The sequence below is a fragment of the Nostoc sp. genome (genome assembly GCF_036917135.1).
In the GTDB taxonomy this organism is placed as follows: Bacteria; Cyanobacteriota; Cyanobacteriia; order Cyanobacteriales; family Nostocaceae; genus Nostoc.
Window position 1 is genome coordinate 173,014 of sequence record NZ_JBALEA010000023.1, and the last position, 55,275, is coordinate 228,288.

Here is a 55,275-nt window from a genome sequence, read left to right on the forward strand (position 1 = left end):
GCAGAAGTTGCTGGATTTGGCATTCCCTGACAATAGTAAACGTTTTCTGCTTTATAGCCATTATTACGAATAATTCTATCAATCTCTTGATATCGAACATTAGAATTTAGATGCCCAAAAGAAATCCGTTTTTCTGCCATGTTTCTACTATGATTTCGGGCTATATCACTAATACGACTATCAAATGTTAGGGATTGTAATCTATTTTGGAAACGATATTGATTAATCAGTATATGAACTGACTTTTCCAAAGTAGCGACTTGATTAGACATATTTTTTCTTTAGGGATTGGCATTTGTTGTTTACTTAACTTCAGTAGCTCTACCTCACATTCCGCAAATCTTAAAATTAATTTGGATGCTGTACGTTTCTGAAATTATGCTCGAACAGGTAGGGAATGAACTGTCGTGGGGCATTCATCTCCAAGACATTAGAGGTTGTTTGAAAAGTCCTCTTGTTGGTAGCAAAACGTTCTAGATCCTTGGGTTATACACACTTAAGCAATTTTTTAGAATGAAATAGCCTTGTGTTTAATAGTATCTGAAGATTACTTTTGGACATCGCCTTTAGGCACCCTCAAGTCAGAAATAGCAGTCGGTTTAAAACCAGAAGTTATTGAAAAAGTAGCCAAATCTGACTTTTATTGGTTGACAAATAGACAGTGAGGTGCAGTTGAGTTAGTGGCTTAGACAATTTTGAAAAATTGAGATAATTTGTAAGAGAAGTATACGTATCTTTACTACTTATTGCGTCGTCTAACCTACCCGTATCACCACAATCGGCTTAGGATAGACTAGAAGTAATTTTTGAGGAAAATGGTAGAAAAAATCACAGCTATATTTAATGGCAAAGTGTTCTATCCATCTGAAGCGATCGCACTGCCAATCAATACCCGCGTGCGAATCAGTTTTGAAATTTTACCGCCAAGTGAATATGAAACGGTATCATTTCTGCAAACGGCGCGATCGCTCAACTTAGAGGGTCCACCTGACTGGTCTGCCAATATAGATAAATATTTGGATAATAAATAAACTCTTCATGCATTCTGAAGTCTTTCTTGATACATCATTTGCCATTGCCTTATCTGCACCGAGCGATCGCTTGCATGACCGAGCCTTACATCTGGCTAAAATGTTACAAGCGGCAGAAACTCGTTTGGTGACAACACAGGCGGTAATGTTGGAAATTGGCAATGCCTTATCCCAACAACCTTATCGTCAGGCAGCAATCATATTATTAAATTCTCTAGTAGCAGACTCCAAAGTAGAAATTGTCCCCCTCTCCCAAGAACTCTATGAACGTGCTTTTGAGCTATATCGTGAACGAACAGAGAAAGAATGGGGATTTATCGATTGCGTATCTTTTATTGTGATGGAATATAGCGGAATCACTGAAGCACTTACTACTAATGAGCATTTTCAACAAGCAGGTTTTCGAGCATTACTGCGAGAAAATTTGCCGTAAGGATGAGGATTGGGGATTGGGAATCGAGAATCGGGAATCGGGCATAAGCAAGAAACTTGTTCAATAATTTCCCCTTGTCCCCAGTCCCCAGCCCCCAATCCCTAGTCCCCAATCCTTCTTATTTCGTTACAATCGGCGTGTGCATTAGGCATTCAAGAGTTATCAGCCATGAAATTGATTTCCGATCCACCCATTCCTGTGAAAATCCAAAAGATGAAGGAACGGGTGCGGTGGATGCATCCAAGTTTTGTGCAACGGGGAATTGACCAAACCTGTATGGTTATAGATGATGGCAGGGAAGATAGTCCAGAATTTTCGTTTATGGTTATCGGTGATTCCGGTACCCAATCCCATTATCGACACCACCCGCAACGGCAAGTAGCCGAACTGATGCTGACTCACCGCGATGATTGCAGTTTTGTCTTGCACACAGGCGATGTCATCTATGTGGTGGGTTCCCAAGAGTATTATTCAACAAACTTTATTGAGCCTTACCGGGAATTTCTTGTCGGTGGCGACAAACCAAAAAGCATTCCTTATGATCGTATGGTGTTTAATCTGCCATTCTTGCCAGTACTTGGTAATCATGATTACTACGATGTGCCGTTGATGTACCGTTTATTTACTGGCACAACATCCTCACTACGTCGCCTGTTCCGCTACAAAGATATTGAGATTGGCTGGCATGGATCATATCAAGGCAATGCCTATGCACGGGCATTTATGGACTATACACAGGCGATCGCTTCCCCACAAGAGTTAGAACGTCATTTAGATCAACATTACACTGCTAAAACCGATACAGGGCGGTGTTTGCGTTACGAACCTGGACAGTTTACCCGCTTACCCAATCGTTATTACACCTTTCGTTACGGCGGGATTGACTTTTTCGCGCTGGATTCTAATACCTTTAATACACCATCACCTTTGCCTGCAACTCAAGAAGGGGAAATTTACCGCCGGGAATTGCAAAAGCGTCGTGATCAGATCGATCGAGAAGAATTGCAGATTTTAAAAATATGCGATGGCCTCAACCCAGATAAACCCACCGAAGCGGAACAACTCGATGACCTTAGTGGTAAATTAGATCAAATTAATGAGATAAAAATCGATATTGAGAAACAACTAGCATCTCAGAAAATGCCTGCCATCGACTTTGAACAACTTGAATGGTTGCGAAGCAGACTAATCGAATCTTGGAATAACTCTGAAGTGCGTGGACGTGTAATCTTTTTCCACCATCCACCCTACGTCACAGAAGCTACTAAGTGGAATCAGGCACAAACCTTAGCGGTTCGCCACCGCTTGCGCTGGGTGTTTGAACAAGTAGCAGAAACTCTTGGTTCTCTAATTAAAGAACGTCCCATAGTTGATTTGATTTTAAATGGCCACGCTCACTGTTTGGAGCATCTTTGCACAACTGATACCGGATTTGCGGACTCCCACATTAACTGCATTATCTCTGGTGGTAGCGGTCATCGTCCCCGCTATCAACGGCGAGAGGGAACTGAATTAATGGAGACTTTTAGAGAAATTGCAGGTAAACCCACTCGGAAGGTTGCGGATTCAAAGCTTTTTGTCGGTCGTCATGACTACAATCTCCAAAACCGACTGCCTTACTCATGCTTGCGGATTGATGTTCTCGATGGTATCCCGCCCAAGTTTATCATCAGACCACTAATTACTGAACGGGTTGAAGATGAGTGGCATAACAGTGAACTTGAACCTTTTATGATTTAAAGGGGATGCGATGCCTAGGTTGCTAAACTACGCACCTGATAGCGCTTTTCAACTAATTGAACTATACTATTCCGCACTCCCTATTCCCCATCTCACTTAAAAATCAAATCTAGGCGTTGCTGAGTTGCTTTGAGTGATTCTGTTGGCGAACTTTTGCCCAACAATACAGACTCTATTGCCCGACCTACACTGTCAGAAATCCGATTGTAACCAGGAAATATTGGACGCGATCGCCCATATTTAGCTTGATCTAAAAATACCTTCACCTGTGGTGTTTTATTCACAAAACCCTGATATTTTGAACTTTGGCGAGACTTCAAATTCACTGGTAAATAGCCAGTTCCCAATGCTAATTCTGTCTGAAATTCTTCACTCAAAGCATATTCGACAAACTTAAAAGCTGCTCTTTCGCGTTCCGGCGTGGTTTTAAAAAAGAAGAGATTTTCACCACCAATAACAGTAGCAGGTTTCTGCCCAACCGGAATGGGAAAAACATCAAAATCGACACCAGTCTCTTGAAATTGCCCCAAAGTCCAAGGGCCATTTAATTGCATTGCGACTTTACCACTCAGCAAGTCATCTGTCTCATAGCCTCGTTCTGGACTAGATAAAATAGCGGAACCTTCGGTAATTAAATTGCGCCAGAATTGCAAAGCCGCGATCGCACCTTGATTATCTGACAAATCTACTGCTGCCGCATTCTGGGAATCACCACTCACCAACTCGCCACCACCACTCCACATAAACGGCAACCAGGTAAATACTGTAAATTCTCCCTTCCCCAAAGGCAAAAACATTCCATACTGATCTGTTCGTCCATCACCATTGGTATCACGAGTTAATTTTTTGGCAACTTGTGCAAACTCCTGCCAAGTCCGGGGTAATTCAGTAATTCCCGCAGCCTTAAATAAACTTGGACGGTAAAAGATACCAACGTTATTCGTTGCAAAGGGCACAGACCAAATTTTACCGTCGTATTTCATTGATTCATACAAGGCGGGGTCAATTTCGGCTTTGATTGAAGATTTTTCGAACATTTCATCCAAAGCTAAAATAGCATCGAGTTCTACCAATTGACCTGCGATCGTCGGATTATACCACAACAAATCTGGGGGTGCATTTCCTACCACCGCCGCTAAAATTTTGGGCGTTTGCTGATCCTGTTGCCCAACATACAGCGACTCTACTTGAATATCTGGGTGCGATTGATTGAATTTGTCTACCAGCTTTTGCAGCACATCCCGATTTGGTGGCGGATTGACACCTTGCCAGAGAGTTAAATGAATTACTTTATCTTCTTTAACACCAGGTAAGATATCCTGACATCCAACTAAAGCTAGTATGCCCACCAATAATACAAGCAGCAAGCTCCTAAAGTAGCGTGACACTTTCTTGATTTTTCGCTTGGTATGACGAGGAGGAGAAAAAAAATCATGCATAATAATATTGATTAAATTGGGCATGGGGCATAGGGAAGGAGGAGGCAGGAGTTCTTCAATTTTGAATGCGTGAATTTTGAATTGATTTCTCCCCACTCCCTTTTAGCAAATGCACCTTTGCACCGGGGCAAAAGCTAGATATATCCTGATATTAAATAGAGTTTTGATGATTTCAAATTATGGCAGGACACAGTAAATGGGCAAATATTAAGCGTCAAAAAGCCGTAGTAGATGCAAAGAAGGGAAAAACCTTCACTCAGTTATCACGGGCGATTATCGTTGCAGCTAGAAGCGGCGTACCAGATCCGGCGCTGAATTTTCAACTTCGCACGGCAATAGACAAGGCAAAGGCAGCGAGTATCCCCAATGATAATATTGAACGAGCGATCGCTAAAGGTGCAGGTACTTTTGGCGGCGATCATGCTATCTTTGAAGCAATTCGCTACGAAGGTTATGGCCCTGGTGGTGTAGCGATTTTAATCGAAGCCCTCACAGATAATCGCAATCGCACTGCTGCTGACTTGCGCGTAGCTTTTAGTAAAAATGGTGGCAATCTTGGTGAAATAGGTTGCGTTAGCTGGATGTTTGACCAAAAAGGCGTTTGTGTAGTCAAGGGTGTGGTTGACGAAGAACAGCTTTTAGAAGCATCCCTGGAAGGCGGTGCCCAGTCTTATGAGATGACTGAAGATGAGATGGCTGAGGTATTTACTGACATCGCAAATTTAGAAACCCTTAGCCAGAGGCTTAAAGATCGAAGCATTAAGGTAATTGATGCCGAACTGCGCTGGATTCCCAGTAATAGTGTAGAAGTTACTGATCCCGATCAGGCGCGATCGCTTTTCAAGTTAATTGATACTCTAGAAGGCTTGGATGACGTGCAGAATGTCACATCTAATTTTGATATAGCAGAAGAATTGATGGATATCAGCATTTATTAATCAAAATTAACACAGGGATCATAGCCAAATTGATAATGTCAAAAATATTACATCTACGATCGAAATGCCAGTAAGTACTACTACCACAGTATTGCACGTAAGTCGTATATCTAAGGATGTAAAAATAGACATGAAAGATTCATATCAATTACAAACTTATGACATACGCCTAGTGGATAGTTAAATTGTTGGATTAACTGATGAGGATTTTCAAGTGAATAAGTTCGCTAAAGCGTTGCTTCTGGCTCTAGTCTTTGCTGCTCCTGTAACCGTTTTTGCATCTCAAGCTCAAGCTACAACTGCCCATCACGCTAGCGTAAAATCTGCTAAACATCATCGCAAGCTACATCACAAGCATAATGCTAAAAACCTAACTCATAGAACTCATAAATAGTTACTATTAGTCGTAAAAGTTTCTAGTAGCTCTGTAATAAAGTTTAGTGTTGGTTTCTCTGAAAAAATAATTGTATTATTTAACCCCGTTGGAATCCCTACCAATAAACGGGGTTTTTCAATTAACTTACTCATGAAGACGCGATCGCGTAAAACGAAAAGTATAAGATATGAAATCAAAACTAAAAAAATGCTTCTACGATACTTCTTATGCTAGATAGTGTCAAGTGCTACGAAAGGAACTTTTTGTAGACCTTTCATTTGGATTAATCAGCATAAAGAAAGTCAGTAGAACCCAAAAAACTTGTTAGAAACAGTCGTTAATTCCCAATATTTAACTGTTTACGCTTCCGGGTAGAAACAATACCGAATGCACCTATTACTAAAAGACCAAGTACAGAAGCGGGTTCAGGAACTGTTTTGAAACCTTCTGGTGGTTTTTCTGAAAAGTAAACTTCATCCAAAAAGTTTCCGATTGTGGGATTACCACCAGCAGCAGATACTGAGTCAAACTGCCAGCGTGTTTTCCCGCCAGTGGCAACAGTTGTGCCTTGATACTTTACCCAAGCTGTGTTGTCATCGCTGTATAGTTGGCTGAAGAGAGTGGTATTAGTCGCAAGGTCAATAATAGACACTCAAATATAAGTTTTAGTACTCAATGTTTGGGTTAAGACACCGTGAAATAACTGTCTAAATAGATAAAGCTAGTATTTTATTTTACCTTAAGGCTCAGATTTTATTTACGTAATAATACTGATAATACTTTTAGATCCTTGCTGGCAAGGCGATTCAGATTGGTTATATATCCAGCATCAAAGGTCTGTTTAACTTTCGTAACCTTTCCTGGAAGTCAGCAGTGAATCGCAAAATACAATTAGTTGAGAGCGATCGCCTGATGCCACTTGCCACTATACAATTTAGTCTTAACAAAATATATGAAAGCAGACTATTTAGAAGAATCGCTTTTTCGTGAGTTTGAGGAGCGTTTGCTTCAACCGAATTTACGAAAGTCAGCTAAAGATATCATGGACTTACTCGCTGATGAGTTCATTGAGTTCGGAAGTTCAGGGCGTGTTTTCGATAAACAGCAAATTATTAAGAGCTTGCAGAATGAACCTATGGAAGCCCTGACTCAAAGATCGATAACAGAATTTAAAACGTTAATTTTGGCAACAGGGGTTGTTTTAGTAACTTATCGTATAGTCAAACATATATCTGGCGAAGAGCCTGTTCATTCACTGCGAAGTTCCATCTGGAAATTGAACAATGCTCAATGGAAAATGATCTTTCATCAGGGCACTCTGGTTAAAGAATGATATATGCGGTATGATAACCAACTGCCCGAAATTATTTAGAGTCAAAGTTTTGCATAGAAAAGGCTCAAGCATTAATGCCTGAGCCTTTTGTAGATTAAATTAAGCTAATTTAGTAGCGGTTACGGTTGTAGCCGCCGCCACCACCACCACGGTTCCCACCACCACTTCTGTCTTCTCTTGGTTTGGCCTTATTCACTTTAAGGTCACGACCAAGCCATTCAGCACCGTCAAGAGCTTCAATAGCTTTTGTTTCTTCATCTTCTGAGTTCATTTCCACGAAAGCAAAGCCGCGTAAACGACCTGTTTCACGGTCAGTGGGTAGTTGAACACGCTTTACAGTACCATACTCTGCAAATACAGTACTCAGCGCATCTTGTGTAACATCATAGGAGAGGTTACCTACGTAAATTGACATTAAATGTCTCCAAAATCATAAGTTTGTAGAGATTTAGATTTCGGAGAGAAGTCTGTAATACCAAAAGGGAAAAGCCTGTCAATACTAAAAACAAACACTGTCGCCGAATTAATTCTCATTTCACTTTCCATAATTACATAGCAAATAACTTTCGGGTGGAAAGTTTAAAAAACTGTTATAAAAAGTTATATAAGCAGTTAATAGCTAGGTGTTTGCTAGTCTCAGAAGGGGTGAGGCTGTAGCCAAGGGCACTCACCCGATAAACTAACTCTCCACTCTCTTTTCTAAATATTGACCAATCATCAACTGCTCACCAGCACGGGAGATAATAGTTTGTCTGGTGCGGTATTTGCTGCCAATTAGCTTTAACTCTTCTTCAAACACTGAACCGTTGTACTCAGTTCGCAAACACAATGTTTTCGGGTTGGAGAAATAATACTGGGCGGTGACTGGTTTGGATATGGCAAAACCGCGATCGCGATACAAAATGTTTCCCATAACCCCAAATAATGTCGAACCTTGCGACTCTTTCCTGGACTTCAGTACATCCGTACTTTCCCATGTAACTGCTGCACCACAGATCAAACTATCTGTATCAGGCAAATCGTGCATCTGAGCTAGCTTTTGCAATATATCACAGCCCTGATTGAGAAAACTGATCGTAACTATACTCTCCATCTCCTTGATTTCTCCCTCAGGTAGCGTGTAATAGCGCCGTTGCGATCGCCACTTCCCCTCTGATTCCTGGAAAAATTCCGAAATCTGGGATTCGTCAGCAGTTTGTGCAATTTTTAGCAATGATGTCACTTGTAACTTTCCTGACCTAAGATTGGTGGCTGTAATATATATCGCCTTTTTCTTTGCTGTATATGCGATGTCTACGACGGTCACTGAGCGCAGCCGTTCGCGCAGCGTCTCGTAGAGAAGTGCGGGCTACGCCTACGCTTAATCGAAATATTGCAGCGTTAAAAAAAGCAATTTATGTTTACTATTCTTAATATATTAGATCAAGCGTAAAAATTACTAGGCATTTTGCTATGGTAAATCGGCTATCTAAGTAAGCCTCAGTATTAGTATTTGATGCTGCCCATTTGAGAAATAAGGGCGTAGAAGTCCGATATCTTCAGGAAACTAAGTCTTCTACTAGCGGCAGATTGCAAGAAATTTAAAAATATTTATACTAATTTATGAATTGCATCGTCAGCTAAAAAGCTGCCTAATCAATGTAGTTAGTTAAAGTGGTGAGAATTTTTCGAGATAAAAAGTAGTTTTTGATACAAAGTTCTGCAAGAAGATAGCTAATTGACTCTCGCCGCTTTTTATTGGTCATAATGTCTCAAAATTACTTGGTAATGCACGGCTGTTTAAACCCAAAAACTGACCAAATACGAGAAGAATAAATGATTTTGGATAAAAATAAGCCGCACAAGCAGGCGAAAATCTTACCTTTGGCAGCCGCTAACCAGGTAATTAATGCCCAGTTAGATTCAGTTCTGAAGACTGATGTGGCTGTTGCAGAAACAAAAAGTAGCTTTGACACAAAGGTATCTTCCCCTTTTGCATCCATATTATTGATTCCCTGTTTGCTGGGCATCGGACTGCTGATAGCGAATTGCGGATCACTGCCCAAAGAAGAACCAGCTGATGCACAATCTCAGAGTTCTGGTAGTGGACAACGTGGTGGTGCAACGGCTGTAGATGCGGCGATCGCTCGAACTGAATTGCTGCAAAAACAACGAGAATATATAGGTAATACAACACCGTTTCGGATTGTATCAGTGCGATCGCAAGTAGAAGCCCGATTGTTAGCTTTGAATCTTGATGTGGGCGATACAGTAAAGCTTGGGCAAAACGTCGGGCAATTAGATGATGCCATACTTTTGACCCAATTAAAGCAAACAGAAGCAGAACTAGCAGCCCTCAAATCAGAAGTAGCTAGGGCAAACAATCAAGTAAGCAATGCTCGTGCAGATGTTGAACGGGCGCGGTTAGAAGTTGTGCAAGCCCAGGCAGACTCAGAACGGCAGCAGAAGTTATTCAAAGCAGGTGCGATCGCTGAACAAACTGCCCAGCAAGCACGTACCCAGGCAAAAACAGCCGCCCAAGCATTACGGGCAGCCCAAGAGCAGGTTCGTACAGAACAGCAAGCCGTCGCCGCCGCCCAAGGTAGAGTACTTGCTCAACAGGCATTGGTTGCTCAAACCAAAGAGCGCAGCTCTTACGCTCGGCTCACATCACCTATCACTGGCGTAGTCACACAAAAGGTGACAGAACCTGGCAATCTTCTGCAAGCAGGTAACGAAGTCTTGAAAATTGGCGACTTTAACCGTATCAAAGTCATCGTACAAGTTTCCGAATTAGAACTGGCACAAATTCAGGTTGGACAGTCTGTACAAGTGCGCTTAGATGCCTTCCCCAAGGAAAGATTAATTGGCAGAGTTACGCGCATTTCCCCAGCTGCCGATGCCACAGCTCGCTTAATACCTGTAGAAGTAGTGATTCCCAACACTCAAGGGAAAATTGGTAGTGGACTACTGGCGCGAGTCAATTTTGAAACCCAGACTCAACAGCGCGTAGTAGTGCCGCAAACAGCGATTCAAAAACAAGCAGGGGCAGCTAGGAAAGAGCAAGAAAACCCATCGGGGACGCTATTTGTGGTGAAAGACACAGATGGTAAGACGAAAGTAGCGATGCGTGCTGTCACATTCGGAAAAAGGGCTGATAGCAAAGTGGAAATTTTATCTGGTTTGCAAGCGGGAGAGCGCTATGTTGTTCGGAGTGGTAAGCCGTTAAAAGAGGGTGACACTGTAAGTCTTTCAATTCTTTCAGAAAAGCAATAGTAGGGTGAGCAATAACCACCATACCAAGGAAAAAAGTACTCAGTAGTCAGCACTTATCACTTAGTATCATGCAACAGGTAAATAATAATGGCAATGGCAGATTTAGCCTGAGTGCGATCGCTATTCGCCAACACATTGGCACACTCATGCTCACCGTGGCAGTAATTGTCATTGGGGTATTTTTTCTCACAACAATCCAAGTCGATCTCCTCCCGTCAATTACCTATCCACGAGTTAGTGTCCGGTTAGAAGCCCCTGGTATTTCACCGGAAGTAGCAGTAGATGAAATCACCAGACCCTTAGAAGAAACTTTATCGGCAACCGAGAATGTAGTGCAAATTTTTTCCCGCACCCGTGAGGGACAGGTGAACCTGGATTTATACTTCCAACCAGGGGGCGATATTGACCAAGCCCTAAACGATGCGACTGCCGCTTTTAACCGAGGCCGAGGACAACTGCCAGATACGATCGAGGAACCTCGCTTATTTAAAGTCGATCCCTCCCAATTGCCGGTTTATGAATTGGCACTGACATCTGCTTCGTTGCAAGGTAAAGATTTACGCGTATTTGCTGATGAAGAGTTAACCCGTGAACTCAGTGTTGTGCCAGGAGTCGCTTCAGTTGACGTCTCTGGTGGTGCTGAAGAAGAAGTACGGGTACTTGTTGACTTAAACCGATTGCAAGCTTTGGGTGTGGGGTTAAATGATGTATTAAATGAATTAACAGCCCGTAACCAAGATACTTCAGGTGGTCGGATTCTGGGGCAAAATTCCGAGCCATTGACTCGGACTGTCGGGCGTTTCCAAAATGCCAGGGAAATTGAAAACCTTTCTTTGGAAGTTTCTTCTTCTCCTGCTACCGTTAATACCACTAATAGCAGTAATACCACTTCCACTACTACCCCTGCACCTTCCCGCCGCGTCTACTTGCGAGACTTTGCTGAGGTAATTGACGATACCGAAGAACAGCGAGTATTTGTTTATCTCAACCGTCAACCTGCGGTGAAATTTTCAATTCAAAAGCAGCCTGAGGCCAATACAATCACAGTTGTAGATGCTGTGAAGCGGCGAATTGAACAATTACGACAATCGGGTTTAATTCCAGCAGACATGATTTTGAGTCCCACCACGGATGAATCTGTCTTCATCCGCAATTCTTTAAATGATGTGATCTTTTCGGGGATTTCTGGCGCGTTGTTAGCAGCAGCAGCAGTATTGTTATTTTTGGGATCATTCAGGCAAACATTGATTATCAGTTTGACGATTCCATTGTGTACTCTAGCAGCGATCGCTCTGATGAAAATATTTGGCTTAACGTTGAATGTTTTTAGTTTAGCAGGGTTGACATTAGGAGTTGGTCAAGCAATTGATACATCGGTTGTGATCTTAGAAAATATTTCCGAAAAAGCGGGGATGACTCCCAATCAGAGAGAGATGCAAGAAGGGGATTCGGGGAAAAATTCTAAATTTTTTATCGATAGTGCGATCGCCGCTTCCCAAGAAGTAGAATCTGCTTTAATTGCTGCTACAGGTGCCAACTTAGTTTCTGTAGTGCCATTCCTCTTAATTGGCGGCTTTATTGCACTGCTATTTAATGAACTGATTCTGACAATTAGCTTTGCAGTTGCAGCATCCCTTGTTGTTGCCATCACAATAGTACCGATGCTGTCTTCTCGACTCTTGGGAATTCGCTGGTCTAGTCGAATCAGTGAATTTTGGCTGCTTAAACAATTTAATCATCGCTTTGAAGACGCTACGCGGGGATACGGTAACTTCTTAACCAGAGTTTTACGCTATCGCCTGCTCGTAGTCACTGCCGCTTTACTAATTTTAGGCGGTAGTAGCTTCTTGATGTTTGGTCAAATTCCCCAAGAAATTTTACCCCGCATCAGTACTGGTCAAGCTAACTTGAGAGCGCAGTTTCCGCCCGGTACACCTTTAGCAACCTCTGAAAAAGTTATGCAAATTGTCGATGACATTTTGCTCAAACAACCAGAAACCCAATCTGCTTTCACAACTGTGGGTGGTAATTTATTTGGTAGCAGTACTACAGAAAATCCTTTACGTGCCAGTAGCACCATCAATCTTAAACCAGGCACAGACGTCGAAGCTTTCGTCAAAAAAGTAACTCAGGAATTTAACAAACTCAACTTAGCAGGAATTCTGCTGCGCCTCAATCCTGGTCAGGTGCGGGGTTTAATCTTGAGTAATTCTCCAGTGCAAGGGTCAGACGTTGACGTAATTCTACAAGGTGAGAATGAAGAAAACTTAACCCAAGCAGGCGCACAAGTGCTGCAAGCGTTACAAGAAAGGGCAAAATTAGCGACATTCCGACCAGATGCCGACCCTCGACAACCAGAAATCCAAATTCGCCCAGACTGGGAAAGGGTTTCAGCTTTAGGGTTGAGCGCCGGGCAAATTGGTGCAACAGTTCAAACAGCAATTGAAGGTTCAGTTCCGACGCAAATCCAACGCGGTAATCGTTTAGTTGATGTGCGGGTGCAGCTAAATAAGGAAGCTATTGCGCGTCCTTCGCAGCTAGAACAATTACCGCTATTTACAGAAAACAATCAACTAATCCGGCTTTCAGATGTGGCGAACATTCAAGAAGGTCAAGCGCCTGGTGAGGTGCAACGGATTAATCAGCGCCAAGCTTTTATTGTCGCCGGAAATCTTAGCGAAGGAGCTAGTCTTGGTGAAGCGATCGCAGAAGTCAACGAAGTACTAAAGGATGTAGACTTACCTGATGGGGTTTCCATTGTCCCTAGTTCTGCCCAAGAAACTAATCAGCAACTTCAGGATGCTTTAAAAACTTTGGGGGCGTTAGCAACGTTCTTAATATTTGTAGTCATGGCGGTGCAATACAATTCGTTGATTGACCCATTGGTAATTATGTTCACCGTACCACTAGCATTAGCTGGGGGGATTTTTGGACTTTACATTACCCAAACTGCAATTGGCGCAACTGTAATTGTTGGTGTCGTCCTGCTGGTGGGAATTGTGGTGAACGCAGGGATTTTAATGGTGGAACTTGCAAACCAAATTCGGGATGAAGAAGGTTGTACGCGCCAAATTGCCATCATGAAAGCTGCTCCTCAACGCTTGCGCCCAATTATCATGACCACAGTCACCACTATCTTGGGACTGTTTCCTTTGGCATTAGGTATTGGTGAAGGTTCGGAGTTTTTGCAGCCTTTAGGGATTGTAGTTTTCTTTGGGATGGCGATCGCAACAATGCTGACATTATTTATCATCCCCTGTTTTTATATTCTGCTGCACGATTTGCTAGGTGGAAATTGGGCGAAGCTTTTGTTAATGCGATTGCGTGGATTTAAGAAAAAATTGATTTGAATCCCTGATGATAAGCTAAAAATCTTTTAATTTGCATCCTCCAAAAAATAAATCTCTTGTGGGGTGGGCAACATGAGCGCCCTAGTTGTGCAATCTTATTTGCGCGACAGCTTATCTAGTGGTCTGTCCCATTAGTTATGAAGGGTTTGTAGTGAGCGATTTATCGCTCAAATCAAGGACTAAAGTCCTTACTACGAACTTTTATAACCCATCATATTTAATGGGACACCCATGTTTTCGATTCAGCATTATTGAAATGCTGATTGAATTGAGTCATTAGTCATAAGCTTATGACTAATGACAAAGGACTAACTAGCTAACAGAGTTTTTTCTAGAGAAGTCCAACGGAAAGAGCGATCGCCACCTCTTTCAATAACTACTTTGACTCGTGGTTCTAGCTGAGGCAAGTTTGTTAAATACTCAAGTTCCTCATTAGAAAGAATATGCCCTTCAATAATCCACAAGACCAGCCCCTTTGACTTTGGTGATAGCTGTTCTAGATGAGAATTGAGAATTGGCGGCAAATAGTACACATGACCCACTGCTGCACCACTACCAGTGCTTTTTTTACCAAGATGAGGAGGTCTGACTCCATGAATTCTTGTGAGATATGCAGCTACGTCACCCAGTCCCTTAGCGGTAATGTGGAGAGTCGTATAGCCAGCTGCCCGTAATCGGCGCTGATATCGACCTTCATAACCCCCTTCCAGAGGTACATACAGTCCAAGAGCGCCAAATTTTTCCAGATCGCGGATTAAACCGTTGCCAGTGGTAATTAGTGCCATAGATTTTCGTCTTATCCCACTTAGATATCTCTATTATTTACCCTGAACCGATAGATTCAAAGCATTTTTTTGGGCATTGGACATTGGCTATTAATTCTTTCTTCCCCAGTCCGCAGTCCCCAATCCCCATTCCCTATTCCCCACTCCCCATCCTTCAAAAATAACTCTCTAAATTACTGGACAAACCTAAATAAATAATTTATATTATTAGATTGTGACCAAACACGCAAATTAGGTTGACTTTTTACTGTCATTCTGAGGTAGTGTTAGCATCAAAAACTGATGACTTAATCCAAATTGGATAATCTAACTCAGATTGATCATAGACTGGTAAACTAAGAAAGCTTTCAGGTCAACATCGGGGCTGAAGGACGAACAACCAAAGTCCATCCTAAGCTCCAGAGTCCATTTACTCCTGTGCCTCTGAAAAAGTAGGCAAAATCTTAAACAATAGTTTAAGGTATTTAAGGAAGTAAAACTGAGCAGCAATGTTGGTTTCATGGCATTACGTCAGTCTCAGTTAATGGATACTGGGCGGTAAAAACCGCTTAAGTCCAACTGCAACACGGCAGTAGCCAATCTCCGGGAACCCGTCTCATAGGCGTGTAAAAATCGGAAACCCCGCCGACAGCGCTGCCTCCAGAAAGTGCCAGAGCAATTGCTTGGACGAAAGCATTGCTGCACACAGCTTAAAGCTGTAGCGCCTTGCATTGATTCCAGAAGTTACTCCTTCCCATAGAGAAGGGACTTGTGGCTGTTCTGGTGATCTAGTGAGTGAAGCTAAACAGATTCACCAAGCAGTACGGACACGGTTTGTTGTGTCCGAAAGCATTTGGAGCGGTTTATTTAAATAAGCCATTCCAAATTTCGCAGGCTAACCCAGCCTAAACTGATGCGTACAAAGCGTGTCCTCTAGAGTCGAATTCCAAGGTCAGCAAGTAGAAAGGAGAACCAGTTACTGTGTCTGTAGGTATTCTCGGCACCAAGCTGGGCATGACCCAAATATTTGACGAAGCAGGAGTAGCTATTCCTGTGACTGTCATTCAAGCAGGTCCATGCACCGTTACACAAGTTAAAACGAAAGAAACCGACGGTTACTTTGCCATTCAAATTGGTTATCACGAAGTCAAACCCAAGGCACTAAACAGACCACTACTGGGTCATTTGGCAAAATCATCTGCCCCAGCATTGCGTCACTTAAATGAATATCACACCGATAGCTCTAGTGATTATGCTTTAGGTCAACAGATTAAAGCAGATATTTTTAGCGCAGGTCAAATTGTCGATGTCGTCGGCACAAGCATCGGTCGCGGCTTTGCGGGAAACCAGAAGCGCAACAACTTTGCTCGTGGACCCATGTCACACGGTTCCAAAAACCACAGAGCGCCCGGATCAATTGGTGCTGGTACAACACCAGGTCGTGTCTATCCAGGTAAGCGGATGGCAGGACGTTTAGGTGGAAAACGCATCACAATCCGCAAGTTGACCATAGTGCGAGTTGATCCAGAACGCAACATATTGCTAATTAAAGGAGCCATTCCTGGTAAGCCAGGCGCTCTAGTCAGTGTTGTGCCTGCAAAAATAGTGGGATAGTCAAAAGTCATTAGTCAGAAGTCATTAGTCAAAAGTCATTGGCTAAGGACAAATGACAAAAGACCCTCCGGGTGATGCCTCCGGCACGCCAAGGGCGAACGCCAGTTACTCATGGGGGAAACCCCCAAGACCGTACTGGCTCACCAATGACCAATGACGCCACGTGCTTTACTTGGGGAAACCCCAAGACCGCAGTGGCTCACAAATGACAAAGGACAGATAAGAAAAATGGTTGAAAGCGTAGTTAAAAATTGGCAAGGAGAACAGGTCGGCGAGACGACCTTCGAGTTGCGCGTTGCCAAAGAAGAAACAGCCTCTCATATTGTGCATCGCGCCTTAGTACGGCAATTGACTAATGCTCGTCAAGGAAATGCCAGTACAAAAACTCGTGCTGAAGTCAGAGGCGGTGGCCGGAAACCTTGGCGACAAAAAGGTACTGGCCGCGCTCGTGCCGGGTCTATTCGTTCACCATTGTGGCGTGGTGGTGGTGTGATATTTGGGCCAAAACCCAGAGACTTCAACCTCAAATTGAACCGCAAAGAGCGACGTTTGGCACTGCGGACAGCATTTGTAGGTCGCATTGACGACTTGATCGTAGTAGAAGAATTTAGCACCGAGCTATCTCGCCCCAAGACTAAAGAATTAGTGGCAGCGCTTGCCCGTTGGGGAGTAGTACCAGAAAGCAAGGCACTGTTAATTTTGTCTGAGATTGCGGATACAGATAACGTTTATCTGTCAGCCCGCAACATTGAAAATTTAAAACTAATTGCAGCCGACCAGCTAAATGTTTTTGATTTACTGCACGCTGACAAAATTGTAGTTACGGCATCAGCCCTAGAAAAAATTCAGGAGGTCTACAGTGCCTAGCTTTGACCCCCGTGACCTTGCCGACTTAGTACGTCGCCCAATCGTCACCGAAAAAGCGACCATCTTGATGGAGCAAAACAAGTACACCTTTGAAGTAATTCCCAAGGCATCAAAGCCAGAAATCAAGGCTGCGATCGAAGACTTGTTTCAGGTCAAGGTTGTAAAAGTCAACACCATCCTACCACCGCGTAAAAAGCGGCGCGTTGGTAAATTTATTGGTTATAAGCCCCAATATAAGCGAGCGATCGTCACCGTCGCCCCTGGGGATGAAGACAAGATTAGACAAGTTCTATTCCCAGAAGTCTAGGAATTTTAGATTTTAGATTTTAGATTGAGGAGTTTACTGAATAAGTATCAAAGATGGTCACAATTAGTTAAACACTCATTAAATCCAAAATCCAAAATTCAAAATCCAAAATTTAAGTAAATCCAAAATCCAAAATAGATTATGGGTACTCGTTCCTATCGTCCTTATACCCCCAGCACTCGCCAAGTTACAATCTCTGACTTTGCGGAAATTACCAAAACCGAGCCAGAGAAATCCCTAACAACCTCGAAGCATCGCGCCAAAGGTCGGAACAATCACGGGCGGATTACTAGTCGTCGCCGGGGTGGCGGACACAAACAGCTTTATCGGATCATCGATTTTAAAAGGGATAAACATAATATTCCGGCCAAAGTCGCAGCAATTGAATACGATCCTAATCGCAACGCCAGAATTGCCCTTTTGTATTACCAAGACGGCGAAAAACGGTACATCCTTCACCCCAACGGGTTGAAAGTTGGAACAATAATTGTTTCTGGGCCTGATTCTCCCTTTGAAGATGGTAATGCCTTACCGCTCTGGAAGATTCCCTTGGGTACTAGTGTTCACAACGTAGAATTCACACCTGGTAAAGGTGGTCAAATTGTACGGGCTGCTGGTGCTAGCGCTCAAGTTGTGGCAAAAGAAGGTAATTTCGTAACCCTCAAGTTGCCTTCAGGAGAAGTCCGCTTGATTCGACGCGAGTGCTACGCCACTATCGGGCAAGTAGGCAACACCGATGCGAGAAACCTAAGTGCAGGTAAAGCCGGAAGAAATCGCTGGAAAGGTCGCCGTCCTAAGGTTAGAGGTAGCGTCATGAACCCAGTGGATCACCCACATGGTGGTGGTGAAGGTAGGGCACCTATCGGTAGATCAGGTCCTGTTACACCTTGGGGTAAACCCACATTGGGCGCGAAGACACGCAATAAGAAGAAACTTAGCAGCAAGTTGATTGTGCGTCGTCGCCGTAAGTCTTCTAAACGCGGTCGCGGTGGTCGTGAATCTTAAAGAGTTAGAAGTTATGAGTTATGAGTTGAATGTAACTTATTAACTCCTAACTCCTCAGTCCTAAATCCTAAATCCAAAATTGAATTATGGGTCGTTCTCTAAAAAAAGGTCCTTTCGTTGCTGACCATCTCCTAAAGAAAATTGAAAAGCTCAACGACAACAACAGAAAAGAAGTTATTAAAACTTGGTCACGAGCTTCAACAATTTTGCCCCTAATGGTTGGTCATACTATAGCTGTTCACAACGGACGGCAACACGTTCCAGTTTTTGTAAATGAACAAATGGTGGGACACAAGTTGGGTGAATTTTCCCCGACACGTACCTACAGGGGTCATGGAAAAAGCGACAAAAAAGCGGGTAGGTAGTCATTAGTCATGAAGTCATTAGTCATTAGCTAAAGACAAGTGACAAATGACAATTGACAATTGACAAAATCGGAGAAAATTATGGCTACTAATACTACTGAAGTAAAAGCGATCGCTCGTTTTATCCGCATCTCGGCCTACAAGGTGCGTCGCGTACTCGATCAAATTCGGGGGCGATCGTACCGAGAAGCGTTAATCATTCTGGAATTCATGCCCTATCGTGCCACTGAACCCATATTAAAGGTTCTCAGAAGCGCTGCTGCAAATGCCGAACACAACGCTGGGTTAGATCGGACTCAACTAGTGATTACTCAGGCTTTTGCCGATCAAGGTCCGCCGTTGAAGCGGTTCCAGCCAAGGGCGCAAGGTCGAGCTTACCAAATTCGCAAACCGACGTGTCATATTACTGTGGCTGTTGCAGCCGCCCCAGAAAAATAAGCACGTTTACACGAATAAATTGCGTAAAGTAAGAAATTTTAGAGGAAGCATTCGTGGGACAGAAGATTCATCCAGTTGGTTTTCGCCTGGGTATTACACATGAACATCAATCCCGTTGGTTTGCTGTTCCTGATCGTTATCCAGAACTTCTACAAGAAGACTACAAACTCCGTCAATATATAGAACAAAAGCTGGGTAGACAGGCTCAAAACAACGCCGGAATTTCCGAAGTACGGATTGAGCGGAAAGCTGACCAAATCGACTTAGAAGTACGCACAGCTAGACCAGGCGTAGTCGTGGGTCGTGGTGGACAAGGTATCGAATCCTTACGTACCGGACTCCAAGGAGTGTTAGGTGGTAATCGCCAAATTCGCATTAACGTAGTTGAAGTTCAACGAGTTGATGCTGATGCCTACCTGATTGCCGAATACATTGCTCAACAATTGGAACGTCGGGTTTCCTTTCGGCGGGTAGTGCGGCAATCGATTCAACGTGCCCAACGCGCTGGTGTCCAAGGTATTAAAATCCAAGTCAGTGGTCGGCTCAACGGTGCAGAAATTGCCCGGACAGAGTGGACTCGTGAAGGTAGAGTGCCTTTACATACCTTACGGGCTGACATTGACTACTCTTATTGCACAGCTAAAACTGTTTACGGCATTCTGGGCATCAAAGTGTGGGTGTTTAAGGGAGAAATTATTCCTGGACAAGAACCAGCTCCGCTACCACCGGCAAGCCGTGATCCCCGTGATCGTGGCGATCGCGATCGTGAACCCCGTCGCCGTCAACAACAACGTCGTCGCCAGCAATTTGAAGACCGTTCAAATGAAGGGTAAACGGGGACTGGGGAATGGGGACTGGGGACTGGGTAAGAATTCTCAATCCCCAATCCCTAATTCCCAATCCCTAATCCCCAGTACCTAGTACCCAGTAGCCAATCATGTTAAGCCCTAGAAGAACTAAATTCCGCAAACAACAGCGCGGACGGATGGAAGGACTAGCCACCCGTGGTAGCACCCTCAACTTCGGTGATTTTGCACTCCAAGCTCAAGAACCTGCTTGGATTACCTCGCGTCAAATCGAGGCTTCCCGTCGGGCAATGACTCGTTATATTCGTCGGGGTGGACAAATCTGGATTCGGATTTTCCCTGATAAACCTGTAACCATGCGTGCTGCTGAAACCCGGATGGGTTCCGGTAAAGGGAATCCAGAGTTTTGGGTAGCTGTAGTCAAGCCGGGGCGGATTTTGTTTGAAATCGGTGGAGTTACTGAAGAAATCGCCCGTGAAGCTATGCGTTTGGCTGCATTTAAACTGCCCATAAAAACCAAGTTTATTGTGCGCTCTCAACCACAGGAGCAGGAGTAACTTATGCCTCTTCCCAAGATTTCAGAAGCTAGAGAATTAAGTGACGAGAAGCTCTCTGATGAGATTGTCGCTATCAAAAGACAACTATTTCAGTTGCGCTTGCAAAAAGCCACTAGACAACTAGAAAAGCCCCACCAGTTCCGACAAATGCGCCACCGCCTAGCCCAATTGCTGACGCTAGAAACAGAACGCAAACGGGCAGCAAGTCAATCGGCTAAAGAAAAAAAGTAGGAGATTATGGCAGTCAAAGAACGAGTTGGCTTGGTAGTGAGCGATAAAATGCAAAAAACTGTGGTAGTCGCCATAGAAAACCGCGCTCCTCACCCCAAGTACGGCAAGATTGTAGTTAACACCCAACGATATAAAGTTCACGACGAAGAAAATCAGTGTAAAGTAGGCGATCGCGTTCGCATTCAGGAAACTAGACCCCTGAGCAAAACCAAGCGCTGGAAAATCACAGAAGTCCTGAACGTCAAGCCTACTTAAACCTCATCGTTGTTAGTTTCTAACAACATTACAAGGGAGAATAATTGTGATTCAACCCCAGACTTACCTGAATGTGGCAGATAATAGCGGCGCCCGCAAACTAATGTGCATCCGCATATTGGGCGGAGGCAACCGTCGTTATGGTTTTATCGGCGATAAAATTATCGCAGTTGTCAAAGATGCTACACCCAACATGGCTGTAAAAAAGTCTGATGTTGTGGAAGCAGTAATTGTTCGGACTCGTAAAGCTGTATCTCGTGACAGTGGCATGAGCATTCGTTTTGATGATAACGCGGCTGTAATCATCAACAAAGATGGTAATCCCAGAGGCACACGGGTTTTTGGCCCAGTTGCTCGGGAACTACGCGATAAAAACTTTACCAAAATTGTTTCTCTGGCTCCGGAGGTGCTTTAATGGCAACCAAACAAGGTACGCCCAAAGTATTCCACAAAATGCACGTCAAAACTGGCGACACTGTACAAGTGATTGCTGGCAAAGACAAAGGAAAAATTGGCGAAATTACTCAGGCACTTCCCCAACTGAGTAAAGTCATCGTCAAAGGTGTCAACATAAAAACCAAGCACGTCAAACCCCAGCAAGAAGGGGAATCAGGGCGAATTATGACCCAAGAATTCCCAATTCATAGCTCCAACGTGATGCTTTATTCCACCAAGCAAAACGTTGCCAGTCGTGTTGGTTACACCTTTACCTCAGAAGGCAAAAAGGTCAGAAAACTCAAGAAAACTGGCGAGATTCTGGATAAATAAGAATTAGCCAACTTGAAATTTTAGATTTTAAATTTAATCCAAAATCCAAAATCTAAAATCCAAAATTAAAGTTTCCCTGACAAAGCCCAGGGATATCAGGACAAAAAAACTATGCCGACAACAAGACTCAAAACCTTATATCAAGAAACAATCGTTCCCAAACTGATCAATCAGTTTCAATATACCAACGTTCATCAAGTACCGAAGTTGGTAAAGGTGACGATTAACCGAGGTTTGGGTGAAGCAGCTCAAAATGCGAAGTCTCTAGAGGCATCCATTAACGAAATTGCCTTGGTAACAGGTCAAAAACCAGTGGTAACACGGGCGAAGAAGGCGATCGCTGGCTTTAAGATTCGTCAAGGGATGCCAGTAGGGATCATGGTGACACTTAGAGCCGAACGGATGTATGCCTTTTTCGACCGACTAGTTAGCCTATCACTACCCAGAATTCGAGATTTTCGCGGCGTTAGCCCTAAAAGCTTTGACGGACGCGGTAACTACACTCTGGGTGTGAGAGAACAGCTAATTTTTCCAGAAGTCGAATACGACAGCATCGATCAAGTACGTGGGATGGATATTTCCATCATTACCACAGCAAAAAACGACGAAGAGGGTCGCGCCTTACTTAAAGAATTAGGAATGCCCTTTCGCGATCAATAAGTTCATCAATAGAGGGAACGATGGCGGCTAACGACACAATTGCAGATATGCTGACGCGCATCCGCAATGCCAACCTGGCGCGGCATCAAACTACACAAGTGCCAGCGACAAAAATGACCCGGAGCATTGCCAAAGTGCTACGGGAGGAAGGCTTTATTGCTGAAATCGAAGAAGCAGAAGAAGGGGTAAAACACAATCTGGTGATTTCCCTGAAATACAAGGGTAAAACCCGTCAGCCTCTAATCACCGCCTTAAAGCGAGTGAGTAAACCTGGCTTGCGTGTATACTCTAATCGAAAAGAATTACCAAGAGTACTAGGCGGTATTGGCATTGCCATTATTTCTACATCCAGTGGCATTATGACTGACCGCGAAGCGCGGCGTCAGAACTTGGGTGGCGAAGTGCTTTGTTACGTTTGGTAGTCATTGGTCATTAGTCATTTGTCACTTGTACTGAGCGACTCGCCCTGAGCGCAGTCGAAGGGAGTCGAAGTATTAGTGAAAGGCAAAGGACAAAGGACAAATAACAAAGGACAAAAATTCATGTCTCGTATTGGTAAACGTCCAATTACTATTCCCGCCAAAGTTCAAGTGGCGATCGATGGTACGAAAATTGTGGTGAAAGGGCCCAAAGGAGAACTTTCTCGCACTCTCACACCGAATGTCTCAGTTTCCCAAGAGGGAGAAATATTACAAGTCAATCGTCGGGATGAAACTCGTACCTCAAAGCAACTACACGGCTTAAGCCGCACTTTAGTTGCCAACATGGTCGAGGGAGTTTCCCAAGGTTTTCAGCGCCGTTTGGAAATTCAAGGTGTTGGTTACAGGGCACAACTTCAAGGGCGTAACCTAGTTTTGAATATGGGTTACAGCCATCAGGTGCAAATTGAACCACCAGAAGGAATTCAGTTTGCCGTAGAAAATCCTACTAACGTCATTGTTAGTGGCTATGACAAAGAAATCGTCGGTAACACAGCCGCCAAAATTCGTGCCGTTCGTCCACCAGAACCTTACAAAGGTAAAGGCATTCGCTATGCGGGTGAAGTGGTCAGACGGAAGGCTGGTAAGACTGGTAAGGGTGGTAAGAAGTAGAAATGAAACTTACTCGTAGAGAATCAAAAAACCGTCGTCATCGACGTGTCCGTGGTAAAGTTATTGGCTCCCCAGAACGTCCCCGTTTAGCGGTATTCCGTTCTAATGAGCATATTTATGCCCAGCTAATTGATGATACTCAGCATCAAACCATCGTGTCCGCATCGACTGTCGAACCAGAGTTGAAATCTAGTTTAGCGTCATGTGCAAACCGCGACGCGTCGGTGCAAGTTGGGAAGTTGATCGCAGTGCGATCGCTAGAAAAAGGCATCACCAAAGTAGTATTTGATCGCGGTGGTAACTTATATCATGGTCGTGTCAAAGCACTAGCTGATGCAGCCCGCGAAGCTGGTTTAGATTTCTAAAGTCATTGGTCATTAGTCATTGGTCATTAGTTATTGGCAAATGACAAAGGGCAACTGACAACTGACAACTGACATTCACCAGAGCATAAATTATGGCAACAGAGCGTAAAAGTAGAACAAAGCGTGCCAAAAAAGAAGAAACCACTTGGCAAGAGCGGGTTATTCAAATCCGCCGCGTAAGTAAAGTGGTCAAAGGTGGTAAAAAACTCAGCTTCAGAGCGATCGTTGTCGTTGGTAACGAACGCGGTCAGGTTGGAGTCGGAGTAGGTAAAGCCTCAGATGTAATTGGCGCCGTCAAAAAAGGCGTAGCCGATGGCAAAAAACACCTCATTGATGTCCCAATCACCAAATCCAACTCCATCCCCCATCCCATTGATGGTGTCGGTGGCGGTGCAAAAGTGATTATGCGTCCAGCCTCACCTGGTACTGGGGTAATTGCGGGTGGTGCTGTGCGAACTGTGTTGGAATTAGCAGGAGTTCGTAACGTTTTAGCCAAGCAACTAGGCTCCAACAATCCGCTCAATAATGCTAGAGCCGCAGTTAACGCCTTATCTACACTGCGTACCCTTGCTGAAGTCGCCGAAGATCGCGGTATTCCTATTCAAAATCTCTACATCTAATTTAGTCATTAGTCATTGGTCATTAGTCATTAGTGAATAACAAAGGACAAATGACAAATGACAAACGCCCTTCCAGGTGACGCTCGTGCCGACGCTTGATGACTCGCTAACGCCAGTTACTCATGGGGGAGACCCCCATCGCTCTTAGCGTCTCCCCTTCTCCCAAAGGGAGAGGCTAGCGCCAAGGCAGAAGACCGCACTGGCTCACAAATGACAAACGACAAATGAGAACTTGATAAATTATGAGACTCCATGATGTTAAGCCGCAAAAAGGCTCAAAGAAACGCAAGAAGCGTGTAGGTAGAGGTATTTCTGCTGGTCAAGGTGCCAGTGCTGGTCTAGGTATGCGGGGTCAAAAATCTCGTTCTGGTAGTGGTACCCGACCCGGTTTTGAAGGTGGTCAACAGCCATTGTACCGCCGCTTACCTAAGCTGAAGGGCTTTCCGATTGTTAATCAGAAGATTTACACTACGATTAATGTAGAGAAGCTAGCCTCCCTTCCCCCTAATACGGAAGTAACTTTGGCCTCATTGAAAGCCGCAGGTATACTGACTGCTGTCAAAGGGTCATTGAAAATTTTAGGTAACGGGGAATTGAGCATTCCGCTTAAAGTACAAGCGGCAGCTTTCACAGGTTCAGCTCGTAGCAAAATTGAGGCAGCTGGTGGTAGTTGTGAAGTTTTATGAGTGAGCCGGAACAGCGCACTTAAATGCAAGCCAACTCGCTGCCAGTGCTTGGTTCACTATAAAGGTAGCACTCTATGATCAGTCGAGATAAAGCCCCAACGGCTCAAGAAACTTTTATGCAGATGGCGCAGGCAGCTGGCCTCAGAGGTAGGCTGCTTGTCACCGTCGGTATTTTAATTTTGGTTCGCCTGGGCATCTTCTTGCCCGTGCCAGGGATTGATAGAGCGAGATTTGCCGAAGCCATATCGGGCAATAATTCCATATTCGGCTTATTGGATATATTTTCTGGGCGAGGACTTTCGACTTTGGGAGTCTTTGCTTTAGGAATTTTGCCCTTCATTAATGCGTCTATTATCATCCAATTGCTGACGGCGGCGATCCCATCTTTAGAAAATTTACAGAAAAATGAAGGCGAAGCGGGTCGGCGGAAAATATCCCAAATTACCCGTTATGTCACTGTATGTTGGGCGATTCTGCAAAGTACAGCTTTTTCAGCATTATTCATCCAGCAATTTGCCTTAAAACCAGGTCCAATTTTTGTCGCTGAAACTGCGATCGCTCTGACTGCTGGTTCTATGTTCGTCATGTGGGCATCAGAACTGATTACAGAGCGGGGTATTGGTAATGGAGCATCATTGTTGATTTTTGTCAACATTGTCGCGTCATTACCAAAAGCTTTAGGCGATACCATCGACTTGGTGCAAGTCGGCGGTCGAGAAGCAGTGGGTCGGGTGATCGTGCTGGTCTTAGTTTTCCTAGCGACAATTGTTGGTATTGTAATTGTGCAAGAAGGAATGCGCCGCATTCCAATTATTTCGGCTCGTCGCCAAGTCGGTCGCCGAGTTTTGGCAGAGCAGCGTAGCTATCTACCCCTGCGGCTAAATCAAGGCGGCGTAATGCCAATTATTTTTGCTGCTGCCATCCTCAGTTTGCCACTGCTAATCGCCAATTTTACTAAAAATGCCGATTTAGCGAATATAGTTAACACTTATTTGAGTCCAAGCGGTTCTAGCTCCTGGGTCTATGCCTTGGTCTACATGATTTCCATCGTTTTCTTCAGCTACTTCTATTCTTCGTTGATTCTCAACCCGGTAGATGTGGCGCAGAACTTGAAGAAAATGGGTTCTAGTATTCCTGGGATTCGTCCTGGCAAGGCAACTAGCGAGTATATCGAACGCGTATCCAACCGACTCACTTTTTTGGGTGCAATCTTTTTGGGCTTCGTTGCTATTATCCCCACTGCCGTAGAAAGCGCTTTGAATGTGAAAACTTTCCGGGGAATAGGTGCAACCTCGTTGTTAATTTTAGTTGGTGTGGCAATTGAGACAGCCAAACAAGTCCAAACTTATGTCATCTCTCAGCGCTATGAAGGAATGGTGAAATAATAGTGACGCGATTAATCTTCTTGGGGCCACCTGGGGCGGGTAAAGGAACACAAGCTCAAACTTTGGCTGAACACTTGAATATTCCCCATATTTCTACGGGTGAAATATTAAGACAAGCCATGAAAGAGCAAACTCCTTTAGGAATCAAAGCTCAAAGTTATGTTGATAGCGGCGAGTTAGTACCCGACCAGCTTGTGCAGGACTTGGTACAGGAGCGCCTCGGTCAACCAGATGCCAAAAATGGTTGGATTCTGGATGGTTTTCCCCGAAAAGTGACCCAAGCAGCTTTTCTGGAAAAGTTACTGGAAGAAATACATCAAGGTGGCGAAAGGGTAGTCAATTTAGATGCACCAGATGAAATTGTCATCGAACGTTTGCTTGCTAGAGGACGAAAAGATGATACCGAAGAGGTGATTCGTCGTCGTTTAGAAGTATACCGTGCGGAAACTGCACCTTTAATTGATTATTATGGCGATCGCCATAAACTCCTAACAGTCAATGGCAATCAGTCCCAAGAAGATGTCACTGGTGAATTACAAAAGGTAATCGCTTGAGGATAAGGGGGATGAGGGAGAAATCAATTCAAAATTCAAAAACTTCTGCCTCTTGCCTCCTCTTTCTCAATGCCCAATGCCCCTAACAAAAAAAAGATCAATTTTAGCTAAGATATATTAATAAACTGTTGATATATTTCTTAAAATGTGTTCTCTTGCAGATGAAGGCTGCAACTGAACACGAAATTGTTGAGTTGAGGAAAAAACAAATTGTCTAAGCAAGATTTGATTGAAATGGAAGGCACGGTTACAGAGTCCTTGCCCAATGCGATGTTTCGCGTTGACTTGGACAATGGCTTTAACGTGCTAGCACACATTTCCGGCAAGATTCGCCGAAATTATATCAAGATTTTGCCCGGCGATCGCGTCAAGGTGGAGTTAACCCCCTACGACTTGACCAAAGGCAGAATTACCTATCGACTACGAAAGAAGTAAGTATATGTAGAGAATTTTACCATAAAACCATTTTTTTGACTGTTTATTAGTCATTTAACTGGATTAATTTCCCTAGAAATGCTATAATTTTATATTTGGAGTCAAAAAATAAAAGGCATGAAAGTTAGAGCCTCAGTCAAGAAAATTTGTGAAAAATGTAACGTGATCAAACGTCGTGGTCGCGTTATGGTGATTTGCGTGAACCCCAAGCACAAACAACGTCAAGGATAACGCTCTTACCAACAGAGTGAGTTGTAACACGCATATCATCATTAAAACGAAAAGACGCGATTAATCACGTTTTTCCAACCAACAGTAATTGCGACAACAATAGGGAGAGTTCATTGTGGCACGTATTGCCGGAGTAGACCTTCCACGCGATAAGCGCGTCGAGATCGGTCTGACTTACATCTACGGAATTGGGTTATCACGCGCTCAAGAAATTATAGCGGCAACTGGTGTGAACCCAGACACCCGCGTTAAGGACTTAAGTGATGCCGATGTGACAGCCCTCCGAGGGGAAATAGAAACCAACTATCAAGTTGAAGGCGACTTGCGGCGCTGGGAGTCTTTGAACATTAAGCGTTTAGTTGACATTGGTACCTACAGAGGTCGTCGTCATCGTATGGGCTTACCAGTCAGAGGACAAAGAACTCGCACCAATGCCAGAACCCGTCGAGGCAGAAGGCAGACAGTGGCTGGGAAGAAGAAGGCTCCAGGGAAATAATTTTGCAACGCTTGCTAATCCGAGCAAGTTTTACCTTAAATCACCTAAACAAGTATGGCGAGACAACCAACTAAAAAATCCGGGAGCAAGAAGCAGAAACGGAATGTGCCCAGTGGGATGGCCTACATCCAGTCTACTTTCAACAATAGCATTGTCACCATTACCGATCAAAATGGAGATGTTATCTCCTGGGCTAGTGCTGGTTCTAGCGGTTTTAAGGGAGCAAAAAAGGGAACTCCCTTTGCAGCGCAAACTGCTGCTGAAAGTGCAGCCCGTCGAGCTATTGATCAAGGAATGCGCCAAATTGAGGTAATGGTCAGTGGTCCGGGAGCAGGTAGAGAAACCGCTATCCGGGCACTTCAAGGAGCAGGACTGGAAATTACACTGATTCGGGATATTACCCCCATTCCTCACAATGGTTGCCGTCCACCCAAGCGCCGTCGAGTTTAAACACTAAGACTTAGACTGTGAGGACGAAAAGTTACAACCAGCAATGACGGCTTGGGCGTTTAACGTGCAAACTGTCATTGAGTAAAAGTTTGGGCAACCAGAAGCGTGTCAGATTTTCCCACCGGAGAAGCTGTTAAACTTCGGGATACCCAAAATATTATTAGCCCCTGCAAGCTCAATAGAAGTGTCAAACTATACCGTAATTTTATACTAGTAGTTTGATATACCTATAATCTACAGGACATAAGTTCAATTCGGGAGGCAATTGATTTGTCTGCTAGCAGCACCTTAGAAAAAGGGAGGCTCATCCGTGGCGCAGTTTCAAATTGAGTGTGTAGAGTCGAATACCGAGGAAAGTCGGAACCATTACAGTAAATTTGTTTTGGAACCTCTAGAACGCGGTCAAGGAACAACTGTTGGCAACGCACTGCGGCGGGTTTTACTGTCAAACCTAGAAGGTACAGCAGTTACAGCCGTGCGGATTGCAGGCGTTTCACACGAGTTCGCCACAGTTCCGGGTGTGCGGGAAGATGTGCTGGAAATCCTCATGAAAATGAAGGAAGTTATCCTAAAAAACTATTCTTCACAGCCCCAGATTGGTAGATTACTCGTTAGCGGACCAGCAACAATCACTGCGTCGCATTTTGATTTGCCCAGTGAAGTAGAAGTCATCGATCCGACCCAGTATGTAGCCACCATCGCTGAGGGTGGAAAGCTGGAAATGGAATTTCGGATCGAGAAAGGGAAAGGCTATCGCACCGTAGAGCGAGGACGTGAGGAAGCCACATCGTTAGATTTTCTCCAAATCGACTCCATATTTATGCCGGTGCGAAAAGTCAACTACAGTGTTGAAGAATCTCGTGGGGAAGATTTGATTCCAAAAGACCGACTACTGTTGGAAGTTTGGACAAATGGCAGCATTTCCCCGCAGGAAGCACTATCTTCGGCTGCTGCAATCTTGGTAGATTTATTCAACCCGTTGAAAGACATCTCCCTAGAACCAACAGACACAGGTTCGGATATTCCAGACGACCCGACTGCCCAGATCCCTATCGAAGAGTTGCAACTTTCTGTGCGGGCATATAACTGTCTCAAACGGGCACAAGTTAACTCTGTGGCAGATTTGTTGGATTATACCCAAGAAGACCTCTTAGAAATTAAGAACTTTGGGCAAAAGTCAGCAGAAGAAGTTGTGGAAGCTTTACAACGAAGGCTGGGCATCACCCTGCCAATGGAAAGAGGCTCTAAACACCCTTAAGAAAAACCGTTCATAATTCATAGTGCATAATTATGCGTCACCGTTGTCGCGTCAAAAAACTCAGTAAACCAGCCGATCAACGCCGTGCTTTATTGCGATCGCTCGCCACCGAGCTGATCCGTCATGGTAAGATCACCACCACTTTAATTAGAGCGAAAGTTCTAAGAAGTGAAGTGGAAAAAATGATTACCCTAGCCAAAAATGGCTCCTTGTCAGCACGTCGGGAAGCCCTTGGCTATATCTTCGACAAACAACTGGTTCACGCTCTATTTGAGCAAGCTCCAACTCGATATGGCGATCGCCAGGGCGGTTATACCCGCATCATGCGTACCGTACCGCGTCGGGGTGATAATGCAAAAATGGCAATAATTGAATTGGTTTAAGTCATTGGTCAATTAGTCATTAGTCATTAGTCATTGGTCATTAGTGAATAACAAAGGACAACTGACAAAGGACAAATGACAAAAGACAAAGGACAAAATCTGTATGTTAGAAAGCCACCAGCCTACACAAACTCATCGAGTAGCCTTGGTAATCCAATACCTGGGCACTCATTTTCATGGCTGGCAACGGCAAAAAAACCAACGGACAGTCCAGGAAGAGATAGAAATAGCGATCGCGACTATTCTTGGGTATCATGTGACACTACATGGCGCTGGGCGAACCGATTCGGGAGTTCATGCTGCTGCTCAAGTAGCCCATTTTGAAGCAACAGGTTTTATTCCGCCTCACAAGTGGGCAACAATCCTCAACAGCTATCTGCCGCCAGATATATTAATCAGGGCTTCAGCTAGTGTCGATAACCGTTGGCACGCTCGCTTTAGTGCAGCCTATCGACGGTATCGCTACACAATATATACTGAAGATCGGCTTAACTTGTTTGTAAGACCCTTCAGTTGGCATTATTATTATGCACCCCTGGATGAATCTTTAATTCAAGCTGCCTTGAAACCTCTCTTGGGAAAGCATCACTTAGCTGCTTTTCACCGTGCAGGCTCAGAGCGATCGCATTCTTGGGTAGAGGTGCAAGCAGCAGAGTGTCGTCGCAGTGGGCCATTTATCCATATTGAAATACAGGCAGATGGATTTTTGTATGGCATGGTACGGCTGTTGGTAGGGATGCTGGTACAAGTAGGTTCTGGACAACGAACACTTTCTAGCTTCACCGAACTCTGGAAAGAAGAACGTCGGGAAGAGGTGAAATACGCCGCACCGCCGCAAGGCTTGTGCTTGTTGCGAGTCGGTTATCCCGATTTTCCCTTTCCACAAGAGATTTGGTACGACACCTTGCCAAAGTTCGTCACTAGTCAAGAGTCATTAGTCATTGGTCAGTAGAGAGGCGATTAATCGCATCTTTACAATGGTCATTAGTGAATAACAAAGGACAACTGACAAATGATAAAAGACAAATGACTAATGACAAATTAAAAATGACAAAGGACAAATGAGAAATGACAACAGTTAAAACATACCTTCCTTCTCAAGCAACCCTTGAGCGTGAGTGGTACATAGTAGATGCCACCGATCAACGCCTCGGTCGCCTCGCCAGCGAAATCGCCCAGGTACTGAGAGGCAAAAAGAAACCCGAATATACACCCCACCTAGATACAGGTGACTTCGTAATCGTCATCAATGTCGAGAAAATCGCAGTCACAGGCAAAAAGCGCACTCAAAAGCTTTACCGCCGCCATTCGGGTCGTCCCGGTGGGATGAAAACGGAAACTTTCGCTAAACTGCAAGACCGCATACCAGAGCGGATTTTAGAACAAGCTGTTAAAGGTATGCTACCTAAAAATAGTCTGGGTAAGCAGTTGTTTACCAAGCTAAAAGTTTACGCGGGGCCGATCCATCCCCATGATGCTCAAAAACCTAAAGAACTAAAAGTTAGTACAATTCCTGGAGAAGAAAATTAATGGTAGTAGCAGATGCTAATAGCGGTCGCGCCGTATACTGGGGTACTGGTCGCCGTAAGAACGCAGTAGCACGGGTACGCTTGGTTCCAGGCACCGGTCAACTGATTGTGAACGGTAAAGATGGAACCTTGTATTTCCAATTCAACCCCAACTACCTGGGAGTGATTAAGGCACCCCTGGAAACTCTGGGACTAGAAAACGAATATGACATTTTGGTGAAAGCAGAAGGCGGCGGCTTGACCGGACAAGCTGATTCTGTTCGTTTGGGAGTTGCTCGTGCTTTGTGCCAACTAGACCCAGACAACCGCCCACCTTTGAAAACCGAAGGTTATTTGACTCGCGATCCGAGAGCAAAAGAGCGGAAGAAATATGGTTTACATAAAGCTCGGAAAGCGCCTCAGTACTCTAAGCGTTAGGGAATTGGGCATTGGTGAAGAAGGTGATAGGTTACAGGGGACAGGTGATAGTTTTCTGTTACCTGTAACCTGTTCCCTTCTCCCTTTTCATAACTCCAATTGAACGCTGAAAGTTATAATTTATATAGATTCATCGCAAAAAGAACAATGGCTAAAGCTGATATTCACCCCAAGTGGTATCCAGATTCTAAAGTTTACTGCAACGGTCAAGTTGTTATGACCATTGGCTCTACCAAGCCAGAATTGCACGTAGATGTTTGGTCTGGAAATCACCCCTTTTACACCGGTACTCAGAAGATTATTGACACTGAGGGTCGAGTAGAGCGCTTCCTCCGTAAGTACGGTATGAGCAGCACTCAAACATCTGGCGACGAACAAGACAAAAAGTAGCGAGTTGGCTCTGCTGTTAACGACGGCCCTGCATCAGCTGGGTCGATTTTCATTTATATGCTCGAGCCAATTTGTTATTTTTTTAAGGAGCGAATGCGCTCCGCACACACTTCGTGAACGCACTCGTCATGGCTGAATCATACTTACTCGATAAACTCAAATCCGTTGAACAAACCTTTAATGAATTAACACGTCGTCTTGGCGACCCCGATACCGCTAGCAATCCTGATGAATATCAAGAAATTGCTAAGTCTCGTTCTTCTTTGGAAGAGGTAGTTAATACTTATGAAATTTGGAAAACAGCCCAAGAAGACTTGACAGGAGCGCGTCAGGTTTACAAAGAATCTGCCAGTGACCCAGAGTTGCAAGAAATGGCATCACTGGAAGTAAAAGAACTTGAAGAAAAAATAGAACATTTAGAGTCTCGCTTGAAAGTCTTACTGCTACCACGCGATCCCAATGATGAAAAGAATATCATGTTGGAAATTCGCGCTGGTACTGGTGGCGATGAAGCAAGTATTTGGGCTGGCGATTTGATGCAGATGTATACCCGCTATGCCCAGACTCAAGGTTGGAAAGTTTCTCTAGTGAGCGAATCTCGTGGAGAAATGGGTGGCTGGAAAGAGGTCATTCTCGAAATTAAAGGTAATGACGTTTACAGCCAGTTAAAGTTTGAAGCTGGAGTGCATCGTGTGCAGCGCGTGCCGGCAACTGAATCTGGGGGACGGGTTCATACTTCCACAGCTACCGTGGCGATTATGCCAGAGGTGGATGATGTGGAAATTCACATTGACCCAAAAGATATTGAAATGACCACAGCCCGTTCTGGCGGTGCTGGTGGGCAAAACGTCAACAAGGTGGAAACAGCCGCCGATTTGATGCACAAACCGACAGGGATTCGGATTTTTTGTACAGAAGAACGCAGCCAGTTGCAAAACAAAGAACGGGCGATGCAAATTCTGCGGGCGAAGTTGTATGAGATGAAGTTACGCGAACAACAAGAAGCTGTAACTTCCATGCGGCGATCGCAGGTTGGTACAGGATCGCGATCGGAAAAAATTCGCACGTATAATTATAAAGATAACCGGGCTACCGATCATCGGTTAGGGCAGAATTATTCGCTTAACCCTGTTCTGGAGGGTGATTTAGAGACGCTGATCCAATCTTGTATATCTCTAGACCAACAGGAACGTCTTGCGGAGTTAGCGACTGCTGCCGCTAACTAATTTTTGCTGTTAAATATTCTGTAAAACCACTTGTTGTACTATTGCTTTTAAGACAGACAGGTGGTTTTCTAACATTGCGTGGAGTGTATCTTCTATCTCACTGGGATAATTGTAATAGGCAAATTCGTACTTCATAACGTAGTTTAGCTTCGCCCATTCCTTCAGAGTTTGGCAGGTATAAATTAAATTTTCTATTTCTTTTTGCCAACGCGCAAAAATCCGGTAGCTAAAAAAGCTGCTGCATATATTGCCTTTTGCATCCCAGTAGGAAATACACACTTGATGTTTCAGAAGGTGGATTTTTTTGATTTGCTTAACATCGTAGCCTTTAACTTTTAAAGCTTCTTTGGTTTCTGCGTCAGAAATGTTCCACTGTTCTGGTTTAATTTTATTAGTGGCTATAAGGTTTTTACCTTTGCGACGATATTGATTAATTTTGCGTGGCTTGCGAAACATGATGCACCTTCGATATTATTTCTTCGCAGCAAAGTTGAGCTACTAGCTAAAGCGCCGTAGCAAACTAAGTTTTTTGGGTTGGTTAAAGATAGATGGGTTAGTCTACTAGCTTGATGCCTGTAGTTGCTGATTTACAACCAGAGATATAGTTTAGTACTAAAACACAAGGCTGTCAATATAAAAGTAAACTTGTATTATTGAAAGTAAACTTGTAAATACAGTTGGCTAGCTATATAAGCAGTGAAGATCGAAAGCAAACAAAAACTGATTGAAATCATTAAACTAGCTCGCGGTTCAATGAGTCAGCGAGCATTTGGTAAGCTTTTGGGGGTATCTGCTACTGCTGTTCAGATGTGGGAAAAAGGTGTGAAGGTTCCAGATACAGAAAATTTGGCTCGAATCGCATCGAAAGCAGGCTACACAATGGAAGAGTTAATCAGCTGCATTGATGGCAAGCCAATTCCAGAAACCTCAGATTTGAGTCTGATTCTGAGACAAATCCAGCACATGCCTTTGGCTCAAGTGGCTCAAATCGTCCAAGCTGCGGCAGATAGATTGGCGGCTGTGGCTGAAGCATCGGGGGATGAGGCGAAGGCTAGTTGAATATTTGTTCAGGATTGAATTTAAATCATTAAAATATAACGTTTCTCGTTTGTATGCAATACACTCTGACCTCTCTCCAAACCTCTCTCCTAAAAGGAGAGAGGCTTTGAATTTTACTCCCCAACGCTAGTAGGGAAGGGGCTGGGGGTTAGGTCTGTATTGGACTCAACCCAGAAGCGTTATAGCTCGTCGTCTCTTGCTGTCAAGATTGAACTCTATGGACAAACCTTTTTTGTATGACCAAGACTTCTATGGCTGGACGCAGCAGCAGGCTAAAGCGTTAGAGCAGAGGCTAGTTATGGAACTAGACTGGCAACACCTGCAAGAGGAAATTCAAGCTTTGGGGAGACAGGAATATCGGGAACTCGTGAGTCGTCTGAGTGTATTACTCGGTCATCTCTTGAAGTGGGAGTATCAACCCGAACAATGTTGTCGCAGTTCGTTTTTAACAATTAGAGAACAGCGCCGCGCCATTCACAGACATTTGCGGCAGAACCCTAGCTTAAAGTCTCGAATAGAAGAAGCTTTGTTAGATGGCTTTGAAGCGGGAGTCGATTTGGCGCTACGAGAAACTAACCTACCATTACGGACTTTTCCAGAGCATTGCCCTTATTTATTTGATGATGCGATCGCAGACAATTTTCTGTGCGATACTCGTCAAGACTGGGAATGATAATTACTACTATTTTTATGACGCTCATTTGTGATTTGGAGATACCTTAAGTAGACGATGTGAAAAAAATTATATGCTTATAAGTTTTACTCTAAGTTATTTAGATATAGTTACATCCATGAAACAAGTAATAGAAAATGTCAAACAAACTATAGCGCAAAAACAAATACTTTGGGCTTATCCAATTGCACTTAAATTACAAAAATATCACTATAGTTTGGCAATCCAATGGGCAATAGAATGCATACAAATATATTCATCCAATACTAAATCGGATAAACTCTCCCAGCTTAATAAATATATTCAGCAAGCTTTGTCAGATCCCAATTTTTTAACTCCTTTACAGTGTAATGAAATTAGTCGAGAAATATGGTATTTGCCTGAAAGAGAAGAAATTCAAACTGCAATAGCTCGACTATGGGGTTCGATGGCAGCTTTTAAAGATGGAGAAGATCGTGGTGGAGTAATGGAAACCACTAGGGCAGTCGAATTAGTATTACCTGATATATCCGATCATCATTTACTAGATCGATACCTAGAAGCTGCTGTAATAATTTGTGAAGAATACGAATCACAAAACTAAGTGTGTAAGTAGTAGAATCGCATTGATTCACCTAGCAATCGCTAATTTTGGTCGAGTTCGAGGTTCTGCTAGAAATCTATAACGGCTACACAAACTAAGTCCGTCTGCGTAGACTCCAGCAAGTTGAAACCCACGGAAGTGGGTTTTGTCTGTATAGCTGCGATTTCTAATCGCCAGGGCTAGGGTATTTTACTGGCAGTTAAAGAATAAATGGTTTTAAATGGTGAAATCTTAAATGATTGAGGGGTGCAGCTATGTCTCTACGCAACGAACCGTTAGATTGGCACTTTGAATCAAATGAACCTTATATCCCAGTTTACCATAAAGGTGATTTGGTGGGATTTTTTAAACCAGAATATGCTAGCGAAATTATTAAGTTTTTAAACGAGGAAGAAGTTTTAAAGAAAGCACTAAAAATGGCTTGTACTGATTTAATTAAAAAACTGGGCGGCGATACCAGGAAAGTCTATTATGTAATGGAAAAATATATAAAAACTAGTGAACGTCCGAAGCATGGAATTAGAGCGATCGCAGTTTTACTTCAAGATAGGCAAAAAGAGCTTGATTTGAGTAACCAGGAGTTTGCAAAATTCTGTGACACCTTTAAATTATCTCCTACGGAACTGAATAATATTTATGCTGGAGAAGCATTTGATGATAGTTTATTAGCGCCTTTATCACGTATATTAGGTATGGCAAAAGAGCGGTTGCTGGAAGTGCGAGATGGTTGTGAACTATCAAGTAACGAATAAAAAGGCAAATCAAAATATTAAAATGATCTAAAGTTGTGAAAACAGACATCATCTTTTATCGGCTGTTTCAAGAATTCCCTGATATCTTCTTTGAGCTTATTGGTAATCCTCCAGAAGTAGCTAGCCTTTATCAATTTTCATCAGTTGAAATCAAACAAACAGCCTTCAGAATCGATGGTGTGTTTCTACCTACACAAGGAAGTGAGAACCCAATTTACTTTGTTGAAGTGCAATTTCAAGCTGATGGGGAAATTTATTCACGGCTAATTGCAGAAATATGCTTATACCTCCGTCAGAATCAACCATTAAATGACTGGGGTGCTGTGGTTTTATACCCAAATAGGAATGTAGATACAGGCAATATCAAACATTACCATGAGTTTTTCACAAGTGGGCGCGTCAGACGCATTTATTTGGATGAATTAGGTGAAGCTGCATCGCTTCCAATTGGCATTGCAACTGCTAAATTAGTAATTGCAACCGATGATATAGCAATTGTCCAAGCAAGGGAGTTGATAGACAGAACCAAGTCAGAGATAAACTCACCATCAAAACAGCAGCAGTTATTACAATTTATAGAGACTATTTTGGTTTATAAGTTTCCCACAATGACTAGGGAGGAGATGGAGCAAATGTTTGGCTTAAGCGAGTTAAAGCAAACCAGATTTTATCAGGAAGCCTTTCAGGAAGGTGTTGAACAAGGTATTGAACGAGGTAAGGTTCAAGGCATTGAACAAGGTAGGGTTCAAGGCATTGGAGAAGGTAAACTCAAAGCAGTACCAGCAATGTTAGCAGCCGGGTTGACTGTAGAACAAATAGCACAGGCGCTAGATTTGAGTGTCGAAGAAGTCAGACAAGCCGTGCAGTAGGATTCTTCTGAATCAAGGAGTAGAGGAATTGGTGGACTACAACATAGGAACTATGAGTTTCAAAGATACAAAAGTTTATCAAGAAGCATTTGAAGAAGGGCGTTTGGAAGGTTTACGGCAATCAGTACCTCGTCTATTAGATTTAGCGTTAACTATTGAGCAAGTTGCGGAGGGATTAGGTTTAACTATAAACCAAGTTCAAAACGCGAAACTATATCATGATGGCATCCAAATAGGGGAGCGTATAGCCAAATTAAAATTAATACCCACCTTGTTGAAATTGGGGGTGACAGTGGAACAAGTGGCTGAGGCATTTGATTTCAGTGTCGAAGAAGTCAGACAAGTAGCACAAAGTCAGCCTTGAGATAGATGTGGTAGATTTTATCTGTGGCTCAAGCCAAATTTGGTTTGTGGCTTCCAAACTTGATCACGACGATTTTATAGTTAATTTTTGTTAATATTAGAGGCGGTGTTAGTACTTCGTCCTCAACCACCCACTCCCTACCTGAGAGAAACTTAATGCTGCGATTAGAACATATAAGTAAAATTTATCCCACAGGCGAAGTTCTCAAAGATATCAACTGGGAAGTTAAACCAGGCGATCGCATTGGCTTAGTCGGTGTCAACGGTGCTGGAAAATCCACCCAGCTAAAAATCATCTCTGGGGAAATGGAACCCACCGCCGGCGAAATCATTCGCCCCAATAGCTTACATATAGCCTATCTTAACCAAGAGTTTGAAGTAGATCCCACCCGCACCGTTAGAGAAGAATTTTGGACTGTCTTCCAAGAAGCCAACGAAGTACAGTTATCTCTAGCGCACATACCACAAGAGATGGAAACGGCTAACCCAGAGGAACTCGATCGACTGATCGACAAGTTGGATCGTTTACAGCGCAAATTTGAAGCCTTGGATGGCTACAACTTAGACGCACGCATCGGGAAAATCTTACCAGAAATGGGGTTTGGGCTAGAAGATGGCGATCGCCTCGTCAGTGCCTTTAGTGGTGGTTGGCAAATGCGGATGAGTTTAGGGAAAATCCTGCTGCAAAAACCTGACTTGTTGCTGCTGGATGAACCGACTAACCACCTAGATTTAGAAACCATTGAGTGGTTGGAAAATTACCTCAGAGGGCTGATTACGCCGATGGTAATAGTCTCCCATGACCGGGAGTTCCTTGACCGTCTCTGCACCCAAATTGTGGAAACTGAACGTGGCGTTTCCAGTACCTACCTTGGGAACTACTCGGCATATTTGGAACAAAAAGCCGAAAGTCAATCAGCACAACTGAGTGCTTACGAACGCCAGCAAAAAGAATTAGAGAAACAGCAAACCTTTGTTGATAGATTCCGCGCCAGTGCTACCCGCAGTACCCAGGCAAAAAGCCGGGAAAAGCAACTCGACAAAATTGAGCGCATTGAAGCACCCGTCGCTGGTATGAGAACTCTACACTTCCGTTTTCCCCCCGCACCCCGCAGTGGACGCGAAGTAGTGGACATTAAAGATTTAACTCATCTTTATGGTGATAAAATCTTGTTCTTGGCAGCAAATCTGCTAATTGAAAGAGGCGATCGCATTGCTTTTCTTGGCCCCAACGGTGCTGGAAAATCTACCCTTCTGCGCGTAATTATGGGCATGGAACCACCAACAGAAGGTAGCGTTCAATTAGGGGATCATAACGTTATTCCTGGTTACTTTGAGCAAAATCAAGCTGAAGCTTTGGACTTGAAGAAAACTGTCATGGAAACTATCCATGATGAAGTTCCAGATTGGGATAATCAAGAAGTCCGCACGCTTTTGGGACGCTTCTTATTCACTGGTGATACTGTATTTAAGGCAGTTGGGGCATTAAGTGGAGGAGAAAAAGCTCGTTTGGCGTTGGCAAAAATGCTCTTACGTCCTGCTAACCTACTAATATTAGATGAGCCGACAAACCACCTAGACATTCCAGCTAAAGAAATGCTGGAAGAAGCACTCAAAAATTATGATGGTACGGCAATTGTAGTTTCACACGATCGCTACTTTATTTCTCAAGTAGCTAACAAAATCGTCGAAATTCGTGACGGTGAATTCCGGGTTTACTTAGGAGATTATCATTACTATCTCCAGAAAATTGCCGAAGAAAAAGAGCAAGCAAAGTTAGCTGCAATAGAAGCTGAAAAAGCAGCAAAAAAAGCTGCTAAAGCTTCTGGGAAACGGAAGTGATATATAGCAATCCTATCTGAATTGTGAAAATTTGCGGTATCAAGATACCCGACTTTTTAAATAAGTCGGGTATCTAACTTTTCACAAATTATTTAGGATTAAGCTGTCGCACGTATAACTTGCACTTTTTCGGGTCTGCAACCATTGGTAACTCTGTAATCCTCTGGAAAATTACACACTCAACAGCTTATTATAGGTTACAGCAGATTGATCTGCTTCTTGTCTTACATATTTTTCAAACGAACTCTCTATCAATCCGCCAACACCGAAAATTTTTACTTCTAACGTCGTTTCTATAATCCGTCGGATATTATTATTCCCCAACGATTCGATCCGGATCGTCTCTTCCCAGCGTATCTTGTCTGCAAGAGTACTTGATATTTTTTTGGAGTACCAAACTTGGGTTTCTTTGACAAATTTGCCTTCTTCCAAAAATGTCGAGTTTGTACCGAGTAGTTTGACTACTGGTCCTGGTAGTTCTATATTGGGTCTGATTCTGACTTTACGTAAAATATCAGCGTTACTCTCAGTCTGCTGTTCAAGGATTGTAAACTCAGTGTAGCCAAGACCTTCTTTGTAGACCTTAGTGTTCCAATCCTCGTTAAAAAACTTATTCCAGAATGTGTCTTGGTCACATTTAATTTCGTGTGTTGTCGTGAAAATGCCCATATTTTCTCCTGTTGTCTGATTGTTGAATTTAACCGCACTATTTAGTTGATAGTTAGCCAGAAGTTTGTTTTTTCAAACTATCGCTCTGACTTGAAATACGAAACTTTGAAAATACTATTACTTTTGTAGTGAACATACAAGGACAGTTAAGACAGTTAAGACAGTTAAGAACTAATTCAAAAATAAAAAGACAGTTAATAAAGTTTTTTGTGAAGCTGCGCCAAATCTTAGCTGATTCATACAAAATTGGTATAACAAGTAAATTATTACGGTAACTCATTAAGTTGACGGTTTTCATCTTTAACTGGTTCTCCAGCTTCAGCCCTAAAACCTGACATCACAAGCTTTACCGTTATTTTGTAGATGCGTAGCAGTTCAAGAGTCTTCAAGGCGGGTTTCTCAACCTAGAGAACTTTTAAACTCGTACTGTATAGCAGTACTAGAAGAGGAGAAGTAAAGGCAGGGTATGATACCTTGATTTCCGACTCAGAGTACCAGTTGAGACATGACAAAAATCGCACAATAATTAGTGAATTTTAAAAAACATTGTAAGTCTTCCATAAAATAAATTAATAAGCAAAAATTCACTTGCGGCGTGGATTAGCAATGGTATCATTCGGGTATTACAAAAAGTAAAGGGCAATTTTACTATGACCAAAGCACCTGTTGCTCCTGTGGTGCTAGTCATTTTAGACGGATGGGGCTACTGCGAGGAAACGCGAGGAAACGCCATTACTGCTGCTAAAACTCCCATCGTGGACAGTTTATGGGCAGCTTACCCGCATACCCTCATCCGCACATCAGGAAAAGCCGTAGGGTTGCCAGAAGGTCAAATGGGCAACTCGGAAGTTGGTCATTTGAACATTGGTGCTGGGCGAGTTGTACCGCAAGAACTGGTACGCATCTCCGATGCGGTTGAAGACGGTTCTATTGCCTCCAACCCAGCACTTGTCAAAATTTGCCAGGAAGTTCGTTCTCGGAATAGCAAGCTGCATCTAGTCGGGCTTTGTTCTGAGGGAGGGGTACATTCACATATCACCCATCTATTCGGACTACTTGACTTAGCCAAGAAAGAGCGAATTCCAGAAGTTTGTATCCACGCCATTACCGATGGTCGTGACACCGCCCCAACTGACGGTGTAAAAGCGATCGCGCAGCTGCAAGATTATATAGACCGCGCCGGAATTGGGCGTATAGTCACCCTCAGTGGTCGCTACTACGCGATGGATCGCGATCATCGCTGGGATCGGGTCAAACGCGCCTACGACATGATGATACAAGATAGTGTTGGTAATGGTCTCAAGGCTGTGGAAGTCTTGCAAGCATCTTACGACCAAGGGATAAAAGATGAATTTGTCAACCCAATCCGAATTGCTCCAGGCGCAATAGAACCAGGGGATGGGGTGATATTTTTCAACTTCCGCCCCGATCGCTCCAGACAACTGACTCAAGCTTTGGTCAGTCCCAAATTTGACGGTTTTGCAAGACAGCAAATCACACCCCTGTCTTTTGTCACCTTTACGCAGTACGATTCAGACTTACCCGTGGCTGTAGCCTTTGAGCCTCAGAATCTCAGTAATATTCTGGGAGAAGTCATAGCCAATCACAGCCTGAATCAGTTCCGCACCGCCGAAACCGAAAAATACGCCCACGTCACCTATTTCTTTAATGGGGGTCTGGAGGAACCTTTTGTCGGAGAAGATCGGGAACTGGTAAGCAGCCCGATGGTAGCGACTTACGATCACGCCCCAGCGATGTCAGCAGCAGCAGTTACAAATGTAGCGATCGCAGCGATTCAAAAGGGTACGTATTCCCTGGTTGTGATTAACTATGCTAATCCAGACATGGTAGGGCATACTGGTCAAATCGACCCTACCATCACAGCAATTGAAACAGTTGATCGCTGTTTGGGTCGGTTGTTAGAGAGCGTGATCAAAGCCGGCGGGACAACAATTATTACTGCCGATCACGGCAACGCTGAGTATATGCTAGATGAAGGGGGTAATCCCTGGACGGCTCATACTACTAACCCAGTCCCCTTTATCTTGGTAGAAGGCGAGAAAGTCAAAATCCCTGGATATGGTACAAATGTCGAACTGCGAACCGATGGTAAGCTATCTGACATTGCCCCCACGATTCTAGAGATTTTACAGCTGCCTCAGCCCCCAGAAATGACCGGGCGATCGCTGCTGAAAACCGCAGAATATGAGCTACAACGCACTCGCACCCCGGTGCAAGTAGGGCTGTAAAAGAGTCCTGAGACGCGATTAATCGCGTCTGTACAAGAGTTAGGAGTTTTTAGTGAACTCCTAACTCCTGAATTCTGTTTTTTGAAACTTGTTATAAATGAGATTGCTACCATGACAATTACTAATATCGTGCAAGGCATTTGGGCATTTTCCGCCACTGGTTTGATTATTTTAGTTTTACTACATAGCCCTAAAGGTGATGGCGTTGGAGCTATTGGCGGACAAGCCCAGCTATTTAGCAGCACCAAAAGTGCAGAAAACACCTTAAACCGAATTACTTGGGCATTGACAGTAATTTTTCTCGGTTTAACAGTAGTTTTAAGTGCTGGCTGGCTTCCTAAATAAGGATAGGTAAATGGGGATAAAAATCCAACACCCGATACTTAACAGCCTAATAAATTCAATTTCACGACGGTTAATTACAGCTCTTGCCTTGTTTATTGGCACAGGGCTGTTAATCGTTTTTACTAATATCGAGTCGAGTCATGGGTTTACAATAATCCCAAAATATGCATATTCAAACTCAATCATCTCTCTTTCAACCTCACCATCTCCCCTAAAACCCCATCCCTTACCGCCCACACTCGCACAGTGGCAAGATAACACTAACAGTGGTGACTACTTTTCCCAAGTTACAACAACCCAAGTAGGTTATTTAGTCTGGTCACAATTTCCGGTTCGAGTTTACGTAGAACCACCAAAAGCCATCAGCGAAAAGCAGGCTCAAGCATGGGTTAATGGTGTCTTGCAGGGTGTACAGGAGTGGAGTACTTATTTACCTTTAACAATAGTCGAACAGTCAGAAATTGCTGATATTACGATCGCACGAAAAGCGCCACCTCTACAAATTTCCTCTGGTAGTAATATACCTCGTGCGCGATCGGCACAAACTACTTACGAGTTATACACCAGCAACAATGTTTTATCCAACCGCTTCACCATCTTGCTAAGTCCGAGTCAAACAGGTGAGTATCTCATTGCAGCTACCCGCCACGAATTCGGACACGCTTTGGGAATTTGGGGTCATAGTCCGCTACAAACTGATGCCCTATATTTTTCTCAAGTTCGTAACCCGTCGCCTATTTCTCCCAGAGATGTGAATACTTTAAAGCGGGTTTATGAACAGCCAACTACTTTGGGATGGTCTTTAGTAGATAATTCAAAGATTAATTGATCAATAGGTAGAGTATAAGCTCGTCGCTAGAGCAAAAATACTACGGCGAAACCATGACAAATCCGTACCAAATTATACTTGATACTAATGTACTCCTTTCTGGTTTACGAGCTAACCATAGTGCATCTTACAAACTATTAACAATACTTAATGATGGGCGTTGGCAGTTGAATGTCTCTACTACCTTAGTATTCGAGTATGAAGAAATTCTCAAGCGAGAAAAAGAGCAGCTTGGATTGAGTGATGAAAATATTGACAATGTTATTGAAGCTATTTGTACAATCGCTAATAAATGTAGCATTTTCTATTTATGGCGGCCAGTAGCACACGATCCTGATGATGATTTTCTTATCGATTTAGCTGTTGAATGCCAAGCCGACTTTATCATCACTTATAATCAAAAAGATTTACAAGGCGCACAAAAATTTGGACTGAGGGTAGTTTCACCCAAAGAATTCTTGCAAATAGTAGGAGAAATCCGATGACTAACTTAAATGTAAAGGTATCTGAATCTTTATATAAACAAATTGAAGCTTTAGCAGCCAGAGAAAATATTTCCATTGAACAACTTGCAACGATTGCTTTATCGGCACAAGTTTCCGCATGGATGACCAAAGACTATTTGGAAGAAAAAGCTAAAAGCGGTAGTTGGGAAAAATTCCAGCAAGTTTTGAATAAAGTCCCTAACGTAGAACCAGAAGAAGTATGATAAATTGTAGCGACTTATTTTTATGGTATTGCTGAGTTAAAATATGAATATGTCTCGCGCAAAAAATCAAAATTTAAGATTAAGGCAACCAATTTTTATCCAAAGATTTGCTCTAAGGTATAAGCACATAATTCAGGTAAATTGCTTAAATTTGTTTTAGCTTTAACATAATCTAAGGCATTGCTATAAATTATGCTGAAGTTATCCTCTAAATATTTGCGTAAATTGGCACTTAAATCTTCATTTAGTTGATTCCGAAAACTAATTATTTCTGCTGCACAATGATTAGCACTTATTGGCTTTTCTAAATCCCAATATTGATAAATTAATAAATGTCTAATAATCTGTTCCAATAAACTTCTTACTCGCCTTTTTTCATTTTTAGCCAAATCTTCCAATTCTTCTATTAAGTTTTCATAGTCAACGTCTGCTAATTGTCGATTTTTGAGACATTTAATAGTCTCCTCTAACCATTGCAGGTAATTGGATTCATATAATGTTTTTATGTCGATGATTGCAGTCATTTGTTGATTTTGTAGCTTTAATTTACTGTTATTTATTATTTCATTCTAACTAGGTTATTAATTTTTGCCGATAATCGACTGTACAATTAATTCCAAACCTTTCCTCAATTTTGCGTGGCAGAGTGGATAAGCTGGTTAACAGCTTATCTGATAATTTGCTGTGCGATCGCACTTCTTCCTTTCCCTACGCTCTACGACGACTTAGCGGTAGAGGTCGCTGTGCTAAAACTCCTTTATAAAGTTCTTCGAGCAGAGTAATATTTTTACTCAGGGTATAGCGGTCTAATACACGCTGTCTAGCTTTTTGCCCCAGTAGAGTTGTTAACTCTGGATGGTCTTGGAATACTGGCAAGAGGGTTTTTAATTGCGATCGCGCTGTTTTGGTACTAATAACTACACCTGCGCCCTTTTCCAATACCTCTCCATCTGCACCCACATCTGTTGCTAAACAAGCCAACCCACATGACATTCCTTCTAACAGAGATAGGGATAAACCCTCTACCAATGAAGGCAAAACAAATACATCTGCGCCCCGTAAAATTTCGATCCGTCGGTCTTCATCAGCGACAAATCCCAACCAGATAATGCCGTATTCTGAACCATAAAATGGCTCTAAGGAAGATTTCAAAGGACCGTCACCAACAATTAGCAACTTACTACCAGGCTCCATTGCCGACTGCTTCCAAGCGCGGAGGAGAGCTTCGACATTTTTCTCTGGGGCAATTCTACCCTGATAGACAAACAAGCGTTCGGCTTTAAATTCTGCTTTTATTTGAGAAAATCCTGGAGAATACTTGACAGTATCAACACCATTGGGAATTACAGCAATATTTTCTTCCCTTACGCCCATCCCTGCCAATAATTCTCGCTGAATTTGGGAAAATACAATCACGCGATCGTAGTTAACTAAAAAAGGTGCGTAGAGCTGATAAGCCAAAAGTTGCGTTCCCGATACCAGCTTTGCCCCCTTGCCAGCAAATGGTGTGTGAAAAGTGGCAATTAGGGGCAACCTCAGTTCTTCACAAATTTCCGGTAGAAAAAAGTCTAGAGGAGATAACGTCAATGAAGCATGGACTACATCTGGCTTGATTTCCCGCAGCGAATCGGTTAAAACTTTGGTCGCTTTAAAAGTGGGAATTGTGTAAACTTGTGACTTGTAAATGAAAGGGAGGGAAACCTCTTGAAGATTTGGCCAGTTGTCAGGTTCCGACTCTTCCTGGGCGAAGTGAAGAAAGCTAACTTGATGTCCCCTATCTAGTAAGGCATTTGTAATTTCTCGACTGTAGGTGACATTGCCACAAAAGGGTGATTTTTTTCCAATCCAGGCTATACGCATTCTTTATTTAGCTGTAAGAAAAGCGGGTTTGAGCTATTACTTGTGTGTTCTTTGTGATTTTTATCTAGCTATACTTGCTGGTTTATTTAGTTATTACAGATTTCCACCACAACTTAGTTTAAAAAGCTTATTTTAAGCTGATTAAACCAGTGGATTTTGGGCTTTATTTATTCTATTTATAAGTTGTTAATTTTTGATATTTAAACAACTTATTCTGACTAATGTCAGATTCATATCCCGCAAGTATGCGATAAATTTTCACTTATCACAGTTTACCATGAACACAAAAGCTTTAAGTAAATATTAATTACTTAAAGGTAATGAATAATAACTCTTCTTAGCTGATACTATTTGTGTGAGTTATACCAGGTTAATATACCTCCTGAAAAGACGATGGCAGCTAATCCCAAAAATACTACTTGTAATCCCAGAAAGGTTTCTGCAACACCAGCTAATGCCAATGGTAAGGAGAGAGCAATATTAATTACATTGTTCTGCAAGCCAAAAACTTTACCACGCATTTCTGGAGGTGTTTCTGTTTGGATTGCTGTTTGCATAGGAATTCCCACTAGCGCCCCAAAGATACCTAATAACGCCACCAGTAACAACACTAGCCATAGTTGGGTTGTAAATACTGACAGACCAATCAGAGATGCTGTCATGCCTATACAACCGTACAGACTTAGCTGGGTATAGGAGAAGCGTTGACCAAATTGACCGAGAATTGTTGCTCCGGCCGCAATGCCAACACCGCCGGCTGCTAGTAAAAAGCCAAACTGGGAGGCTTTCATGTTGGGAATTATTTCTGCCATCCGAACGGCTAAAACAGTTAATGCGGCAAAGACAGAAAACAAGATAATCAGCTGAAGCAAAGCATTGCGGACGCGATGATTTCCATTGAGGTAGGCAAAACCGTCCCGCAAATCAGAGAAGACGTGAGGGAATTCTGTATCGGGGTGGTGGTGTTTTTCCTTAGTTGCCAGGAGGAACAAAATTAGTCCCGCGATCGCATAACTCCCACCTACTAAAAGTTCTTTGCCAAAATTACCACTACCACCAATTTGCAGCCAAAGTCCATCAGCGATCGCTAACAACGGTTCCCCGACGGCAAACCCAACAATCACCGATGCCATCATCGTTGTCGTATAAAGGGAATTTGCCGAGAGTAAATCCTGTTCTTCTACTATTAAGGGAATTACCGCCTGTTCCGCCGGTGCAAAAAACTGCGTCAGTGTGGAAACTAAAAAAGTCACACCCAGGATGATTATAAAACCCACTGGCAGCACTCCTATGGGTTTCCAATCATGAGTCAACCACAGCAGAAAAGGAATTGACAAAACCAGGATGCCGCGCCAAATATTCGTTGCCACCAGCACAGCTTTTTTCGACCAGCGATCGACAAACACGCCAGCAACGGAACCAAACAATACGGCTGGAATCGTAAAAGCCATCATCAAGACTGATACCCAACCACTAATACTCTGATTGCTTGCTTGAAACTGAGTATTAATCAAGGCAATCATCAGCACTAAATAAACTTTATCTGCCAGTTGGGAGAAAACTTGACCACCCCAAAGAGCCAGAAAATTAGGGTTTTTTAATACAGGCAAAAACCCTTGCTGCGGTACATTACCTGAAACAGCTTTTCCACCTGAACCAGACTCATCTAATTTCGGTGGTTCTTTTTCGGCGATCGCTGCTACTGGCAAATTATGCCCATTGCGAGAGCCATTGCTATCTAGCTCATCTGTGGTTAATTTATCTTCAGATTGTATTTCTGATTGGCTTGGAACATCAGTTTTTGGGATTTCCTCCGTCCAACTTTGATCGTTTTTAGAAACGTCTTTTGGGGACATTTCTTGGCCATTTATTTGACTAGGTGTACACTTGGAAACGGTACTCAAGTGATTCCTGACTGTAGGTTCTGATACCCTATTTTGTCTTTTGGCGAGGCTTGGTGACAAAGGTAGGATTTTTTTATCCAAATCAGACGGTTGCATCATGGTTGGCAGCAAAATAAGAGTCGATCAAGGTAGCAGAGCGAATAGGGCGACCTAATTGATACTGAGCATACTGGCGCAAAATCTGCTCAACAGATAACCAGTCATAATCTCTAGCACCATCAATTTGCATTATCTCTGGTTGTGACAGATGTTGAAGCAAAGCCAGTTCCATAGCACCCAGACGGCAAGAAATCACAGGTATTTCTTGCCGATGCACAACAACTGTTTGGGTATTGGGCATCCCTTCTCTACGAGACGCTACGCGAACGGCTTCGCTCAGGGCAAGTGGGAATGGGGCATGGGGCATTGGGTATTGGTCTCCCGCCATTTCCCTCATCTCCCTCATCTCCCTCTGCTCCTCTCTTCGCAAACGTTCCCTAGCTTCTAAACAAACTATTCCACCCGCAGGTATACTAAATCCTACCTGCCACTTGGGGTCTGTAAAGTCTGGCTTGAGGGGGCGTTGGGATAGGCAACAAATTTGCACTTGCGGCGTGAGTCCTGCTAAGGCTAAAAGGTGAAACACCCCATGAGCCAGATGAGCCAAAACACCAGATGGATTTGCACTAGAGGCCACCTCTAAGCGATGGAGATGTTCATTGAACAACTCATAAAGTTCTTCTTGGGGTTGTTCGCTCAAAGCTTCACACAGAACTATTTCTGCTAAATATTGACTGGCAGCCAGTTTTCCCAAATTTTTAGCTAAACCAGGATAAGTTTTTAACGTCTGTGCTTGAGTAATTTTATCAAGCGATCGCCCTTTGGCAATCAATAGTTCATTCACAACAAACATCCCACTCCTACCGCCCAGGCTGGAGTTGTGCTTACGTGCCCCTGGAGCCACTGCTCGAATCAGACCGAATTCCCGTGTCAAAATCGTCACTATTTTATCCGATTCTCCCAGCGCCTGGGTTTTAAGATTAATACCAGTTGCTTTGTAGGTTCTACTCATTAGTTATTAGTAGTTATTAGTCATTAGTAATTAGTCATTGGTCATTAGCTTCGGACAAATGACAAAGGACAAATGACTATTCACCCTTTCCCAAGTTATCGCGCTGACGGATCAAATCCATACCGCGAGATGTGCCTAATCTAGTAGCACCCGCTACGATTAAGTCTAGGGCTTGATTGATAGTGTGGATACCACCTGAAGCTTTAATTCCCACCCTTTCTTTGGCAAATTCCTTCAAAAGTCGTACATCTGCCACTGTTGCACCACCATTCCAACCAGTACTGGTTTTTAAGAATGCTGCTCCTGCCTCCATAGCTATTTCAGCAGCTATTTTTTTCTCCGCATCTGTCAACAGGTTAGTTTCCAAAATTACCTTGACTGTTTGCCCAGTCTCTTCACAAATTTCAGCAATCTCCCGGTGGACTTCTTCAGTTTTGCCAGCTTTCAACCAGCCCAAGTTCATTACCACATCCAACTCAGTGGCCCCACTATCTGCCGCTTCTTGAGCCTCATACAGTTTCACTGCTGAAGTCGTTGCACCAGAAGGAAAGCCAATCACCGTACAGACTTTCGGGTTTTTACCGTGGAGGAGTTCTACTGCTTGCTTAACATGAGCGGGAAACAGACAAACCGCCGCAAAGTTGAATCTATATGCTTCTTCACACCATTGCTCAACCTGCTCTGGAGTAGCCGTTGGCATTAACAGGGAGTGATCGATAAATGGCGCAATATCAATGTCTGGATAGTCTGCTGCCATCGTGTCTTCTGCCAGTGATTGATTATTAAACTTTATAAAAAATTAAAACATTTCTTATATATCTATTAAATCACATTTATTACAAGTTTATCCTGAAAACAAGCTGCCGACTTATCTGGAATATTGACTTTACAGATATCCCGGAATTACTGTAAGTATTTAAATTGACGTTAAATGGTAGTAAGGCTAGGAAGATCAACAGCGTTGTTCACACTAATTCCTAAGAAGTTAAAAATAGTTTTAGCTAATGCCTTCGATGCTAAATAGGGAACGCCATTACCAATAGTTTTAAACATATTCGTGAGTGACATATTCTCTGGAAGTGTAAAATTTGCAGGCAAAGATTGGATAGCTAAAGCTTCTGCTACAGATATTCGCCGGACTTTGTAAGGATGTAAATGTACTTCATTATTTCCATAGCAAGCTGTTGGAGAGTAACGCCATCTATGCAGACGCTTGAAAGACTTCCTGGAATTATCTCCTTCTTGAACAGCAGCAAATTTTGTGATACCTGCCCTTGGTTTAAAATAGTGTTCAGCATTAAGATGCTTCAGAACGTTGTTTTTTATAAACCAGTATTCAACTGTCAGTTCTTCCAGTATGCCATCAGGACAAGGTATCAGAGAATTTTCTTTGAATGGTTCAGAGTTGCACCAGGGATAAGCAAAAACTTTTTCTTGAGCATATAAAATGTAATTATTCCAAGGAAAATTATCTTTAGATAGTAATCTTTTTTTATCAACCTCTATTTTCATTTCCTCAAGAAAACTATTTTTAAAACCAATTAAAATAATTCTTTCTCTATCCTGGGGTACACCATATTCGATAGCATTAATTAACCGCTCTGTTAATATATAACCTGCTTCCTGTAATTTTTGCTTGAGCGATTCAAAAAATAAACGGTGTTTTGTCGTCTTCCATAAACCCTTAACGTTCTCAAATAAAAAGAAATCGGGAATATTTCGGCAAATTAATTCAACATAAGAAGTGGAAAGCTTGCCATTATCTCCTAAACCTCCTCTATTTTTCCCACCAATAGAAAAATCAGGACACGGAGGCCCGCCGATGAAACCAATTATATTATGAGATTTGCGGCAGTCTTTGACTAATTCTTGAAGGCGTTGTGCTTCTTTTCCGGCAATAAGATTTGTTACATCTGCCCCTTCACCCTGATCATATCCATATTCAGGCGATCGCATTTTCAGAACTTCCCGCGAATGGCGATAGGCGGCGATGAATGGGGGGAAGATTTCATTGACATAAACAATATTAAAACCACTGGTTTCAAAACCTAAATCTAGGAAACCTGAGCCAGCAAAAAAAGAGAAAATACAAGGGCGATCGCTCATTGAATGACTAGTGTTATAAAACAGTATTCTTAATATCAGATATTTCTAAAATTGATTATTTCCTTCTATCTAGAGGAAATTAATACTAACTATCCCAATTTGGTCTTAGGGGTTGCCAAACCCTAAGTATATTAGGGTTTATACGTAAGTACCACTAAAAAATTAACAATATAAAGACTGCTTAAATAGTAAAAAAAATTCATAATGCCTCTAAGTATTTCAGTTCAAAGTTTACTCAATCTTTAAGGAAAATCCCTGACATAAAAAGAGTCTGGAGCCACAATTAAATATAGGAGTTTCCAACCTCCAAATGATATTTCAGACAAATATTTGTCATTAAATAAAAATCGGGCTACTTCGGAATAATTTTTTATGCGGATTTTGATTTACTCGTACAACTACTATCCAGAGCCAATCGGTATTGCCCCATTGATGACTGAATTAGCAGAGGGACTAGTAAGACGTGGGCATCAAGTGCGCGTAGTCACTGCTATGCCCAACTACCCTGAGCGTCAAATTTACCAGGAATATCGGGGCAAGCTGTATCTCAACGAAGAGAAAAATGGCGTTGAAATTCAACGCAGTTACGTTTGGATTCGTCCAAAACCTAACCTATTAGATCGGGTGTTACTAGATGCTAGTTTCGTTGTCACTAGTTTTGTGCCCGCCCTCTTCGGTTGGCGTCCAGATGTGATTCTCTCAACATCGCCATCCTTACCAAGCTGTGTACCAGTTGCTCTCTTAGGATGGTTACGTGCTTGTCCTGTGATCTTAAATCTACAAGACATATTACCAGAAGCAGCCGTCCACGTCGGTCTACTGAAAAATAAATTGCTCATCCAGTTGTTTACATTACTGGAAAAATTTGCTTACCACAGTGCTAGCAAAATTAGCGTCATCGCCGATGGGTTTGTAGATAATTTGCGATCTAAGGGCGTAAAAGCTGACAAAATTGTGCAAATTCCCAACTGGGTTGATGTAAATTTTATCCGCCCTTTGCCTAAAGAAAATAATTCTTTCCGCACGGCACATAATCTGAATGGTAAATTTGTAGTACTTTATTCTGGTAACATTGCCCTAACCCAAGGCTTAGAAAGTGTCGTCAAAGCTGCTTCTGTGTTGCGCCATATCCCAGATATCGTTTTTGTCATCGTTGGAGAGGCAAACGGTTTACAGCGATTGCAACAGGAATGTCTAGATTGCGGCGCAGATAACGTTTTGCTACTACCATTTCAACCGCGCAAATGTTTGCCAGAAATGTTGGCAGCTGCGGATGTTGGTTTAGTGGTGCAAAAGAAAAATGTTATATCCTTCAATATGCCGTCAAAAATTCAAGTGCTACTTGCCAGTGGACGAGCCTTAGTTGCCTCTGTTCCCAACAATGGTACGGCAGCAAAAGCCATTAGGCAAAGTGGCGGCGGAGTTATCGTTCCTCCAGAAGATCCCCAAGCTTTAGCGATCGCAATTTTAAATTTGTACGAAAACCCCGAAAAAGTCAAAACTCTGGGTTACAAAAGTCGTCAGTATGCTGTTGAACACTACGCTTTTGAGCAAGCTTTAAATCAGTATGAGTCTTTATGTTACTCATTGACGGCAAATCGTCGAGCAATTCAGTCTACAACAGTTACAAAACAAGAAGTTTGATCTCTGGCAGTAGAGTTACATTACATAAGTACCCTTTCAGTGGTCTATGCCCTCAAAATCTAAGTATAAGGGGATTCTGAGACTAAGGTAATTAAACATAAAACCCTTGGGAGATAGATTCCCCGACTTCTGGTGAGAATTCGGGGACTTGGGCATGATGTTTATATGAGTCTGCTCAGTTGGATTGTATTTTTAGCTTTCTTGGGTGGAAATTCTTGCTGGAAAGCTATTGGTTGATTTATCGCTGCACAACAACCATCTGCAATTGCTGATGTCAAAATCTAAACAGCCAATTATCAAACTAGTACGGCACAGCGTAAATAAACCACCTATTCCAAATCAATGAAACGCTTTCGCTGTATTCATTTTTAACTTTTAATTTTTAATTTTTAATTCCGCCCTTCGGTACTAGCCCCATAGACACCTGTTTTTTTGTTAGTATTCAAAAAAACCTATTGACACATTTGGCAGATCAATTGTTTGTTTTTTGTAAGTAAATGTAAACAATTGTTTCAAAAGGAAGAAAGCACCTGAGGTTTAATGACTGATTATTTCCAAGGAAATTTCCCATTGCAATCTGTTCCACTGATGAAGAGTGCGGTAATAAGCCACGGCCAAACCGAAGATGCGAGCGAAAAATTAGCTGCAACGATCGCTGTTGCAGCATCAGACCGCAAAGCGGGTGAAATTTTATTGCTCAAAGTCACAGAGGTATCTTACCTGGCGGATTACTTTGTGATGATGACTGGCTATTCTAAGGTACAGGTCAGGGCGATCGCTCAAGCAATTGAAGGAAAAGTCGAAACTGAGTTGCAACGCCGTCCCTTAAGGACAGAAGGAAAACTTGAGGGGAGTTGGGTACTACAAGACTATGGTGATGTGATCGTTCACATCATGATGCCCAAAGAACGGGAGTTTTATAATTTAGAAGCGTTCTGGATTCATGCAGAGCGTATTTCCCTTCCAGAATCTGATGAGGGTGAAGGTAAACGAACATGATTAGGTCTTCGGTTTCTAATTGCCCAGTTCCTACAGACCAACAACCGCTCAATGAGTACGAAGAGTTAAAAACTTCCTGGCTATTTCGTGATACCACTTTAGATTGGCGCGAGTATATCACAAAACTTGTTTGGATTTGGGGTTTATCTTGGCTCTTAGCAGCACCTGTGGCGGCAGCAAGTTTTCCTCCCCACAAGTATATTGCACATTTTATCCTCTGTGGTGCAGCCGCAGCGAGTGTCGGGGTAGTATTGGTACTGGTAAGATTGTACTTAGGCTGGTTCTACGTGTGCGATCGCCTTTGTAGTCCCACAGTATTTTATGAAGAGTCCGGCTGGTATGACGGCCAAACTTGGATAAAGCCACAGGAAGTCCTTAACCGCGATCGCTTAATAGTTGCATACGAAATCAAACCCATTCTGCGGCGGTTACAATTTACCTTCGCTGGCTTGGCGGGAATGTACGTTACTGGTACTATAGTTTGGCATTTGTTTTAAAGAGTCATTGGTCATTGGTAAGCCAGTGCGGTCTTCTCCCAAAGGGAGAGGCTAGCGCTAAGGGGGTTTCCCCCATTAGCAACTGGCGTTCGCCCTTGGCGTGCCGGAGGCATCACCCGAAGGGTCATTAGTCCTTAGCTAATGACCAATGACTAATGACTAAATTAATTAAAAAAGGTGATAAATATAAACCCATGACAATGGGAAAACGAACTCAAGCCACA

At 43.1% G+C, this 55,275-nt stretch carries 70 protein-coding genes (2 of these 70 cut by a window edge); 55 read left to right on the forward strand and 15 right to left on the reverse strand.

The window, feature by feature from the left end:
* Positions 1-272 carry the 5' portion of a CAP domain-containing protein gene (locus tag V7K50_RS05435; RefSeq protein WP_334957982.1) on the reverse strand. Its footprint begins 127 nt before the window's first position, so 272 of the gene's 399 nt are visible here — the first part of the coding sequence; it begins with the start codon at positions 270-272; its stop codon lies off the left edge, out of view.
* Between the two features lie 543 nt (positions 273-815).
* Between V7K50_RS05435 and V7K50_RS05440 the strand changes: the two genes are divergently transcribed.
* The 3 genes from V7K50_RS05440 (at position 816) to V7K50_RS05450 (ending at position 3,204) form a co-directional block, all read left to right on the forward strand.
* On the forward strand, positions 816-1,031 hold the full coding sequence (locus V7K50_RS05440) for a hypothetical protein (RefSeq protein WP_334957984.1): 216 nt from the start codon (positions 816-818) through the stop codon (positions 1,029-1,031).
* 7 nt (positions 1,032-1,038) lie between these two features.
* Positions 1,039-1,464 carry a type II toxin-antitoxin system VapC family toxin gene (locus V7K50_RS05445; RefSeq protein ID WP_334803110.1) on the forward strand — a complete coding sequence of 142 codons (426 nt, stop codon included), beginning with the start codon at positions 1,039-1,041 and terminating at the stop codon, positions 1,462-1,464.
* Between the two features lie 168 nt (positions 1,465-1,632).
* Entirely contained in the window at positions 1,633-3,204 is a 1,572-nt protein-coding gene (locus V7K50_RS05450; RefSeq protein ID WP_334957986.1) for a metallophosphoesterase family protein, read from the forward strand.
* Positions 3,205-3,296: 92 nt separating this feature from the next.
* On the opposite strand, the gene V7K50_RS05455 is transcribed toward V7K50_RS05450, so the two are convergent.
* Positions 3,297-4,643 (reverse strand): ABC transporter substrate-binding protein, encoded by a 1,347-nt coding sequence (locus tag V7K50_RS05455; protein ID WP_334957987.1) that lies wholly within the window; start codon positions 4,641-4,643, stop codon positions 3,297-3,299.
* 179 nt (positions 4,644-4,822) lie between these two features.
* Between V7K50_RS05455 and V7K50_RS05460 the strand changes: the two genes are divergently transcribed.
* Together V7K50_RS05460 and V7K50_RS05465 are read left to right on the forward strand one after the other, a co-directional pair.
* Positions 4,823-5,581 carry a YebC/PmpR family DNA-binding transcriptional regulator gene (locus V7K50_RS05460; RefSeq protein WP_334957989.1) on the forward strand — a complete coding sequence of 253 codons (759 nt, stop codon included), beginning with the start codon at positions 4,823-4,825 and terminating at the stop codon, positions 5,579-5,581.
* Positions 5,582-5,795: 214 nt separating this feature from the next.
* Positions 5,796-5,975 (forward strand): hypothetical protein, encoded by a 180-nt coding sequence (locus V7K50_RS05465; protein ID WP_334957991.1) that lies wholly within the window; start codon positions 5,796-5,798, stop codon positions 5,973-5,975.
* A gap of 319 nt (positions 5,976-6,294) precedes the next feature.
* Here V7K50_RS05465 and V7K50_RS05470 read toward each other — a convergent pair whose 3' ends face one another.
* A complete protein-coding gene (locus tag V7K50_RS05470) occupies positions 6,295-6,609 on the reverse strand; it encodes a PEP-CTERM sorting domain-containing protein (RefSeq protein WP_334957993.1) in 315 nt (104 codons plus the stop codon).
* Positions 6,610-6,909: 300 nt separating this feature from the next.
* Here V7K50_RS05470 and V7K50_RS05475 point away from each other — a divergent pair, with 300 nt between their 5' ends.
* Complete coding sequence (locus tag V7K50_RS05475) at positions 6,910-7,290, forward strand: nuclear transport factor 2 family protein (protein ID WP_334957994.1); 381 nt, start codon at positions 6,910-6,912, stop codon at positions 7,288-7,290.
* A gap of 109 nt (positions 7,291-7,399) precedes the next feature.
* Here the strand turns inward: V7K50_RS05475 and V7K50_RS05480 are convergent, their stop codons facing one another.
* Together V7K50_RS05480 and V7K50_RS05485 are read right to left on the reverse strand one after the other, a co-directional pair.
* A complete protein-coding gene (locus tag V7K50_RS05480; RefSeq protein WP_334803105.1) occupies positions 7,400-7,705 on the reverse strand; it encodes an RNA recognition motif domain-containing protein in 306 nt (101 codons plus the stop codon).
* Between the two features lie 264 nt (positions 7,706-7,969).
* Positions 7,970-8,512, reverse strand: a complete 543-nt coding sequence (locus V7K50_RS05485) for a phycobiliprotein lyase (protein WP_334958376.1) — start codon at positions 8,510-8,512, stop codon at positions 7,970-7,972.
* Between the two features lie 593 nt (positions 8,513-9,105).
* Here V7K50_RS05485 and V7K50_RS05490 point away from each other — a divergent pair.
* Both V7K50_RS05490 and V7K50_RS05495 read left to right on the forward strand, forming a co-directional pair.
* The gene (locus tag V7K50_RS05490) at positions 9,106-10,545 is read left to right on the forward strand and encodes an efflux RND transporter periplasmic adaptor subunit (RefSeq protein ID WP_334957996.1); all 1,440 of its coding nucleotides are present in this window, start codon (positions 9,106-9,108) and stop codon (positions 10,543-10,545) included.
* Positions 10,546-10,613: 68 nt separating this feature from the next.
* Positions 10,614-13,895: an efflux RND transporter permease subunit gene (locus tag V7K50_RS05495; RefSeq protein WP_334957997.1), complete on the forward strand. Its 3,282-nt coding sequence runs from the start codon at positions 10,614-10,616 to the stop codon at positions 13,893-13,895.
* A gap of 308 nt (positions 13,896-14,203) precedes the next feature.
* Here V7K50_RS05495 and V7K50_RS05500 read toward each other — a convergent pair whose 3' ends face one another.
* Positions 14,204-14,680, reverse strand: a complete 477-nt coding sequence (locus V7K50_RS05500; RefSeq protein ID WP_334957999.1) for an NAD(P)H-quinone oxidoreductase subunit N — start codon at positions 14,678-14,680, stop codon at positions 14,204-14,206.
* A gap of 960 nt (positions 14,681-15,640) precedes the next feature.
* Here V7K50_RS05500 and rplC point away from each other — a divergent pair.
* The 31 genes from rplC (at position 15,641) to prfA (ending at position 34,048) form a co-directional block, all read left to right on the forward strand.
* The gene (gene rplC / locus V7K50_RS05505) at positions 15,641-16,273 is read left to right on the forward strand and encodes a 50S ribosomal protein L3 (RefSeq protein WP_334958001.1); all 633 of its coding nucleotides are present in this window, start codon (positions 15,641-15,643) and stop codon (positions 16,271-16,273) included.
* A gap of 228 nt (positions 16,274-16,501) precedes the next feature.
* The gene (gene rplD / locus V7K50_RS05510; RefSeq protein WP_179068330.1) at positions 16,502-17,140 is read left to right on the forward strand and encodes a 50S ribosomal protein L4; all 639 of its coding nucleotides are present in this window, start codon (positions 16,502-16,504) and stop codon (positions 17,138-17,140) included.
* On the forward strand, positions 17,133-17,447 hold the full coding sequence (locus V7K50_RS05515; protein WP_094349089.1) for a 50S ribosomal protein L23: 315 nt from the start codon (positions 17,133-17,135) through the stop codon (positions 17,445-17,447). Before rplD ends, V7K50_RS05515 begins: the two co-directional genes overlap by 8 nt.
* A 141-nt stretch (positions 17,448-17,588) precedes the next feature.
* Complete coding sequence (gene rplB / locus V7K50_RS05520) at positions 17,589-18,452, forward strand: 50S ribosomal protein L2 (protein WP_334958003.1); 864 nt, start codon at positions 17,589-17,591, stop codon at positions 18,450-18,452.
* A gap of 86 nt (positions 18,453-18,538) precedes the next feature.
* Positions 18,539-18,817 carry a 30S ribosomal protein S19 gene (gene rpsS / locus V7K50_RS05525; protein WP_334803098.1) on the forward strand — a complete coding sequence of 93 codons (279 nt, stop codon included), beginning with the start codon at positions 18,539-18,541 and terminating at the stop codon, positions 18,815-18,817.
* An 81-nt stretch (positions 18,818-18,898) separates the two neighbouring features.
* The gene (gene rplV / locus V7K50_RS05530; RefSeq protein WP_334803097.1) at positions 18,899-19,255 is read left to right on the forward strand and encodes a 50S ribosomal protein L22; all 357 of its coding nucleotides are present in this window, start codon (positions 18,899-18,901) and stop codon (positions 19,253-19,255) included.
* Positions 19,256-19,308: 53 nt separating this feature from the next.
* Complete coding sequence (rpsC, locus tag V7K50_RS05535) at positions 19,309-20,088, forward strand: 30S ribosomal protein S3 (protein WP_334803096.1); 780 nt, start codon at positions 19,309-19,311, stop codon at positions 20,086-20,088.
* Between the two features lie 104 nt (positions 20,089-20,192).
* A complete protein-coding gene (gene rplP / locus V7K50_RS05540) occupies positions 20,193-20,618 on the forward strand; it encodes a 50S ribosomal protein L16 (protein ID WP_334958005.1) in 426 nt (141 codons plus the stop codon).
* A gap of 3 nt (positions 20,619-20,621) precedes the next feature.
* Complete coding sequence (gene rpmC / locus V7K50_RS05545) at positions 20,622-20,849, forward strand: 50S ribosomal protein L29 (RefSeq protein WP_104906404.1); 228 nt, start codon at positions 20,622-20,624, stop codon at positions 20,847-20,849.
* 6 nt (positions 20,850-20,855) lie between these two features.
* A complete protein-coding gene (gene rpsQ / locus V7K50_RS05550) occupies positions 20,856-21,104 on the forward strand; it encodes a 30S ribosomal protein S17 (protein WP_094349093.1) in 249 nt (82 codons plus the stop codon).
* A gap of 46 nt (positions 21,105-21,150) precedes the next feature.
* Positions 21,151-21,519, forward strand: a complete 369-nt coding sequence (gene rplN, locus V7K50_RS05555; protein WP_069070772.1) for a 50S ribosomal protein L14 — start codon at positions 21,151-21,153, stop codon at positions 21,517-21,519.
* On the forward strand, positions 21,519-21,872 hold the full coding sequence (gene rplX / locus V7K50_RS05560) for a 50S ribosomal protein L24 (protein ID WP_334958007.1): 354 nt from the start codon (positions 21,519-21,521) through the stop codon (positions 21,870-21,872). Before rplN ends, rplX begins: the two co-directional genes overlap by 1 nt.
* Before the next feature lie 111 nt (positions 21,873-21,983).
* Positions 21,984-22,532 carry a 50S ribosomal protein L5 gene (gene rplE / locus V7K50_RS05565; protein ID WP_094349095.1) on the forward strand — a complete coding sequence of 183 codons (549 nt, stop codon included), beginning with the start codon at positions 21,984-21,986 and terminating at the stop codon, positions 22,530-22,532.
* Positions 22,533-22,552: 20 nt separating this feature from the next.
* Positions 22,553-22,954: a 30S ribosomal protein S8 gene (gene rpsH / locus V7K50_RS05570; RefSeq protein ID WP_334803092.1), complete on the forward strand. Its 402-nt coding sequence runs from the start codon at positions 22,553-22,555 to the stop codon at positions 22,952-22,954.
* A gap of 120 nt (positions 22,955-23,074) precedes the next feature.
* Positions 23,075-23,623 (forward strand): 50S ribosomal protein L6, encoded by a 549-nt coding sequence (gene rplF / locus V7K50_RS05575; protein WP_334958008.1) that lies wholly within the window; start codon positions 23,075-23,077, stop codon positions 23,621-23,623.
* A gap of 2 nt (positions 23,624-23,625) precedes the next feature.
* Positions 23,626-23,988: a 50S ribosomal protein L18 gene (rplR, locus tag V7K50_RS05580; protein ID WP_334922542.1), complete on the forward strand. Its 363-nt coding sequence runs from the start codon at positions 23,626-23,628 to the stop codon at positions 23,986-23,988.
* Positions 23,989-24,080: 92 nt separating this feature from the next.
* Positions 24,081-24,608, forward strand: a complete 528-nt coding sequence (rpsE, locus tag V7K50_RS05585) for a 30S ribosomal protein S5 (protein WP_229547634.1) — start codon at positions 24,081-24,083, stop codon at positions 24,606-24,608.
* A gap of 242 nt (positions 24,609-24,850) precedes the next feature.
* On the forward strand, positions 24,851-25,294 hold the full coding sequence (rplO, locus tag V7K50_RS05590) for a 50S ribosomal protein L15 (protein ID WP_334958010.1): 444 nt from the start codon (positions 24,851-24,853) through the stop codon (positions 25,292-25,294).
* A gap of 74 nt (positions 25,295-25,368) precedes the next feature.
* Complete coding sequence (gene secY, locus V7K50_RS05595) at positions 25,369-26,679, forward strand: preprotein translocase subunit SecY (RefSeq protein ID WP_334958012.1); 1,311 nt, start codon at positions 25,369-25,371, stop codon at positions 26,677-26,679.
* 2 nt (positions 26,680-26,681) lie between these two features.
* Positions 26,682-27,233 carry an adenylate kinase gene (locus V7K50_RS05600; RefSeq protein WP_334958014.1) on the forward strand — a complete coding sequence of 184 codons (552 nt, stop codon included), beginning with the start codon at positions 26,682-26,684 and terminating at the stop codon, positions 27,231-27,233.
* Positions 27,234-27,443: 210 nt separating this feature from the next.
* Positions 27,444-27,668 (forward strand): translation initiation factor IF-1, encoded by a 225-nt coding sequence (infA, locus tag V7K50_RS05605; protein WP_006276978.1) that lies wholly within the window; start codon positions 27,444-27,446, stop codon positions 27,666-27,668.
* A gap of 117 nt (positions 27,669-27,785) precedes the next feature.
* Complete coding sequence (rpmJ, locus tag V7K50_RS05610) at positions 27,786-27,899, forward strand: 50S ribosomal protein L36 (protein WP_015129703.1); 114 nt, start codon at positions 27,786-27,788, stop codon at positions 27,897-27,899.
* A gap of 115 nt (positions 27,900-28,014) precedes the next feature.
* Positions 28,015-28,395, forward strand: coding sequence for a 30S ribosomal protein S13 (gene rpsM / locus V7K50_RS05615; protein ID WP_334803087.1), 381 nt, complete (start codon positions 28,015-28,017; stop codon positions 28,393-28,395).
* A 54-nt stretch (positions 28,396-28,449) separates the two neighbouring features.
* Positions 28,450-28,845 (forward strand): 30S ribosomal protein S11, encoded by a 396-nt coding sequence (rpsK, locus tag V7K50_RS05620; protein ID WP_012410703.1) that lies wholly within the window; start codon positions 28,450-28,452, stop codon positions 28,843-28,845.
* Positions 28,846-29,155: 310 nt separating this feature from the next.
* Positions 29,156-30,103, forward strand: coding sequence for a DNA-directed RNA polymerase subunit alpha (locus V7K50_RS05625; RefSeq protein ID WP_334803086.1), 948 nt, complete (start codon positions 29,156-29,158; stop codon positions 30,101-30,103).
* A gap of 32 nt (positions 30,104-30,135) precedes the next feature.
* Positions 30,136-30,486, forward strand: a complete 351-nt coding sequence (gene rplQ, locus V7K50_RS05630; protein ID WP_229547639.1) for a 50S ribosomal protein L17 — start codon at positions 30,136-30,138, stop codon at positions 30,484-30,486.
* A gap of 103 nt (positions 30,487-30,589) precedes the next feature.
* Complete coding sequence (truA, locus tag V7K50_RS05635; RefSeq protein ID WP_334958016.1) at positions 30,590-31,438, forward strand: tRNA pseudouridine(38-40) synthase TruA; 849 nt, start codon at positions 30,590-30,592, stop codon at positions 31,436-31,438.
* Positions 31,439-31,554: 116 nt separating this feature from the next.
* Positions 31,555-32,016, forward strand: a complete 462-nt coding sequence (rplM, locus tag V7K50_RS05640; RefSeq protein ID WP_334958018.1) for a 50S ribosomal protein L13 — start codon at positions 31,555-31,557, stop codon at positions 32,014-32,016.
* Positions 32,016-32,432: a 30S ribosomal protein S9 gene (gene rpsI, locus V7K50_RS05645; RefSeq protein WP_104906415.1), complete on the forward strand. Its 417-nt coding sequence runs from the start codon at positions 32,016-32,018 to the stop codon at positions 32,430-32,432. Before rplM ends, rpsI begins: the two co-directional genes overlap by 1 nt.
* 147 nt (positions 32,433-32,579) lie before the next feature.
* Positions 32,580-32,822 carry a 50S ribosomal protein L31 gene (gene rpmE / locus V7K50_RS05650; RefSeq protein ID WP_334958020.1) on the forward strand — a complete coding sequence of 81 codons (243 nt, stop codon included), beginning with the start codon at positions 32,580-32,582 and terminating at the stop codon, positions 32,820-32,822.
* Positions 32,823-32,950: 128 nt separating this feature from the next.
* The gene (gene prfA, locus V7K50_RS05655; RefSeq protein ID WP_334958021.1) at positions 32,951-34,048 is read left to right on the forward strand and encodes a peptide chain release factor 1; all 1,098 of its coding nucleotides are present in this window, start codon (positions 32,951-32,953) and stop codon (positions 34,046-34,048) included.
* Between the two features lie 9 nt (positions 34,049-34,057).
* Here the strand turns inward: prfA and V7K50_RS05660 are convergent, their stop codons facing one another.
* Positions 34,058-34,504, reverse strand: coding sequence for a hypothetical protein (locus tag V7K50_RS05660; protein ID WP_334958023.1), 447 nt, complete (start codon positions 34,502-34,504; stop codon positions 34,058-34,060).
* 240 nt (positions 34,505-34,744) lie between these two features.
* Here V7K50_RS05660 and V7K50_RS05665 point away from each other — a divergent pair, with 240 nt between their 5' ends.
* From V7K50_RS05665 to V7K50_RS05695, 7 genes are all read left to right on the forward strand, one after another.
* Positions 34,745-35,107: a helix-turn-helix domain-containing protein gene (locus V7K50_RS05665; RefSeq protein ID WP_012410694.1), complete on the forward strand. Its 363-nt coding sequence runs from the start codon at positions 34,745-34,747 to the stop codon at positions 35,105-35,107.
* 217 nt (positions 35,108-35,324) lie between these two features.
* Positions 35,325-35,780 (forward strand): DUF29 domain-containing protein, encoded by a 456-nt coding sequence (locus V7K50_RS05670; protein WP_334958025.1) that lies wholly within the window; start codon positions 35,325-35,327, stop codon positions 35,778-35,780.
* 118 nt (positions 35,781-35,898) lie between these two features.
* Complete coding sequence (locus V7K50_RS05675; RefSeq protein WP_334958027.1) at positions 35,899-36,363, forward strand: hypothetical protein; 465 nt, start codon at positions 35,899-35,901, stop codon at positions 36,361-36,363.
* A gap of 254 nt (positions 36,364-36,617) precedes the next feature.
* A complete protein-coding gene (locus V7K50_RS05680) occupies positions 36,618-37,115 on the forward strand; it encodes a hypothetical protein (protein WP_334958029.1) in 498 nt (165 codons plus the stop codon).
* A 35-nt stretch (positions 37,116-37,150) separates the two neighbouring features.
* Positions 37,151-37,984 (forward strand): Rpn family recombination-promoting nuclease/putative transposase, encoded by an 834-nt coding sequence (locus tag V7K50_RS05685; protein WP_334958031.1) that lies wholly within the window; start codon positions 37,151-37,153, stop codon positions 37,982-37,984.
* 52 nt (positions 37,985-38,036) lie between these two features.
* Positions 38,037-38,348 (forward strand): hypothetical protein, encoded by a 312-nt coding sequence (locus V7K50_RS05690; protein ID WP_334958033.1) that lies wholly within the window; start codon positions 38,037-38,039, stop codon positions 38,346-38,348.
* A gap of 155 nt (positions 38,349-38,503) precedes the next feature.
* The gene (locus V7K50_RS05695) at positions 38,504-40,189 is read left to right on the forward strand and encodes an ABC-F family ATP-binding cassette domain-containing protein (RefSeq protein ID WP_334958035.1); all 1,686 of its coding nucleotides are present in this window, start codon (positions 38,504-38,506) and stop codon (positions 40,187-40,189) included.
* Between the two features lie 171 nt (positions 40,190-40,360).
* Here the strand turns inward: V7K50_RS05695 and V7K50_RS05700 are convergent, their stop codons facing one another.
* Positions 40,361-40,858, reverse strand: coding sequence for a DUF2505 family protein (locus V7K50_RS05700; RefSeq protein WP_334958037.1), 498 nt, complete (start codon positions 40,856-40,858; stop codon positions 40,361-40,363).
* A 266-nt stretch (positions 40,859-41,124) separates the two neighbouring features.
* Complete coding sequence (locus tag V7K50_RS05705) at positions 41,125-41,247, reverse strand: hypothetical protein (protein ID WP_334958039.1); 123 nt, start codon at positions 41,245-41,247, stop codon at positions 41,125-41,127.
* A gap of 261 nt (positions 41,248-41,508) precedes the next feature.
* Here V7K50_RS05705 and gpmI point away from each other — a divergent pair, with 261 nt between their 5' ends.
* The 5 genes from gpmI (at position 41,509) to V7K50_RS05730 (ending at position 44,990) form a co-directional block, all read left to right on the forward strand.
* Positions 41,509-43,107 carry a 2,3-bisphosphoglycerate-independent phosphoglycerate mutase gene (gpmI, locus tag V7K50_RS05710; protein WP_334958040.1) on the forward strand — a complete coding sequence of 533 codons (1,599 nt, stop codon included), beginning with the start codon at positions 41,509-41,511 and terminating at the stop codon, positions 43,105-43,107.
* Positions 43,108-43,218: 111 nt separating this feature from the next.
* Positions 43,219-43,452 carry a preprotein translocase subunit SecG gene (secG, locus tag V7K50_RS05715; protein WP_334958041.1) on the forward strand — a complete coding sequence of 78 codons (234 nt, stop codon included), beginning with the start codon at positions 43,219-43,221 and terminating at the stop codon, positions 43,450-43,452.
* A gap of 10 nt (positions 43,453-43,462) precedes the next feature.
* Positions 43,463-44,281 carry a peptidase gene (locus V7K50_RS05720; RefSeq protein WP_334958043.1) on the forward strand — a complete coding sequence of 273 codons (819 nt, stop codon included), beginning with the start codon at positions 43,463-43,465 and terminating at the stop codon, positions 44,279-44,281.
* A gap of 53 nt (positions 44,282-44,334) precedes the next feature.
* Positions 44,335-44,766: a putative toxin-antitoxin system toxin component, PIN family gene (locus V7K50_RS05725; RefSeq protein WP_334958045.1), complete on the forward strand. Its 432-nt coding sequence runs from the start codon at positions 44,335-44,337 to the stop codon at positions 44,764-44,766.
* Positions 44,763-44,990 (forward strand): hypothetical protein, encoded by a 228-nt coding sequence (locus tag V7K50_RS05730; RefSeq protein WP_334958046.1) that lies wholly within the window; start codon positions 44,763-44,765, stop codon positions 44,988-44,990. The genes V7K50_RS05725 and V7K50_RS05730 overlap by 4 nt, the downstream gene beginning before the upstream one ends.
* A gap of 95 nt (positions 44,991-45,085) precedes the next feature.
* On the opposite strand, the gene V7K50_RS05735 is transcribed toward V7K50_RS05730, so the two are convergent.
* The 6 genes from V7K50_RS05735 to V7K50_RS05760 all read right to left on the reverse strand — a co-directional run bounded on the left by V7K50_RS05735 (position 45,086) and on the right by V7K50_RS05760 (position 51,911).
* Positions 45,086-45,514 carry a DUF29 domain-containing protein gene (locus tag V7K50_RS05735; RefSeq protein ID WP_334958048.1) on the reverse strand — a complete coding sequence of 143 codons (429 nt, stop codon included), beginning with the start codon at positions 45,512-45,514 and terminating at the stop codon, positions 45,086-45,088.
* A gap of 184 nt (positions 45,515-45,698) precedes the next feature.
* A complete protein-coding gene (locus tag V7K50_RS05740; RefSeq protein WP_334958050.1) occupies positions 45,699-46,850 on the reverse strand; it encodes a glycosyltransferase family 4 protein in 1,152 nt (383 codons plus the stop codon).
* Between the two features lie 347 nt (positions 46,851-47,197).
* Entirely contained in the window at positions 47,198-48,850 is a 1,653-nt protein-coding gene (locus tag V7K50_RS05745; protein ID WP_334958378.1) for an MFS transporter, read from the reverse strand.
* Positions 48,837-49,805: a DNA repair protein RecO gene (gene recO / locus V7K50_RS05750; RefSeq protein WP_334958052.1), complete on the reverse strand. Its 969-nt coding sequence runs from the start codon at positions 49,803-49,805 to the stop codon at positions 48,837-48,839. Before recO ends, V7K50_RS05745 begins: the two co-directional genes overlap by 14 nt.
* Positions 49,806-49,881: 76 nt before the next feature.
* Positions 49,882-50,562, reverse strand: coding sequence for a deoxyribose-phosphate aldolase (deoC, locus tag V7K50_RS05755; protein ID WP_334958054.1), 681 nt, complete (start codon positions 50,560-50,562; stop codon positions 49,882-49,884).
* 170 nt (positions 50,563-50,732) lie between these two features.
* Positions 50,733-51,911, reverse strand: coding sequence for a DNA cytosine methyltransferase (locus V7K50_RS05760; protein WP_334958056.1), 1,179 nt, complete (start codon positions 51,909-51,911; stop codon positions 50,733-50,735).
* Positions 51,912-52,283: 372 nt separating this feature from the next.
* Here V7K50_RS05760 and V7K50_RS05765 point away from each other — a divergent pair, with 372 nt between their 5' ends.
* The 4 genes from V7K50_RS05765 to V7K50_RS05780 form a co-directional block, all read left to right on the forward strand.
* Positions 52,284-53,555: a glycosyltransferase family 4 protein gene (locus V7K50_RS05765; protein ID WP_334958058.1), complete on the forward strand. Its 1,272-nt coding sequence runs from the start codon at positions 52,284-52,286 to the stop codon at positions 53,553-53,555.
* Positions 53,556-54,095: 540 nt separating this feature from the next.
* Complete coding sequence (gene rsfS / locus V7K50_RS05770; protein WP_334958060.1) at positions 54,096-54,554, forward strand: ribosome silencing factor; 459 nt, start codon at positions 54,096-54,098, stop codon at positions 54,552-54,554.
* On the forward strand, positions 54,551-55,051 hold the full coding sequence (locus tag V7K50_RS05775) for a CGLD27 family protein (RefSeq protein WP_334958062.1): 501 nt from the start codon (positions 54,551-54,553) through the stop codon (positions 55,049-55,051). Before rsfS ends, V7K50_RS05775 begins: the two co-directional genes overlap by 4 nt.
* A 194-nt stretch (positions 55,052-55,245) precedes the next feature.
* Positions 55,246-55,275, forward strand: partial view of an asparaginase gene (locus tag V7K50_RS05780; protein WP_334958380.1) — the start only. 924 nt of this gene lie beyond the right edge of the window; 30 of the gene's 954 nt are visible here — the first part of the coding sequence; the start codon lies at positions 55,246-55,248; the stop codon falls past the right edge of the window.

Coding starts and splice junctions, on each gene's coding strand:
- V7K50_RS05440 (WP_334957984.1), top strand. CDS start 816: ATGGTAGAAAAAATCACAGCTATATTTAATGGCAAAGTGTTCTATCCA.
- V7K50_RS05445 (WP_334803110.1), top strand. CDS start 1,039: ATGCATTCTGAAGTCTTTCTTGATACATCATTTGCCATTGCCTTATCT.
- V7K50_RS05450 (WP_334957986.1), top strand. CDS start 1,633: ATGAAATTGATTTCCGATCCACCCATTCCTGTGAAAATCCAAAAGATG.
- V7K50_RS05455 (WP_334957987.1), bottom strand. CDS start 4,643: ATGCATGATTTTTTTTCTCCTCCTCGTCATACCAAGCGAAAAATCAAG.
- V7K50_RS05460 (WP_334957989.1), top strand. CDS start 4,823: ATGGCAGGACACAGTAAATGGGCAAATATTAAGCGTCAAAAAGCCGTA.
- V7K50_RS05475 (WP_334957994.1), top strand. CDS start 6,910: ATGAAAGCAGACTATTTAGAAGAATCGCTTTTTCGTGAGTTTGAGGAG.
- V7K50_RS05480 (WP_334803105.1), bottom strand. CDS start 7,705: ATGTCAATTTACGTAGGTAACCTCTCCTATGATGTTACACAAGATGCG.
- V7K50_RS05490 (WP_334957996.1), top strand. CDS start 9,106: ATGATTTTGGATAAAAATAAGCCGCACAAGCAGGCGAAAATCTTACCT.
- V7K50_RS05495 (WP_334957997.1), top strand. CDS start 10,614: ATGCAACAGGTAAATAATAATGGCAATGGCAGATTTAGCCTGAGTGCG.
- V7K50_RS05500 (WP_334957999.1), bottom strand. CDS start 14,680: ATGGCACTAATTACCACTGGCAACGGTTTAATCCGCGATCTGGAAAAA.
- rplD (WP_179068330.1), top strand. CDS start 16,502: ATGGTTGAAAGCGTAGTTAAAAATTGGCAAGGAGAACAGGTCGGCGAG.
- rplB (WP_334958003.1), top strand. CDS start 17,589: ATGGGTACTCGTTCCTATCGTCCTTATACCCCCAGCACTCGCCAAGTT.
- rpsS (WP_334803098.1), top strand. CDS start 18,539: ATGGGTCGTTCTCTAAAAAAAGGTCCTTTCGTTGCTGACCATCTCCTA.
- rplV (WP_334803097.1), top strand. CDS start 18,899: ATGGCTACTAATACTACTGAAGTAAAAGCGATCGCTCGTTTTATCCGC.
- rplP (WP_334958005.1), top strand. CDS start 20,193: ATGTTAAGCCCTAGAAGAACTAAATTCCGCAAACAACAGCGCGGACGG.
- rpmC (WP_104906404.1), top strand. CDS start 20,622: ATGCCTCTTCCCAAGATTTCAGAAGCTAGAGAATTAAGTGACGAGAAG.
- rpsQ (WP_094349093.1), top strand. CDS start 20,856: ATGGCAGTCAAAGAACGAGTTGGCTTGGTAGTGAGCGATAAAATGCAA.
- rplX (WP_334958007.1), top strand. CDS start 21,519: ATGGCAACCAAACAAGGTACGCCCAAAGTATTCCACAAAATGCACGTC.
- rplE (WP_094349095.1), top strand. CDS start 21,984: ATGCCGACAACAAGACTCAAAACCTTATATCAAGAAACAATCGTTCCC.
- rpsH (WP_334803092.1), top strand. CDS start 22,553: ATGGCGGCTAACGACACAATTGCAGATATGCTGACGCGCATCCGCAAT.
- rplF (WP_334958008.1), top strand. CDS start 23,075: ATGTCTCGTATTGGTAAACGTCCAATTACTATTCCCGCCAAAGTTCAA.
- rplR (WP_334922542.1), top strand. CDS start 23,626: ATGAAACTTACTCGTAGAGAATCAAAAAACCGTCGTCATCGACGTGTC.
- rpsE (WP_229547634.1), top strand. CDS start 24,081: ATGGCAACAGAGCGTAAAAGTAGAACAAAGCGTGCCAAAAAAGAAGAA.
- rplO (WP_334958010.1), top strand. CDS start 24,851: ATGAGACTCCATGATGTTAAGCCGCAAAAAGGCTCAAAGAAACGCAAG.
- secY (WP_334958012.1), top strand. CDS start 25,369: ATGATCAGTCGAGATAAAGCCCCAACGGCTCAAGAAACTTTTATGCAG.
- rpmJ (WP_015129703.1), top strand. CDS start 27,786: ATGAAAGTTAGAGCCTCAGTCAAGAAAATTTGTGAAAAATGTAACGTG.
- rpsK (WP_012410703.1), top strand. CDS start 28,450: ATGGCGAGACAACCAACTAAAAAATCCGGGAGCAAGAAGCAGAAACGG.
- rplQ (WP_229547639.1), top strand. CDS start 30,136: ATGCGTCACCGTTGTCGCGTCAAAAAACTCAGTAAACCAGCCGATCAA.
- truA (WP_334958016.1), top strand. CDS start 30,590: ATGTTAGAAAGCCACCAGCCTACACAAACTCATCGAGTAGCCTTGGTA.
- rplM (WP_334958018.1), top strand. CDS start 31,555: ATGACAACAGTTAAAACATACCTTCCTTCTCAAGCAACCCTTGAGCGT.
- rpsI (WP_104906415.1), top strand. CDS start 32,016: ATGGTAGTAGCAGATGCTAATAGCGGTCGCGCCGTATACTGGGGTACT.
- rpmE (WP_334958020.1), top strand. CDS start 32,580: ATGGCTAAAGCTGATATTCACCCCAAGTGGTATCCAGATTCTAAAGTT.
- prfA (WP_334958021.1), top strand. CDS start 32,951: ATGGCTGAATCATACTTACTCGATAAACTCAAATCCGTTGAACAAACC.
- V7K50_RS05660 (WP_334958023.1), bottom strand. CDS start 34,504: ATGTTTCGCAAGCCACGCAAAATTAATCAATATCGTCGCAAAGGTAAA.
- V7K50_RS05670 (WP_334958025.1), top strand. CDS start 35,325: ATGGACAAACCTTTTTTGTATGACCAAGACTTCTATGGCTGGACGCAG.
- V7K50_RS05675 (WP_334958027.1), top strand. CDS start 35,899: ATGAAACAAGTAATAGAAAATGTCAAACAAACTATAGCGCAAAAACAA.
- V7K50_RS05680 (WP_334958029.1), top strand. CDS start 36,618: ATGTCTCTACGCAACGAACCGTTAGATTGGCACTTTGAATCAAATGAA.
- V7K50_RS05690 (WP_334958033.1), top strand. CDS start 38,037: ATGAGTTTCAAAGATACAAAAGTTTATCAAGAAGCATTTGAAGAAGGG.
- V7K50_RS05695 (WP_334958035.1), top strand. CDS start 38,504: ATGCTGCGATTAGAACATATAAGTAAAATTTATCCCACAGGCGAAGTT.
- V7K50_RS05700 (WP_334958037.1), bottom strand. CDS start 40,858: ATGGGCATTTTCACGACAACACACGAAATTAAATGTGACCAAGACACA.
- gpmI (WP_334958040.1), top strand. CDS start 41,509: ATGACCAAAGCACCTGTTGCTCCTGTGGTGCTAGTCATTTTAGACGGA.
- secG (WP_334958041.1), top strand. CDS start 43,219: ATGACAATTACTAATATCGTGCAAGGCATTTGGGCATTTTCCGCCACT.
- V7K50_RS05720 (WP_334958043.1), top strand. CDS start 43,463: ATGGGGATAAAAATCCAACACCCGATACTTAACAGCCTAATAAATTCA.
- V7K50_RS05725 (WP_334958045.1), top strand. CDS start 44,335: ATGACAAATCCGTACCAAATTATACTTGATACTAATGTACTCCTTTCT.
- V7K50_RS05730 (WP_334958046.1), top strand. CDS start 44,763: ATGACTAACTTAAATGTAAAGGTATCTGAATCTTTATATAAACAAATT.
- V7K50_RS05735 (WP_334958048.1), bottom strand. CDS start 45,514: ATGACTGCAATCATCGACATAAAAACATTATATGAATCCAATTACCTG.
- V7K50_RS05740 (WP_334958050.1), bottom strand. CDS start 46,850: ATGCGTATAGCCTGGATTGGAAAAAAATCACCCTTTTGTGGCAATGTC.
- V7K50_RS05745 (WP_334958378.1), bottom strand. CDS start 48,850: ATGCAACCGTCTGATTTGGATAAAAAAATCCTACCTTTGTCACCAAGC.
- recO (WP_334958052.1), bottom strand. CDS start 49,805: ATGAGTAGAACCTACAAAGCAACTGGTATTAATCTTAAAACCCAGGCG.
- deoC (WP_334958054.1), bottom strand. CDS start 50,562: ATGGCAGCAGACTATCCAGACATTGATATTGCGCCATTTATCGATCAC.
- V7K50_RS05760 (WP_334958056.1), bottom strand. CDS start 51,911: ATGAGCGATCGCCCTTGTATTTTCTCTTTTTTTGCTGGCTCAGGTTTC.
- V7K50_RS05765 (WP_334958058.1), top strand. CDS start 52,284: ATGCGGATTTTGATTTACTCGTACAACTACTATCCAGAGCCAATCGGT.
- rsfS (WP_334958060.1), top strand. CDS start 54,096: ATGACTGATTATTTCCAAGGAAATTTCCCATTGCAATCTGTTCCACTG.
- V7K50_RS05775 (WP_334958062.1), top strand. CDS start 54,551: ATGATTAGGTCTTCGGTTTCTAATTGCCCAGTTCCTACAGACCAACAA.